Source organism: Streptomyces sp. NBC_00386, from assembly GCF_036063235.1.
In the GTDB taxonomy this organism is placed as follows: domain Bacteria; phylum Actinomycetota; class Actinomycetes; order Streptomycetales; family Streptomycetaceae; genus Streptomyces.
Genome location: NZ_CP107950.1, coordinates 3,624,455 through 3,681,209, shown reverse-complemented (window position 1 = coordinate 3,681,209; position 56,755 = coordinate 3,624,455). Strand labels below are relative to the sequence as shown.

The following is a 56,755-nucleotide window of genomic DNA, read 5'->3' as shown; positions in this document are numbered from 1 at the left end:
GGCCGCGGCCAGCGAGTACAGCAACGAGACGGTCTTCCTCACCTCGCCGGACGCGGCCCGCTGGGTGCACACCGACTGCGTGTCCGACAACGGGATCGACGGGGTGCTGCTGTCCACCGACGGACTGGCGCAGGCCGCGCTCAACCGGTCCACGGGCGGCGCGCTGTCCCCCAACACGTCCTTCGCCGAGGCCGTGTTCCGCTCGCTCGACACCCCCGGTCCGGTGACCGCGAGCGCCCACGAGGGCCTGGGGACCCTGCTCCGCTCGGACCGGCTCACCGCCCTCAACGCCGACGACAAGACCCTCCTGCGGGCCGTGCTCAAGGCGCGGCCATGAGCGGCCGCACCGTGTTCCTGGACGACAAGCCGGTCACCCTCGCCGAGCTGCCCCTGAAGGGCGGCGGTCAGGCGGCCGTCTTCCCGGTCGTCGGCGACGACGGCATCGTCGTCAAGCTGTACCGCGAGACGCCGGGCCCCAAGGAGGAACAGCGGCTGAAGCGGATGCTGACCATGTCCCCGCTCGTGACCCGTCCCACCGACGCCTCCCAGCCGCCCGAACTGGCCTGGCCGACCGCCCTCGCCCGCGGCCCGCAGGGCGAGTTCCTCGGCTACGCCATGCGCCGCTTCGGCGAGCCCCAGCACGTCCAGCTCATCGGCCTGTTCACCCGCGCCCAGCGCCTCAAGCTGTTCGCCGACCGGGCCGACTGGCGCTTCCTGCTCGGCGTCGCCTGGAACCTCGCCTTCATGACCGCGCGCATGCACTACGACAATCTCGTCATCGGCGACTTCTCCAGCAGCAATGTCGTCGTCGACGCCAACGGCTTCGTCACCTTCCTCGACTGCGACTCCATCGCCTTCAGCGACCCGGTGACCGGGGAACTGTTCCCGTGTCTGATGCACACCACCGACTACTCGTCCCCCGAGCGGCAGGCAGGCGGCCCCGCCACCCGCGCCACCGACGAGTTCGCCCTCGCGGTCCTCGTCTACCAGCTCCTGACGGCCGGGAACCACCCCTTCGGCGGCGTCCCGCACGACAGCGCGTCCGAGTCGACGGTCAAGGACAACATCGCCGCCAGCATCTCCTACGTCGTGCGCCCCGAACGGGTCGTCATCCCGCGCGGCACCATCGACCCCTCCGTGCTCCCGCCCGAACTGCTCGCGCTGGCCCGCACCGCCTTCGGCCCCGGTGTGCACGACCCCGCCACGCGGCCCCCTGCGGAGGCGTGGCTGCGCGCCCTGGACAAGGAGCGCGCGCTGGTACGGGTCTGCCCGACCCGCCCGCTGCACGCGTTCGGCTCGCATCTGACCTCGTGCCCCTGGTGCACCCGGGCGGCGCTCACCGGGCACGACGTGTTCAACGTCCCGGTGGCGGTCCCGGGGCCCGGCGTGCCGCAGCCGCCGCCGCCCGTTCCGACGCCGGGCGAGCCGTGGCCCACGGGGCTGAAGGTGGCGCTGCTGATCCTGGCGATCGTGATCCTGGTGGTGATCGTGGCGAACGCCTGAGCCGCTTGAGCCGCCGGAGCCGCCGGAGCCGCCGGAGCCGCCGGAACCGTGGGTTGCCGCGGGTTGCCGCGGGCGGCCGAGGTCACTGCGGACAGCCGAGGTCACTGCGAGCGGCCGCGGTCCTCCAGATAGCGCGTGTGGGACTCCTGGCGTCGCGCCTCCGTCTCCCGCAGTGCCGCCGCGAGCCGGTCCGACTCCTCCTGGAGCACGGTGAGCTGACGCTCCAGATGGCGCTCCGGCGGCTCGGTGCCGGGGGCCAGCCGGGTCCACCACCGGGTGCGGACGAAGGTGTCGACGGCTTCCGGGATGTCCTGTCGCACGGCACGCGACAGGGCGTGTACGCCCTCGGGGTCCTGGGCGAGGATCTCGGCGACCCAGCCCGGATCGAGCAGGGCGGTGAGGACCTCGGTCAGCTCGGTGAGCCGGCCGGCCGCCGCCGGGGGCAGCTCGACGCCGTCCAGATACTCCCGCAGCTTGCCGAAGTCGACGCGCAGTTCGGCCAGTTGGGCGGAGGGATCCGGGAAGTCGGGCGGGGCCGGGCGCTCCGGCGGTGCGATCAGCGCGCCCGCGCCGTACAGACCGGCCACGACGACCGGCCAGTACGGGCCCGCCAGACCGGTGAAGGTCAGCGCGAGTCCGGCGATCCCGCACGCGCTGCCGGTCAGGTTCTTGCGCGATTCGAGGAAGCCGATGAACCTACTGGTAGCCACGGATCTCCTCGAAGGCGCCGTCGAGCGAGCCCTTCCGGGCGTCGAAGAGACGGCCGCCGGTCAGGTCGGCGATGTGCTGGAGCTCGCCGCGGTCGGAGTCGCCGAACAGGATGGGGAAGACGGGGATCTCCCGTTGTCCGCCCGGCAGCCGCCGGTAGAAGGCCTCGAAGTCGGCCGGGCTCGCGCCCCTGGTGTTCTCGCCGTCCGTCATCAGCACGATCGACGTGAACGTGTCGTCGTCGGCGCCCAGATGCCCGTACGCCTTCTCCAGGGAGGTGTAGATCGCGGTGTCGCCGGAGGCTTTCAGGGCGAGGACGTCCTCGTGGATGGCGTCGAGCCCGGTCCGGGGGTTCTCGGGGCGGACGACGTGCGTGCGGACACTCTTGACCGCCGACCCGAACGGCATCAGCGTCACTTCCTCACGGTCGCGGAAGTCGCCGGTCAGATTGCCGAGCGCCTTCCTCAGCCGGTCGATGCGCTCGCCGCCCATCGAGCCCGAGGTGTCGAGGACGTACACGGTCCTGGACGGCCGGCGCAGCTTGTTCTCGTACGAGTCGAGCAGCCGGTCGGCGACGGACCGGCTTCCGGGGAAGGGGAGTTCACGCCGGCGGCCGGTGTCGAGCCCGGCCGCCGGGGCGACGGAGGCGACGACCGGACGGCGGTGCGTCCGCTCGGTGATCAGCTTCTGGGTGGCCGGCGCGCGCAGTGCCTCGGCGAGGCGCCGGACGTCGTCGCGGGTGTCCTTGGAGGTCGCGGCGAGGGAGGAGAGCGGATAGTCCGCCGTCACCACGCCGTCGCGCGGGCGGATGACGGTCAGGCCCTTCACGCCCTTGAGGACGGACTCGTAGTTGAGCAGGGCGTCCACGGTGCCGCGGCGTTCGTAGGCGGTGGCCAGCCAGCCGGATGAACCCGACGTCAGCTTCTGCCCCGCGAAGAACTCCCGCAGCCGGGGTGTCGCCCTGACCACGTCCGCGTCCGTGAGCGCCGACTGGGCGCCGGACAGGGCCGAGGCCACCGAGATCAGTGTGGAGAAACCGGAGTTGGAACGTGCCGGATCGGTCATGCCGTACGTGAGCTTTCCGTCCGCCACGGCCTTCTCCACCTGCGACCAGGTGACACCGTCCGGTTTCCAGCCGAGGGCCCGCACCGTGTCCGGCTTCACGCCGAGGGCAACCGGGCTCGACATGACCGGTGTCTCCGAGACGACCTTCCTGGCGGCTTCCGGGCGCAGATGCAGATAGTCGTCGGAGGAGAGCCACAGGGCGTCGAACCTGTCGTCCGAGGCGCCCTGCGCGATCAGGTCCACGGCGGCGAGGGTGCCCATGTAGGTGGGTCTGACCGTGATGCCGGTGTCCCGCCGGATCCGGTCGAGCACCGGCTTCATGTCGCTGAGTTCGCTGGAGGCGAGGATCCGGAGGGTGCCGGGCCGCGGTGCCCCGTCGTCCCCGGACTTCGGCTCCCCCTGGGCCGTGCAGGCCGTGACGGCGAGCAGGGCCAGGGCGGCGCCGGCCGCCCGTCGGAGCGCTCTCATCCGTGCCCGCCTTCCAGGGCGCCCCGGGTGCGGCTGCGCTCCAAGTAGGCTCCGGCGTTCTGGAGTTCGGAGGTCAGGGACTCCACGGTCGCGGCCATCGTCTCGGTCGCCCTGACCTTGTAGGTGTCGATCGCGTCGAGGGTGCGGTAGATCTCCTGGAAGGCGGTGCGCAGGGTCTCGGCGCCGACGGCCGGGTCGGCGGCGATGCGCTGGATCTCCCCGCTCTGGGTGGCGAGCATCTCGGCGTTGCCGCGGATGAGGTCCTCCGTCGTGCCGCGCAGGGCGTTGACCTGTTCGACGACCTTGCGCTGGTTGTCGAGCGCGGAGGCGAGCATGACCGAGATGCGCAGCGCGGAGACCGTGGTGGTGGCCGCGCGGTCGACGCCCTTGATGAGTTCGTCGTTGTTGCGCCGGACCACGTCCATCGCCAGATAGCCCTGGGCGCACACCGCGAGCTGGGTGAGCAGGTCCTGGTGCTTCTGCCGGACGGGGAAGAGCACGTCGGAGCGGAGGGTGTCGGCCTGCGCGGGGTCGGCGGCGTCGACGCCCGCGATGTGCTCCTCGACCGCTGTGTCCAGGGCCTGGGTGAGCACGACGTACTCCTGGAGCTTGCCCATCGTCTCCCAGAGCCGGACGCGTTCGGTCTGCAGCGCCGCGTTGTCCCGGCGCAGTTCGTCCTGGCCGCCGCGCAGCGAGCCGACGATCTTGTTCAAGGTGCCTTGCGCGGAGGCGTACTTGGCGACGTGGTCGCGCAGCTTGTTGCCGCCCGGCAGCCTGGACAGGAACTTCCTGCCCTTGCTCGCGGACAGGTTGCGCGGGTCCAGGTCCTCGACCACGCGCCGGAGTTCGACGAGCGAGCCCGCGACGTGCGACTGCGCGTCCTCGCCCTTGGAGGGCAGGCTGCGGATCGTCCGCTCCAGCATGCGGTTGGACTGGGCGGCGGCACCGCGCATCTCGGTCGACCCCAGGCCCGCGATCTCCCCGACCTTGCCCGCGAATTCGGGGGAGCGCGCGTCCAGGACGGCGAGACCGTCGATGTACTCCGCGGCGCGTCGCGCCATCTCGTCCTGCACACCGGGGTCGACGGGGACGAGTCCGCCGGCCTTCTCACGGGGCACGGGGGCAACGGCCTCGGGCGGCGTGAGGGTGAATGTGTCGTCAGTGGTCACTTGCTCTTCCCCCTAGTTCCCGGCCCGGCGCGCCATCTCGTGCAGCACCTTGTAGGCGGGCACGGGCGCCTGCCGGACGCCGGACAGCTTCTGGTTGAGATAGGCGGCACGGCCGGCGCCGGCCGCCGTGAACTCGCCGGTGGCGCCCTGCGGCCGGAACCCGTGCCGGACGGCGAGCTTGCGCAACGCCGGGTCGGTACTGAGGAGTTCACCCAGCGCGCGGCCCTCGGGCGTGAGCGGTACGACCGTGTGGTCGCTGTTCGCCGTGGTGTCCGGGTAGAGGACCGTGAGGTCGCCGGTGTCCTGGCCCTCGGCGAGCAGCGCGGCGACCTGGGACTCGTAGACGAGGACGAGCGGGTTGCCGGCACCGCTGACGAAGTCGCCGAACGCGGCGTCGGTGCTGGGCTGCTGGGCGCCCTGGACGCTGATGAGCCGGTGCATCAGGGACGCGGTGCGTCCGACGGCGGCGTCGTCGGCGGCGACGCGCCCGCCGTCGGCGACATAGGAAGCGGCCGCGAGGTAGAGGGCACCGGAGTTGGACGTCTCCGGGTCGGTGCTGGTGATGTAGAGCGTGCCGGTCAGTTCACCGTGCGCCTCGGCGCCCTTGAGCTGCTGCCAGGTCCGCTCGTGCCGGGCCGCGTCCAGATAGGCGGCCATCTTCAGCGTGCCGGTGTTCTTGTCGAGGGTGGCCAGTCCGTTGGCGGCGAGGACCTGGGCGGCGCTGCGGTGGGCCACCACGACGAGGGGCGAGTAGAAGGGCCGGGGCAGCGGCCGGCGGACGTGGTACTTGTCCGCGAGCTCGTCGGCCGGGGCCTGGCTGGAAGGGAAGGCAAAGTCGTACCCCTTGAGGTCCAGGCCGTCCATGGCCCAGGACCCGGAGGTCTCCGTCTTCACGGTGTAGCCCTTGGCGGCGAGGGCCTTCACCACATCCGGATCGGAGAAGAACTCAGCCTTCTCCGAACCGATCATTCCGCGCACGGTCTTCGTTGCCGTGCCCTTGTCCTGATCATTGCGGCCTGCGACGACGGCTGCTGCCACTCCGCCGATCAACAGGACCGCCAGGACGATTCCCGCGATGCGTCTCACGCCTGGAGCGTGCACCTCGGAATCCAACGTTCCCCGCCTCGGGGGGTGAACACGAAGTGACCACCGGGTCCCGGTACGCAACCGGAGGAGGAGATGCCGCTACGAGGGCGGCGCGGAGACCCGCGCGCGGCGTACGAAGGGGGTGGCACCCGGTCCGCGCGTCGCTTCGAAGGCGCGCGGACCGGGGCCGTACGGGGCCTCGGGCTCAGGGGCCCGAGGGGGTTCAGCGGGTGGCCAGCTCGCGGGGTTCGAGGGCCGGCGCGTGGGCGTCCATGCGCTCGGCGGAGAGGATCGCCGCGGCCGTGTCGGCGCGGGAGGCCGCGACGAGCAGGGCGCGGCCCGCGAGGGCGTGGGCCCGCCGGTGGAGGGTCGTGAGGCGCGGCGCGCCGGACGCCGTGGCGGCCGCGGCGCGCAGCGGGGCGTCGCCGCGCAGCCGGGTCACCTGCTCGGTGAGCCGCTCGGCGCCGGCGTCCAGATCGGCGGACGGGGCGATCGCGCGGATCTCGTCCGTGACGGCGAGCAGCGCCGCGAGGTGACCGGCGAGCTGGATGTCCAGCTCCTCCTCGCGCGACCGGTGGGGGAAGTCGGAGGAGGGGGCGCCGGCCATCGTGTGGACCGACTTCGAGCGGATCGGTTCGTACATGGGATGGCCTCCTGTGCCTGACAGGAAGCCATCCTAGCTTGGATTTCGTCTAAAGTTGAGCCGGTTCGCATACTGGGACGCGGTGCGCACACAGGGTGAGCGCCGGGTGCGTCCCGGCGGGCGTCACGGCTGGCCGTAGCCGTCCAGGAACGTGCCGATCCGCGTCACCGCGTCCGTCAGATCCGCGACCGTCGGCAGGGTGACCACCCGGAAGTGGTCCGGCTCGGGCCAGTTGAAGCCCGTCCCCTGGACGACCATGATCTTCTCGGCCCGCAGCAGGTCGAGCACCATCTGCCGGTCGTCCTTGACCTTGAAGACCTTCGGGTCGAGGCGCGGGAACAGGTACAGCGCGCCCTTCGGCTTCACGCACGTCACACCCGGGATCTGCGTCAGCAGCTCGTGCGCGACGTCCCGCTGCTCCTTCAGACGCCCGCCCGGCAGGACCAGGTCGTTGATCGTCTGGCGTCCGCTGAGCGCCGCCACCACTCCGTGCTGCCCCGGCATGTTCGCGCACAGCCGCATGTTCGCGAGGATCGTCAGGCCCTCGATGTAGGAGGAGGCGTGCGCGCGCGGCCCCGAGACCGACATCCATCCGACGCGGTAGCCCGCCACCCGGTACGCCTTCGACATGCCGTTGAAGGTGAGGGTGAGCAGATCGGGGGCGATCTTGGCGGTCGCGGTGTGCGTGACGCCGTCGTACAGGATCTTGTCGTAGATCTCGTCGGAGCAGACCAGCAGGTTGTGCCGCCGCGCGATGTCCGTCAGCCCCCGGAGCATCGCGTCGTCGTAGACCGCGCCCGTCGGGTTGTTCGGGTTGATGATGACGATCGCCTTGGTGCGGTCGGTGATCTTCCGCTCCACGTCCGCGAGGTCGGGCATCCAGTCGGACTGCTCGTCACAGCGGTAGTGCACGGCCGTGCCGCCGGACAGGGAGACCGCCGCGGTCCACAGCGGGTAGTCCGGGGCCGGTACGAGTACCTCGTCGCCGTCGTCCAGCAGCGCCTGCATCGCCATCACGATGAGCTCGGAGACGCCGTTGCCGATGAAGACGTGATCGACGTCCGTCTCGATGCCGAGGGTCTGGTTGTGCATCACGACCGCGCGGCGGGCGGCCAGCAGGCCCTTGGCGTCGCCGTAACCGTGCGCCGAGGAGACGTTGCGGAGGATGTCCTCGAGGATCTCCGGTGGGCACTCGAACCCGAAGGCGGCCGGGTTGCCCGTGTTGAGCTTGAGGATGCGGTGACCGGCCGCTTCCAGCCGCATCGCCTCCTCAAGAACCGGACCCCGGATCTCGTAGCAGACGTTGGCGAGCTTCGTGGACTGGATCACCTGCATATCCGTGAGCTTACGGCCGCGCACCGCGCGCCGGGGCGTGTTTTCCACCACCTTGCTTTCGGGCAGGGTGCCCGGTCCTTCAGGGCCGGGGTGAATGTCTGCTCCTGCGGAGCGGGGGAAGCCGGATCGCCGCCAGGGCGGTTCGGTGTCTCGAGAGGGGCGGTGGTGAGGCCGGTCTCGAGCAGGTGCAACAACCCGTAGTGGACGGTGGCCGGGCGTGTCGGCGGCCGGGGTGATCACTCGCACGGGTGATGTCGGTCGATGGTGTGCGCGGTCGGGGAACGCGTTGGCTAGGTTCACGGTCATGGCACGGTTTCGGATGTACCCGACGAGCGAGCAGGCGGGCGTCATGCTAGACCACTGCGCGCACGCCCGGTACGTCTGGAACCTTGCTGTCGAGCAGAACGCGCACTGGCATAAAGGCCGCGGGGCGGCGCCCGGCTTCGCCGAGCAGTGCCGTCAGCTCACCGAGGCCCGGCGTGACAACGCATGGCTGGCCGCGGGCAATGCCGATGTGCAGCAGCAGGCACTGAAGGACTTCGCCAAAGCCAAGAACGCCATGTTCGCCTCCGAATTTGGTGAGCCGACCTGGCGCAGGAAGCACGTGCACGAGGGTTTCCGCGTGATCGGCACGGACCGTATCGGGGAGTTCGAGGCGGATGGTTCACCGAAGCTGAACGCCAGGGGCAGGCAGGTCATGGGCCGCTCGGTGGTGATGCAGAAGCTCAGTCGGCGGTGGGCGCGGGTGAAGGTGCCCGGCTGTGGCTGGGTCCGCTTCCGGCTCAGCCGCAACGGCAAGGGCTCTGAACTGCCGAAGGCGAAGACGTTCCGTGTCACCTGCCGCAACGGCCGGTGGCATATGGCGTTCGCCGTCGTCCCCGCACCCGTCGAGGCGCCCGGCACGGGCGAGATCATCGGCATCGACCGGGGCGTGGCAATCACGGCCGCTCTCTCCGACGGGCGGAAGTTGAACTGCCCGCAGCTCACCGTGAAGGAACGCGCGCAGGTCCGTAAACACCAGCGGCGCGCCGCACGCGCTCCGAAGGGCAGTGAGCGCAAGGCCGCCGAGTACGCCAAGGCGGCCAGGCTCAGGGCGCGTGAAGCCGACCGGCGCAAGGACTGGTGCGAGAAGACCTCGACGATGTTGGCCCGCAGTTATGCCCTGGTGCGGTTCGAGAAGCTCAACATCAAGAACATGACCCGCTCGGCCAGGGGAACCACCGAGCGGCCCGGCAAGCAGGTCAGGCAGAAGGCCGGGCTGAACCGGGTCATCCTGGCCCAGGGCTGGGGCCTGCTCCGCCGGCGCACCGAACACAAGGCCCCGGGCCGGGTCGAGGACGTCCCCGCCCCCTACACCTCCCTGCGGTGCAGCGCCTGCGGTTGGATCGACAAGAACTCGCGCAAGAGCCAAGCCGAGTTCGTCTGCTCCTCCTGCGGCTTCACCTGCAACGCCGACACCAACGCAGCAACCAACGTCGCGGCAGGACAGGGCGGGATCCCCCGCCCCCGGCGAACAGCCGGTGCCGGAGGGGTGACAACGGCCACCGGCCGTTCGAACACCCGTGAACCCCAACCCATACGGGTCGGAATCCCCCTCTTTCAAGAGGGGGAGGATGTCAAGTGAGACGTGTCGGTTCCGGCAATTTTGTCCTCCGACTGCGCCGAACGCCCTGGTGGTCCCTACAATGCGCGATCATGTCCTGGCAGTCCGGAGATCCCGAAGCCCGGCCGACGGTGTACCTCCCGCAGAGCGACGGGGCGACACCTTTGGCCTATGAGACGTACGCCGATCCCGCCGAGGCCCACGGCTGGCGGAAGGCCTACACGGACGGCGACGACACCAGCGTCCTGCCCGTCGTGCCCGGCGATTCGGCGGTGCCGCGGGAGCGGCCGTCGCGCCGCAGGCAGCCCCGCCGCAGCAAGCTGGCCCGGCGGCTGGCCGTGGCCGGGGGTGCGGCGGGCGTCGTCGCGCTCGGCATCGCCGTCTCCGGGGTGTTCGACTCCGGGGCGGCCGGGGGAGCGGGTGGTACGCCCCAGGGCACGACCCGGCCGGTGCACCTGCCCACCGGGCCCGCCGAGGCGGACGACGACCCCACCGCGGTCTCCTCCGCGCAGCCGCTCCAGGACCCGCCGGCCACCACGGCCACCGCCCCGTCCGGCACGGCCTCTCCGGGCGCGACCGCGAGCGCCTCCACCCCCGGGAACGCCTCCACCGGCCCGGCGCCCACCGCGTCCGGCGCCCCCACGGACTCCGCCACCACCGCCGGCCCTTCGGCCACCCCGACCGCGTCCGCGACGAGCACCCCCGGCAGGCACGGACACGGCCACGGGCACGGCGGCTGGTCCTCCTAGGAAGCCCCGCCCGGACCGGCTCCGGCAGACCGCCACACCACGAGCGGCGCCCCCCTCTTCCGTCGCGCCCGGCACCACGGCATGCGACGGCCGGGAAGCGGTTCCCGGTGCGCGGGTGACGGCCGGAAACGACTCCCTATGTGCGGGCGACGGCCGGAAACGGCTCCTTGTTCACTTTTCTCTCTCCCCTCACAATGCGCATGACAACAGATGGCCGGAAGACCTCCGGCCAACGAAAGGCGACCGGATGACCTTCGGTCGCCCCAAGTCGCAAGAGGGGACCCCCACATGAGAAAGCCTCTCGTCGCCGCACTGTTCGCCCTGGTGCTGTCCGGGGCGGGCGCGGCACCCGCGGTCGCGGCACCCGCTCCCCACGCCGTACCCGCGTCCCACTCGGCTCCCGCGCGCGTGTCGGCCCCCGCCGTCACGGCCGGCGCCGAGGCGGCGCCCACCCTCCAGGCGGTCAGCCTGGCCGGGACCGTCGCGCTCAGCAACTGCTCCGGCTCCGTCATCCGCTTCCCCAACTCGGCGGACAGCGCCCCGGCGCTCGTGCTCTCCAACGGCCACTGCCTGGAGACCGGTTTCCCGGACCCCGGTGAGGTGATCGTCGGCCAGTCGTCCAGCCGCACCTTCAGCCTGCTCAACTCGGCGGGCACCAAGGTCGCGACCCTGCGCGCGAGCAAGGTCGCGTACTCGACCATGACCGACACGGACATCACGATCTATCAGCTCACCAGCACGTACGCGACCATCAAGAACTCGTACGGCATCAGCGCGCTGACCGTGCAGGACACGCACCCGGTCGCCGGCACCGCCATCACCGTGGCCTCCGGCTACTGGAAGCGGCTCTACAACTGCAGCATCGACGGGTTCGCGTACCGCCTCAAGGAGGGTGACTGGACCTGGAAGGACTCGGTCCGCTACACCTCCGCCTGCAACACCATCGGCGGCACCTCGGGCTCACCGGTCGTCGACCAGTCCACCGGCAAGGTCGTCGCCGTCAACAACACCGGCAACGAGGACGGTGAGACCTGCACGGTGAACAACCCGTGCGAGGTCGACGCGAGCGGCAACGTCACCGTCCGTGAAGGCATCAACTACGCCGAGGAGACCTACCAGATCCCGGCCTGCTTCACGACCGGCAACCTGCTGAACCTGAGCGCGAGCGGATGCGTCCTGCCCAAGCCGTAGGACCGCGGGAGGGCGGGCGGTCACGCCGTTCGGCGGACCGCCCGTCCCGCCAGCACGTCGGTCCGGCGCCCGTCCTCGATGACGAAACGGCCGTCGATCAGGACGTGCGGGATGCCGGTCGGCAGCGTGCGCGGCGCCGCGAAGGTCGAGCCCGCCGCGACCGTCGCCGGGTCGAAGAGGACCAGGTCGGCGCGGTACCCCTCGCGGACCAGACCGCGGTCGGGCAGCCGCAGCCGGGCGGCGGGCCTGCCGGTGAGACGAGCGACGCACTCCTCCAGCGTCAGGACACCCAACTCCCTTACGTACCGGCCCAGATAGTGCGGGAAGGTGCCGTAGGCGCGCGGGTGCGGTTTGGCACCGTGCAGGATGCCGTCCGAGCCGCCGGTGTGCACACGGTGCCGCATGATCGCCCGGACGTTCTCCTCGTGGCCGACGTGCTGGAGGATCGTGGGGCCGAGCCGGTCCTCGACCAGCAGCCGCCGGGCGGTGGTCCAGGGTTCCTCGCCGCGCAGGCCGGCGGACTCCTGGACGGTCCGGCCGACGTACGACCCGAGGCCGGGGTCGCTCACACCGGAGATCTCGATCGTCTCCCACGCGATGGGGATGCCGTGGCAGCCGTCCGAGCCCACGACCTCCAGATGGTGGCGGACCCGGTCGGCGGTGTCGTCGTCCCGCAACCGGGCGAGCACCGCCTCCGGGCCGCCCACGCCCGCCCAGCTCGGCAGCATCGCCGCCAGGGTGGTGCACCCCGGGGTGTACGGATAGGTGTCGAGGGTGATGTCGGCGCCCTCCGCCAGCGCCTTGTCCAGCAGGGCGAGGAGCTCCGGTGCCCTCCCCTCGTTCACCCCGAAGTTCATGGTGGCGTGGGCGAGATGGAGCGGGCAGCCCGCCTCGCGGGTGAGGGCCACCATCTCCGCGTACGCCTCCAGGGCGCCCGCCCCGTACGAGCGGTGGTGCGGACAGTAGTAGCCGCCGTACTCGGCCACCACCCGGCACAGGGCGGTGAGTTCGGCGTCCCCGGCGTACATCCCGGGGGTGTACGTCAGTCCCGAGGACATGCCGACCGCGCCCTCCCGCAGCCCGTCCGCGACCGACTGCCGCATCCGGTCCAGTTCCCGGGGGGTCGCCTCGCGGTCCTCCCAGCCGACGGCGAGCATGCGGACGGTTCCCTGGGGGACGAGGTAGGCGGCGTTGACCGCGATGCCCTCGCCGTCGAAGCCGTGGTCGAGCCGGTCCAGGTACCCGCCGACGGAACGCCAGGTGAAGTCGATGTCGTCGCCGTCGCCGTTCCAGCCGGTGATCGTCCGGCGGACCTCGGCGAGCGTACGGTCGTCGACCGGCGCGTACGACAGGCCGTCCTGGCCGATGACTTCGAGGGTCACTCCCTGGGCGGCCTTCGCGCTGTGGTCCGGGTCCCGCAGCAGCGCGAGATCGCTGTGCGCGTGCATGTCGATGAAGCCGGGGGCCAGGACCAGACCCTCGGCGTCCAGTTCCCGTGTGCCGCGCGGCCGTTGGCAGCCGGCCGCCGCGGCCTCCTTGACGATCGCGACGATCCGGCCGCCCTTGACGGCCACGTCCGCGCGGTACGTCGGCGCGCCGCTGCCGTCGGCGACGTCCACGTCCTGGATGACCAGGTCGGCGTGGTTCATGGGGGCGACTCCCGTCTCGGTGAAACGCAGAGCTCTGGACGCAGGGCTCTTCGGCGGACGTACGGATCTCAGAAGAACGTACGGATGTAGTCGACGACCGTGCCGTCCGACTCGACCAGGGGGATCAGCTGCCACTTGTCGAAGGACGTGCACGGGTGGGACAGGCCCATGCCGACCCAGTCACCGACCTCCAGGTCCGCCTCGGGGGCCGTGCGCAGCCAGGCGTGCTGGTCGGAGAGCCCGCTCACCTCGATGCCGGCCGCCGGGCGCTCGGTGCCGCCCCGGCGCACGACCTGGGCGAAGGGCAGATCGAGGTCGTGGGCCGCGTCGCGCTTGCCGGCGTTGGTGAAGGCCTGCCCGGGGGAGGGCCGCGAGACGACCTGCGACCAGAGGCGGAACGCCGGGTGCAGGGCGCCCTCCCCCGGGACACGGGCGAAGGGGGTGAGCCTGCGGTAGTGGCCGTCGTCGTGCGAGACGTAAGCGCCCGAGCGCAGCAGCTTCAGGACGGGCAGCGAGAGTCCGGGGATCTCCGCGAACACGTCGGCGACCGCGTCGAACCAGGCGCTGCCGCCGGCGCTGACGACGATCGTGTCGACATCCTTGAACCGCCCGGCGGCGTCGAAGTCCGCCGCGAGCGCGGTCAGCCGCCGCAGCCAGGCGTGCACCCGCTCGGGGTTCGCGTCCGGTACCTCGCCCTCGTACCCCGCGACGCCGGCCAGCCGGAGCGTCCCGGCCGCCGCCACCGCGTCGGCGACCGCCTCGCACTCCGCCTCCGTCCGCGCCCCGGTACGGGCGCCCGCGCCCGCGGCGAGTTCGACGACGACGTCCACCGGGCGGGCGCTCCCGCGCAGCGCGGCGTCCATCAGCTCCACCCCGCGTACCGAGTCGACGTAGCAGACGAACCGGAAGTCCGGGTCCTCGGCCAGCTCGGCGGCGATCCAGCGGAGGGCGGCCGGGTCGACGAGTTCGTTCGCGAGGAAGATCCGGTCGATGCCGAACTCCCGGGCCACCCGCACCTGGTGGGGGACGGCGAGGGTGATGCCCCAGGCGCCGTGCTCGATCTGCCGCCAGAAGAGCTGGGGAGCCATGGAGGTCTTGCCGTGCGGGGCGAAGGCGAGGCCGTGCCGGGTGGCGTACGTCTCCATGAGTTCGAGGTTGTGGGTCAGGCGCTCGGCGGAGAGGGCGAGGACGGGGGTGGTGAAACCGTCCGTGAAGAGGTTGCGGCGCTGGGCGGCCAGCTCGCCGACGCTCAGCCCGCCGGCGTCCGGCGGCAGGCCCTTGAAACGGTGGTCGACGCGCTCCGCCGCGAGAGCGGCCAGCGGTGCGGCGGCGGTGTCGGCGCTCATGGGGTCTCCTCGGCCTGATCGGTTCGTTGCATCATGTGCAACGCTCATTGCGTATGTCGTTTCCTGCTGTCTAACATCCCAGCCGACGCACGGTCAACGGTGCCGTCCACCGCCGTCGACCGCCAGAGCGAGGAGCCCCGACCGCCGTGAGCAGCAACGGACCCGCGGACGCCGCGACCCCCGACACCGGCACCGGCACGGATTCCGGCACCGGCACCGACACCGGTGTCCGTGTCGGCACGGGCGGCGTCGACGTGGTGGCGCTCGGCGAGTCCATGGTCACCTTCCTGCCCACCAGCCCCGGACGGCTCGCCGACGTGCCGTCGTTCGAGCGGGGCATCGGCGGCGCCGAGTCGAACGTGGCCTGCGTGCTCGCCCGCGCCGGTCACTCCGTCCGCTGGGTCGGCAGGGTCGGCGCCGACGGGTTCGGCGACCACCTGGTGGAGGCGATCACCGCGTACGGCGTCGACACCTCCGCCGTGCGCCGGGACCCCGGCCGGCCGACCGGCGTCTACTTCCGCACCGCGGGCGACCGGGCGACCGACGCCCACGAAGTCGCCTACTACCGGGCCGGGTCCGCCGCCTCGGCCATGACGGCACGGAACACGGACCTGGCCGCCGCCCGCTCGGGCCGCGTGCTCCACCTGTCCGGCATCACCGCCGCGCTCTCCGACGGCTGTCTCGGCCTGATGCGCGAGCTGACCGCCCCCCGCCCCGGCCGCCCCCTCGTCTCCTTCGACGTCAACCACCGCCCGGGGCTGTGGCGCGACCACCCCGAGGGGCCGCGCGTCCTGCTCGACCTCGCGCGCCGCGCCGACCTCGTCTTCGTCGGCGACGACGAGGCCCGCGACGCCTGGGGACTGCGCGGAGCGCGCGCGATCCGCGAGGCGCTGCCCGAACCGGACGTCCTGGTCGTCAAGTACGGCAGAGGCGGAGCCGTCGTGTTCGACAAGGAGGTGCCCGAGGGGACCGAGGACGCCACCGGCACCGCCACCTTCGTCCGGGCCCTCAGGGTCGACGTCGTCGCGGCCGTCGGCGCCGGTGACGCCTTCGCCGCCGGGTTCCTCTCCGCCACCCTGCGCGGCCTTCCCGCCCGCGACCGCCTGCGGCACGGCCATCTGACGGCCGCCGCCGCCCTCACCGTCCCGGGCGACCTCGCCGAACCACCCGCCCGGGGGCTCGCCGACCGGCTGGCCGCTCTCGACGACGGTGCCTGGGAGACACTTCGTCTCGGCCCCGGCTGGACCGCAGCCGACGCACGGGCCGCGGAGGAGGTACGTACGCCATGAGCCAGACCGTCGACCGAGCGCTGAGCATCCTGCCGCTGCTCGCCGAGGGCCCCGCCGACCTCGGCCAGGTCGCCGACCGCCTCGGCGTCCACAAGTCCACGGCCCTGCGGCTGCTGCGCACCCTGCACGAACACGGCCTGGTCTACCGCCAGTCCGACCAGCGCTACCGGCTCGGCGCCCGCCTGTTCGCCCTCGCCCAGGAGGCCGTCGAGAACCTCGACGTCCGCGAGATCGCCCACCCCCACCTCGTCCGCCTCAACGAGAGCTGCGGACACACCGTCCACCTCGCCGTGTACGAGGAGGGCGAGGTGCTCTACATCGACAAGGTGGAGAGCCGCTACCCGGTGCGCATGTACTCGCGGATAGGGAAACCCGTCGCCATCACCGTCGCCGCGGTCGCCAAGCTCCTCCTCGCGGACCTGCCCGAGACCGAGCGCCGCGCCGTCGCCGACCGGCTCGACTACCCCCTGTACACGGCCCGTTCGACGCCCAACGCGCCCGCCTTCCTGAAGGAACTGGCGGCGGTGCGCGAACAGGGCTGGGCCACCGACCTCGGCGGCCACGAGGAATCCATCAACTGTGTCGCCGCCCCCGTCCGTGGCGCCGACGGACGCGTCGCCGCCGCCATGTCGGTCTCCGCGCCCAACGTCGTCGTCACCGCCGAGGAACTCCTCGCCCTGCTCCCGCTGGTGCGCCGTACGGCTGACGCCATCAGCCACGACTACTCCGGCAAAGCCCCCACGAAGGAAGACCCCAAGGATTGACTTTTTCGCCCGCTTAGAGGCGGGGGGTTCCAGCGGTCGCCCGCTGGGTTTCCTGCTTCATCGACGACCGCCCCGTCCGGGAGGACTCCCGTTGAGGTCTTACACCGTCTCCACAGGCAGACACGGCCAGCCCGGCCGCGAGAACGTTCTTCGCCGCGTTCGCGTCGCGGTCATGCACCGTGCCGCACTCGCACGTCCACGTACGGACGTGCAGCGGCAGCTTCGCCCGTATTGTGCCGCAGTTTCCGCACAGCTTGCTGGAGGGGAACCAGCGGTCGATCACGACGAATTCGCGCCCGTACCAGGCGCACTTGTACTCCAGCATCTCCCGCAGCTCACGCCAGGCCGCGTCCGAAATGGCCCGGGCGAGCCCGCGGTTCTTGACCATGTTGCGGACGCTCAGGTCCTCGATCACGACCGTTTGGTTCTCACGGACGAGACGAGTGGTCAGCTTGTGCAGGAAGTCGCGGCGCCGGTCGGCAATCCGGGCGTGGACCTTGGCGACCTTGCGGCGCGCCTTGGCCCGGTTCGCCCCGTCACCTTTCGCCTTGCGGGACAGCTCCCGCTGGGCCTTGGCGAGACGGGTGCGGTCACGGCGTTCGTGCCGGGGGTTGGTGACCTTCTCCCCGGTGGACAGGGTCACCAGCGAGGTGATCCCCGCGTCGATCCCGACAGCAGCCGTGGTGGTCGGTGCCGGGGTGATTGTGTCTTCGCAGAGGAGCGACACGAACCAGCGTCCGGCCGCGTCCTGGGACACGGTCACCGTGGACGGCTGGGCGCCTTCCGGGAGCGGCCTCGACCACACGATGTCCAGGGGCTCGCTCATCTTGGCGAGCGTGAGCCGGCCGTCGCGGTAGCGGAACGCCGAGGTGGTGTATTCGGCACAGCGGCGGGACTTCTTGCGCGACTTGAACCGGGGGTACTTCGCCCGTCCCTCGAAGAAGCTCGTGAACGCTCCTTGCAGGTGCCGCAGGCACTGCTGCAGGGGCACCGAGGACACCTCGGAGAGGTAGGCGAGCTCTTCAGTCTTCTTCCATGCGGTGAGCATCGCCGAGGTCGCGTTGTAGTTGACCCTCTCCCGCCGCTGGTACCACGCGGCGGTACGGGCTTCGAGTGCCAGGTTGTAGACCTTGCGCACACATCCGAAGGTGCGCGACAGCTCAGCCGCCTGCACATCCGTCGGATAGAAGCGGAATCTGAACGCCCGCTTCACGTGAGAGGTCATAGCTCACAAATTACTACAACGGATTGTGACCACCACTCCACCGTGAGTGGTGACCGGTGATCTGTCCTGGCGGCGAATCGCCTTTACCTGTCCTGCTCCGCAGAAGTCCGTTCCCGCCCCCGCCCGAAGACCGGGGCATCCACGAAGGAAGCTCGATGACCGACAAGACCGCCCTCACCCCCGCGACCCACACCACCCCGCCCGCCAAGTTCTCGCACGGCGTGCGGAAGGGGAACATCCTCCAGGTCGCCGGGCAGGTCGGCTTCCTGCCCGCCGAGGAGGGCAGGCCCCCCACACCCGCGGGTCCGACGCTGCGCGAGCAGACCCTCCAGACGCTCGCCAACGTCAAGGCCATCCTCGAAGAGGGCGGCTCCGGCTGGGACGACGCGATGATGATCCGCGTCTACCTCACGGACACCGGCCACTTCGCCGAGATGAACGAGATCTACAACCAGTACTTCGAGGAGCAGGGCCTCACCGCGCCCCCCGCCGCCCGCACGACGGTCTACGTCGGTCTGCCGGCCGGACTCCTCGTCGAGATCGACGTGCTGGCCGTTCTCGGCTGACGTCCCCTCCGGGCCCACGCCCGCGCGACTCCCCCCGCAACCCGCGCAACCCGCGCAACTCCCGCACCACGTACGACGTCACGGTGCGGCACCCGGCCACCCCGGGTGCCGCACCGCGATCCGCCCTGCCCGAAAGCCCCCACGGACTGACGAAAAAGAGGCTCCCCGACATGTCGTCGTACCCGCTCGCAGCGACAGCCCCGGCCCCGGAGACACCACCGCACACCGGTGGTCTCCTGCTCCTCCTCGACGGAACGGCCGGACTGCTCACGGTCGCCGCCCTCGGCATCGCGCTCCTCCTCTTCCTGATCATCAAGCTCAGGCTCCAGCCGTTCGTCGCCCTGCTCGCCGTCTCCATAGCCGTCGGCCTCGCGGCCGGACTCTCGGTCACCGAGCTGTTCGGCACGGTCCAGCGGTCGACCGCCGTGTCCGTCATCGAGACGGGCATGGGCGGCATCCTCGGCCATGTCGCGATCATCATCGGACTCGGCACGATGCTCGGGGCGATCCTCGAAGTCAGCGGCGGCGCCGAGGTGCTGGCCTCCCGGCTGCTCGGTCTCTTCGGAGAGAAGCGGGCTCCGCTCGCCATGGGCCTGACCGGCCTGATCTTCGGCATCCCGGTCTTCTTCGACGTCGGCATCTTCGTCCTCGCGCCGATCGTCTACGCCGCCGCCAAGCGCTCCGGCAAGTCGATCCTGCTCTACTGCCTGCCGCTGCTCGCCGGCCTGTCGATGACCCACGCCTTCCTGCCGCCGCACCCCGGCCCGGTCGCCGCCGCCGGACTGCTGCACGTCCAGCTCGGCTGGGTCATCCTCATGGGCATCGTCTGCGGCATCCCCGCGGTGCTGGCCGCCTGGGTCTACTCCGCCTGGATCGGCAAGCGCATCTTCGTCCCCGTACCGCAGGACATGGTCGAGGCGGCGGCCGAGGCCAAGCGGGCCGTCGCGGCCGAACAGCGGGGCGCGGGTGTCTCCTTGCCGGGTGAGGCCGGGAGCCCGGGGGACGGAGCCGGGCCGCGGGAGAAGCCGGTGCCGCTCGGCACGGTCCTCGGCATCATCGGTACGCCGCTGGTGCTGATCCTCGCGGCGACCTTCTCCTCGATCGCGCTCGACCCCTCCACCCCGCGTTCGGTCATCGAGTTCTTCGGCAGCCCGTTCGTCGCCCTCACGATCGCCCTGCTCCTCGCCTACTACCTGCTCGGCATCCGGCGCGGCTGGTCCCGCAAGTCCCTGGAGACGGTGTCGACCTCGTCCCTCAAGCCGGTCGGCAACATCCTGCTCGTGGTCGGCGCGGGCGGCATCTTCGGCGCCGTGCTGAAGGCCAGCGGGGTCGCCCAGGCCCTGTCGGACACCTTCAACGACGTCGGCCTCCCGGTGATCTTCCTGGCCTATCTGATCTCCCTGGTCCTGCGGATCGCGCAGGGCTCGGCGACGGTCGCGATCGTCACCACGGCCGGCATCGTCGCGCCCCTGCTCACCGAGGGGCACCACTCCCAGGCCTTCGTCGCCCTGGTCATCATGGCGATCTCGGCGGGTTCGATCTTCGCCTCGCACGTCAACGACGGCGGGTTCTGGATGGTGGCCAAGTACTTCGGCATCAGTGAGCGCGACACCCTCAGGACCTGGACCGTCCTGGAATCGGTGCTGTCCGTCGCCGGGTTCGCCGTGGCCGCCGTGGTCAGCCTGTTCGTCTAGGACTTGTTCGTCCAGGACCTGTCCGGTCGGGGCCGGCGCCGCCGTACGGCGCCCGCCGGCCTGTCCGTACGGCCGAGATGACTCTCTTCGTGTAACAGAGGCATCGCCAATTCGGGGCTGGCTGTGCCCCGCACAGGATCTTCGACCATACTTCCCGCTGTGGAGCAGCGCATAGGTTCGAAGAGCCAGCCCCTGGACGCAGCCGCGGTGAACCCGGCCTACATCCCCGGGCTTACGTCACCCGTGCCGGCGGAGCCGAAGGACGCGGTCGTGGAGACCGAGGAGGCCGTCGCCGAGGAGACGGTCTCCGACGAGACGGTCTCCGAGGACGCGGCGTCCGACGAGGCGGCGTCCGACGAGGCGGCGTCCGACGAGGCGCCCGCCGCCGAGACCCCGAAGGAGGCCGCCTCCGAGGCCGACCCGGAATCCGGGGCCGTCCCCGACGGTCCCGTCTTCGAGGCCTCCGACCGGCGCGCCTCGATCAGGGCCGACCACAGCGGTGTCCGGCTGCGCCTGGACGACCAGGAGGCGGAGTTCCGCTGGGACGAGATCGGCGCCGTCGAGACGGAGTCGCCGCGCTTCGGCAAGCGGTTCACCATCACGGTGCACACGCCGGAGCGCCGCTGGTATCCGATCGAGATAGAGGCGAACGCCCGGGCACGCTTCAAGGAGTGGGAGGAGCAGCTCGATGCCGTCCTGGACGCCTACTTCGAGGACGGCGAGGCCGAGTCCGAGCCCAAGGCCGAGACCGAGACGGCGGCTGAGGCCGAGGCCGAGGCTGAGGTCGAGACGGCGGCCGAGGCCGAGGTGACGGCTGAGGCCGAGAGCCGGGTCGAGGACGACAAGGACAAGGTCAAGGTCAAGGACAAGAGCGAGAAGCCGTAAAAGGTACGGGGATCCGCGCGCCGGTCAGGAAGGGCGCGCGGATCCCCGTTCACCGGCCGTCTCGGCCGGAGCCAGGCCCTAGGAGCAGTACTGGGCCGCCTTGCCGATGGACCGGTACATGCAGTCGGCGTTCTCCAGGAGTTGGAGCACCGCGTCCCGGTTGCGGGACGTCTCCCGCTCGATGACCTCGTCGGGCGGGTAGAAGCCGCCGCCGGAGCTGGACGTCGGATACATCTCGAAGGTGTAGTCGAAGATCTTCTGGGTGCCCCAGAGGTAGTCGTCGATCGAGCCGTCCGTGATGTACAGATCACTGGCCTGCTCGGCCGTGTACCCGTTGCTGGCGGCCATCTTCTGGCCGATGGCCTTGAACGCGGCGGCGTCGTCCGCCGTCATCCCGGTGGCCGTGTCGGCGGTGGTGTACCCGAACGGCCACAGCACCAGCTCGCTGTAGGTGTGGAAGTCGATTCCGGCGGTGATCTGCTGCTTGCCGCCGACGACCCGGCCGCGTACGAAGTCGGCGACCACCTTCACCTCGGGCGCGGACTCGGCCGAGGCGCCGCGGTAGGTCTCGGAGGACTTGGAGGACGAAGAGCCGCCGCAGCAGCCCCACTTGTAGTTCCAGTTGCGGTTCAGGTCCGTACCGACGTACGAGGAACCGGAGTTGGGCTGGCGGTTCTTGCGCCACGAGCGGTAGGAGCCGCTCGCGATGTCGTACTCGCCGCCGTCCGGGTTGAGGTCGGGGACGATCCAGATCTCGCGGTTGTTCACCATGCTGGTGACGCGGGAGTCGCTGCCGTAGCCGGCCCCGAGTTCGCGCAGCAGGTACAGCGCCATCTCCACCGTGAGGTGCTCGCGGGCGTGCTGGTGGAAGGTGAGCAGGACCTCGGGCTCGCTCTCGTCGGTCGCCACGTTGTCGCTGACCTTGATGGCGACGATGTCCCGGCCCTGGTAGGACTTCCCGATCACCCGCTTGTTCATGATGTTCGGGTAGGCCGCGAGCCGCTGGTCGATCTCCGTGTTCATCTCGGCGTAGTTGTGGTATTTCGAGTCCGCCGTCGGGAAGTCGAAGAGCCGTACGTCACCGGCGGATCGGTCGGGCGCCGAGCCCAGCGGCGAGACGTCGTATCCCTGCCGGCGCAGTGTGGCGATCTGGTCCGCGCGGCCCGATACGACGACGGTCTCCTCGTCGGCCTCGTCCACGGTGACGCCCGACCGCTGGATCTGTGTCCGGGACGCGGGGGTCGAACTCTGGTGGATCTCGTACTGCCTGACGTCGTCGGACGAGGGTGCGAGGACCCTGGCCCCGCTCGCCGTGGCGTCGGTGGCGGCGGCGGTCAGGGGAGCCGCGAGAGCGAGGGCCGCGAGGACGGCGAGCGCGGCGCCGCGTCGGCGGCCTCTGCCCTTGCCGTCGGTGCTGCCACTGCCACGTGGGCGAATTCGCATGAAGTCTCCTTGTTTCTCCGTAAATTCCGGGATCTCCGGAATTGTGGGGGAGCGGAGCCGGGAGGTGGCTCAAGGTGACGTGCGTGGTGCGGGTGTGGCGCTCATGGTGAGGGTTGTGGCATGAGCAGGTCAAGAGACGACAAAGGGCCGTCGGCGGGAACCGGCCGCGCGGAACGGCGCCGGCCCCGTTCGCCGCGACTGCGGCGAACGGGGCCGGAGGGGCACCGCCGGGGGAAGGGTGACGCGGCGGTCCGGAACTACAGTGCGTGCACGTGCGGGCCGACCGCGTTCGACCAGGCGTTGCCCGCCGAGGCGTCCCAGTTGGTCGACCAGGTCATCGCGCCGCGCAGGCCCGGGTAGGCCTTGGAGGGCTTGAAAGAACCGCAGTTGGTGAGCTTGGTCAGGCAGTCGAGGGCGTTGTTCACGATGGTCGGGGAGACGTAGCCGCTGCCCGCGCCGCTGGTGGAGGCGGGGAGGCCGAGGCCCACCTGGGACGCGTCGAGACCGCCCTGGAGCTGGATGCAGGCGAGTGCCGTCAGGAAGTCGACCGAGCCCTGCGAGTAGACCTTGCCGTCACAGCCGAGCATCGAACCGCTGTTGTAGTACTGCATGTTGACGACGGTGAGGATGTCCTTGATGTTCAGGGCGGTCTGGAAGTAGGAGTTCGACGTGGACTGCATGTCGATGGTCTGCGGGGCCATGGTGATGACCAGGGACGAGCCGGCCTTCGTGGACAGCGAGCGCAGCGCCTGGGACATGTAGGTCGCGTTGAGGCCGTTCTCCAGGTCGATGTCGACGCCGTCGAAGCCGTACGTCTGCATCAGGGAGTAGACGGAGTTGGCGAAGTTCGTGGCCGACGCCGAGTCGCTCACCGAGATGGTGCCGTTCTGGCCGCCGATGGAGATGATGACCTTCTTGCCGGCAGCCTGCTTGGCCTTGATGTCGGCCTTGAACTGGTCGACGGTGTAGCCGCCGAGCCCGGCCGAGTCGAGCGTGAAGCTCACGGCGCCCGGCGTGCTCGTGGCGTCGGCGAACGCGACGGCGATGATGTCGTACTGCGACTGCACGGCGGAGAGCTTCTGCACGGTCGCGCCGTTGTTGAAGTTCTGCCAGTAGCCCGTCACGGCGTGCGCGGGCACCGTACCGCCGCCCCCGCCACCGCCGGACGCGGCCGTCGTCCCGGTGACGGCCGACGACTTGGCCGACTCGCCGGCCGAGTTGGTCGCGCTGACCTGGAACGAGTACGACGTGGAGGCCGTGAGCCCCGAGACGGTCGCGGAGGTTCCGGTCACCGACTGGACCTTGGAGCCGCCCTGGTACACGTTGTAGCCGGTCGCGCCCGACACGGTGTTCCAGGCCAGGGAGACGGACGAGGAGGTCGTGCCGGACACGGCGAGGCCCGCGGGGGTCGCCGGGACCGTCGGGGCCGGGTCGCCGCCACCGCCGCCGTCGGGTCCGAACACCGAGAAGTCGTCGGCGAAGTAGGCGGGCTGTCCGTACCAGCCGTGCGACCAGACCGTCACCGAGGTCGTCGAGGCGCCGGTGGTGAAGGTGTTCGTGAGCTGCGTCCAGGTGGTGTTGGGCGTCCAGGTCGACACGTCCGTCGTCCCCGTGCCGCTCACCCCGAGGTAGGTGTACGACCCCTGGACCCAGGCGCTCAGCGTGTACGTCGAGTTGGGCTTCACGGCGACGGACTGGGAGCACTGGGCGTAGTCCTGCCCCGCGGGCGTGGCCTTCAGGGCGGCCGAGCCGCCGTGCACCGGTGAGGAGACGGTCGTGCCGCTGCCCGCCGAACAGGTCCAGTTGCTCAGGCCGGACTCGAAGCCGCCGTTCTTGACGTTGTTGATGTCGGCGGCCTGGGCCTGGCCGGCCAGGCCGGTGAGGGAGAGGACGGACGCCGTGACGACGGCGGCGAGGGCTCCCGCCCATCTCCGTCCGGGCATACGGGTGACGCGGTCCACTGGGTCCTCCAGGGGAGAGGTGGGGGAGGGGAGGGGGAACGGAACGGTGGCCACCGTCGGTGGATACAAGTTGGTCCAGACCAATCTGGTTGTCAAGTCCCACGACGCTCCCAACACCCTTATGGGAGGCCCCAGTTGTTTTGAGACGGCTTACTCTCCGTTGATCACGCCCGCACCTTCGGTGAGATGATCTCGGAGATTCGGTGTTGAGCGGGCCATGCCGTGGATATGGTGCTGATGCAAGAGGGCGTCACCGTGGCGATCCGTGGCCGTCGAAGGAACGGACCGCGACGCTCTTTGGCGACAAAGGGGCGATCTGAGGCGGTGGTTGACCACCCCGCCGCAGCGAACGGGGTGTGTGCAGCGTGCCGACCGCGATAGCCGTCACCAGTCCAGGTCTGGTGCTCCCGCCGCACGACCGGCAGACCCCGCCGGCGGCCGTCCAGCCGCTCGGCACCCTGGAGGACTCCCTCACCGGGATGCACACGCTCATCGAGCAGCACGGGTATGTCATCTCCCTCTACCCGGCCGGCACCGAGACCGCCGTCACCCGGCGGCTGCACACCGTCCGCTCCGTCCTGGAGAGCGACCGCATCGCGCTGCTCGGCATCGACCTGCCGCCGCTCGGAATCGCCCTGCTGGCCCAGCAGTTACGTCAGCTGTCGGTGTGCGACTTCAGCCCCGGCGTGCTCGCCTCCGCCGCCCGGCTGCTCGCGCACTACATCTACGCCGGCGCCCTGCTCGGCTCGGTCGCCAAGCTCGACCGGGTCCCGGTCTCCCTGAAGTCGCACGCCAAGTCATGGGTGCCGGGCGCCCAGTTCGCCGTCCTCGCCAATCCGCGTGCCGAGTTGATCAGAGTCGGCCAGGAGGAGCTGCCGGGTCCGGAGTTCGGGACCCGGATGCTCTCGGCCGCCGGCCAGCCGCCCTCCGACTGGGTCACCTCCACCCTCGCGCCCGCCTGGCAGGTCCAGAGTGCCGCCACCGTCCCGCTGCCCGGGGAGTCGGTCCGCTGGTGGGGGACGAACCGGCTCGTCGAATTCGCCGCCGGACTGTACGACGTCTCGGTCCTCTATCAGCTCGTCTCCTCCGTCCGGCGGGACGAATGCCGCTGGTGCGGGCTCGAACTCATCGGTGACCGCTGCGGGTTCTGCGCGGCCCCGCTGTCGCCGCCTTCCGCACAGGAGCTTCCGGCCACCACCGTCCGGGCAGCCTCTCCGGTACGCGCCCTGCCCCGAGGCGCCACTTAGGCCCCTCGTGCACATCGCGCGCACCGAACAGCGCACCCAGCGCCATCGCACAGCACGTCAAGCACCACCGCACAGCACATGCAGAGCCGACCGAACAGCGCACCAGGCACCACCGCACAGCACGTCAGCCACGACCGCACAGCGCACCAGACACCACCAGGCACCACCGCCCGACCCCGCCGTCCCTGTAGATCGAGGTTGTCCTGAACATGCTGCATTGTCCCGGAGGTCAGCCCCCGGATCCCCGGCAGGAACGACAGCCCGGTCCCCTTTCCGGTACCGCCCCACGAGGTGAGATTCAGTGAACTCGCGCCAGCGCCGCGGCGTCATCCTGCTGGTCCTCTCGGTCCTGTGCGCCCTCGGCGCCTTCGCCGGAGTCCTCTCGGTGATCCGCGACGTGAACTCCAAGGTCGGCCCGGAGGTCACGGCGTACCGCCTGAAGAGCGACATCGCGCCCTACAAGGAGCTGTCGGCCGACCAGTTCGAGAAGATCTCGATGCCCGAGCGGTGGCTGTCGTCCACCGCCGTCACCGACCTCTCCCGGATCCGCGGCAAGATCGCCGTCACCCAGCTGGAGAAGGGCTCCCTGCTGCAGGCCGACATGATCGTGGACAAGCCGCAACTGGCCGCCGGGCAGCAGGAGATCGCCATCATGATCGACGCCTCGACCGGTGTCGCGGGCAAGATCGACCCCGGCTCCCGGGTCAACATCTACGCCACCTTCAAGGCCGAGAACGACAAGGCCAGGGACCAGTCCAAGGTGATCGTCGAGAACGCCCGCGTCATCGACGTCGGCAAGCTCACCGCCCTCGAACCCGACCAGTCCAGCTCCGACCGGCGCAACAGCGCCGCCCAGGCCGTCCCGATCACCTTCGCCCTCGGCACCGCCGACGCCCAACGCGTCGCGTACGCCGAGTCGTTCGCCCAGCACGTGCGGCTCGCCCTCGTCGCCGGCGGTTCCGACACGATCGTGGCGCCCGGCGACCGTACGTACACCCTCGACGAGGACAAGTAGGAGGCCGCGCATGAGGTCCATGCCCACGGGGCGGCGTACGAGGCCGATGCCGATGCCGACGCCGGCGACGCGGACACGGCCGGCGCCGGGCCCCTGGTCCGGGACGCGGCGGCGGGTCCGCGGGGTGCCGTCGCCCGCCGCGGCACCGGGCACCGGGGCCGGCGCACGGCACGCGAGCGAGGAGCTTCGCCGATGACCATCCGTATCGTTCCCGCCGTCGGCGACATCGACTCGGCCCGCGCGCTCACCACCCTGCTGAGCCAGCTCGCCGACACCGAACCCGCCCCGCCCGTACCCGACTCGACAGCCCTCCTCGACACCCTCGCGCGCCTCGCCGCCGAGTCCCTCGACGAGCTCCCCGAAGTCGTCCTCGTCCACGAACGCATCGGCCCGGTACCGGCGTTGGACCTGATCCGCGACCTCGTGATGCGCTTCCCGGCCGTCGGTGTCGTCCTCATCACCGCCGACACCAGCACCGGCGTCCTCACCGCCGCCATGGACTCAGGCGCCCGCGGCATCATCGGCCTGCCCCTGGGCTACGACGCCCTCGCCGAACGCGTCCAGGCCGCCGCCGCCTGGTCCGCCGGAATGCGCCGCCACCTGCACAGCGGCGCGCCCGAGCTGTACGCGGGCCCCGGCGGCACCGTCGTCACCGTGACCGGCGCGAAGGGCGGCGTCGGTGCGACCGTCACCGCGGTCCAGCTCGCCCTCGCCGCGAAGGCCTCCGGCCACAACGTCGCGCTGCTCGACCTGGACCTCCAGTCCGGGGACGTGGCCTCGTACCTCGACGTGCAGTTCCGCCGGTCGGTGGCCGACCTGGCGGCCATCACCGACATCAACCCGCGCGTCCTCCAGGACGCCGTCTACACCCACGACAGCGGCATCGCCCTCCTGCTCGCGCCCGCCGAGGGCGAACGGGGCGAGGAGGTCACCGACCGGGTGGCCCGCCAGGTCCTCTCCGCGCTGCGCTCCCGCCACGATGTCGTCGTCGTCGACTGCGGCTCCCAGATGAACTCGGCCACCGCCGCGGCCGTCGAGATGGCCGACCGGGCCCTGCTCCTCGTCACCCCCGACGTCATCGCCGTACGCGCCGCCAAACGCATGGTCCGCATGTGGGACCGTCTCCAGATCCGCAAGGCGGAGGAGACCACGACGGTCGTGAACCGCTTCGCCCGCGGTACGGAGATCCAGCCGTCCCTCGTCGAACGCGTCACAGGAACCAAGGTCGCCCGCTCCGCGGTTCCCGCCGCCTTCAAGGAACTCCAGTCGGTCGTCGACGCGGGCCGGCTCCAGGACCTGGACGCCCGCTCGACCGTCAAGCAGGCGCTGTGGGCACTCGCCGCCGAGCTCGGTCTCGTCGTCCCCCAGGAGGGCGGGGCCGGCGGCAGGCGCCGCAAGGCGTCCGCGTCGGACCGGGGCGCGCTCTCGCTCCGCGGCCGGGGCGGCGACCGGGGAGCCGTCACCCTCGAATTCGCCGGGATGTTCCCGCTGCTCCTGGTCGTCATGACGATCCTGTGGCAGTGCGTGCTGTACGGGTACTCGTACTCGCTGGCCGGGAACGCGGCGGACGAGGCGGCGCGCGCCGCCACCGCGGCCTACGCGGTCCACGGTGACGTCCCGGGCGCCTGCGCCGCCGCCGGGAGCAAGCATCTGCCGGGCTCCTGGAAGGACGCGGAGATCTCCTGCACCGCTTCGGGCCCCGTCATGCAGGCCACCGTCAAGGTCGACGTCCCGCTGTTCTTCCCCGGCTTCGACGCGGGCTTCCGGGTACGGGGCCAGGCGGGCGCCGCGCTGGAGGGGGACGACGGATGAGGACACTCCTCCGGCGCGGCTCACGCTTCCCGCACGGGCTCAGCCGTGTGCACCGGCCCGACGCCACGGGCGGGATCCGCGCCGCCCTCCACCCCTCGGGCAGGCTCCGGGCCACGCGCCGGCTCCGGGGCGACCGGGGTGTCTCCATCCTGGAGTTCACCGGGTTCCTGCCCGTCCTGCTGCTCGTCGGGATGGCGGCCATCCAGCTCGGGCTCATCGGGTACGGCGTCAACCAGGCCGGCTCCGGGGCGAGGGCCGCCGCGCGGGCCGCCTCGCAACAGGGCGGCGCCCCGGCGGGTGTGGCCGCGGGCCACGCTGCCGTGAGCGGCTGGCTGAACCCGAGCGTCGATCCCGTCCCCGGCCCCGACCTCACCACGGCCACGGTCACGGTCACGGTCCCCAACGTCATCCCCCTCTTCGACCGGTACACCGTCACCCGCCGCGCCACCATGCCCACCGACGACTGACCGGGAGGAGCCGACACCATGAGCCTGCGTTCCCGCATCGCCGCCCCCGACGAGGGGGGTCCCGCCCGTGAGGACGGACACCTCGTCGCCGTCTACCGGGCCAAACTCCTCGAAGAGATCGACCTCGCCGAGATGTCCAGCCTGGCGGCGGCTGAACGCCGGGCCCGGCTCGAACGCGTCCTCGGCCACATCATCAGCCGCGAGGGTCCGGTCCTCTCCACCGCCGAACGCTCCCAGCTGATCCGCCGGGTCGTCGACGAGGCACTGGGACTCGGCGTCCTCGAACCGCTCCTCGCCGACGCGTCCATCACCGAGATCATGGTCAACGGCCCAGACTCGATCTTCGTCGAGCGGGCCGGCCGCGTCGAACAGCTGCCGCTGCGCTTCGCCTCCAACGAGCAGCTCATGCAGACCATCGAACGCATCGTCTCGACGGTCAACCGCCGTGTCGACGAGTCCAACCCGATGGTCGACGCCCGCCTGCCCACCGGCGAGCGCGTCAACGTCATCATCCCGCCGCTCGCCCTGACCGGCCCCACCCTCACCATCCGCCGCTTCCCCCGCGCGTACACGCTCCCCGAGCTCATCGGCCTCGGCTCCCTCGACGAACAGACGCTCATGCTGCTCGCCGCCTTCGTCCGGGCCCGCTTCAACGTCATCGTCAGCGGCGGCACCGGCAGCGGCAAGACCACCCTGCTCAACGCGCTCTCCGGCCTGATCCCCTCCCACGAGCGCATCATCACCATCGAGGACTCCGCCGAACTCCAGCTCCAGCAGGAGCACGTCATCCGCCTCGAATCCCGCCCCCCGAACGTGGAGGGCAAGGGCCAGATCACCATCCGCGACCTGGTCCGCAACTCGCTGCGCATGCGCCCCGACCGCATCATCGTCGGCGAGGTCCGCGGCGGCGAGACCCTCGACATGCTCCAGGCCATGTCGACCGGCCACGACGGCTCCCTCGCCACCGTCCACGCGAACTCCGCCGAGGACGCCCTCATGCGCCTCCAGACCCTCGGTTCGATGTCCGAGGTCCAGATCCCCTTCGAGGCGCTCAAGGACCAGATCAACTCCGCCGTCGACGTCGTCGTCCAGCTCTCCCGGCACGCCGACGGCTCCCGCAAGGTCACGGAGGTCGCGCTGCTCGTCTCGCACGGCCGCGAACAGTTCCGCGTCACCCCGGTCACCCGCTTCGTGCCCCTCCCGGTCGGCCCCGACCGCGTCGTGCGGGGCCACTTCGAGCACCTTCCGCTCCCGCGCCCGGTCGCGGAGAAGCTGTACGTCGCCAACGAGCCGCCGCCGCCGGCCTTCGGGGTCGCCGACGCCATCGACGTACTCAACAACACGAGGCAGGCCATCGGTTGACGCCCCCCACCACGGGATCCTCCGCACCCGAGCCCCTCACCTCCGAGCCCCTCACCTCCGAGCCCCTCACCTCCGAAGGGAGGCAACAGTGAACGACCCCGCACTCCTCGCCCTCGGCGGGACGCTCCTCGGCGGCACGCTCGCCGTCGCGGGCGTGCACACCTACGCCTCCGGCCGCGCCCAGCGCCGCGACCTCCTCGACCGGCTCTCCGGCGGCGGCGCTCCGCACACGGCGGGCGGCAGGGCACGCCACTTCGCGGGCGTCGACCGACGGCTGCGCCGCACCCGCCTCGGCCGCACCATCCACCTGCGCCTGACGGCCACCGGACTCGATCTCACGGCGGGGGAGTTCTTCACCTACGTCACCGCCGTGGTCGTCGCCCTGTGGCTGATCGCCGCCGCGACCCTGGCCCCCTTCTTCGGCCCGATCGCCGCCCTGCTCGGCGTGTGGAGCGCGGGCATCTTCCTCAACTGGCAGCGCCAGAAGCGCATCGAGGCGTTCATCAACCAACTCCCCGACGTGGCCCGCCTGCTGGCGAACGCGACGGCGGCCGGCCTCGCCCTGCGCACGGCGCTCGCCATGGCCGCGGAGGAACTGGAAGCCCCGGCGGGCGAGGAACTCGCTCACGTGGCCGACCAGTTGATGCTGGGCCGCACGATCGACGACGCCCTCGGCGAACTCTCGCAGCGACTGCCCTCCCGTGAGCTGATCGTCCTCGTCACCACCCTCGTCCTGGCCAACAAGGCGGGCGGCTCCGTCGTCAGCTCCCTGCGCAACCTCACCCAGACCCTGGAGGACCGCAAGGAGACCCGCCGCGAGGTCCGCACGATGCTCTCCGAAGTCAACGCGACCGCCTTCACGGTCCCCTTCCTCGGCATCGGCTCCCTGGTGCTGATCAACTCCTCGAACGAGGGAGCCCTCGCCCGCGTCACCGGCTCCGCGCTCGGCCAGGGCCTCGTCCTGCTCGCTCTCGGCCTCTACACCGTGGGCTTCTTCGTCATCCGCAGGCTCGGCAAGATCGAAGTGTGAGGGAGGGATCACGTTGCTGCCGCTGCTGCTCGCCGTCCTGATGGGCGCGGCCGTCGCGGGCGTCCTCCTGGGCGTCCGGATGATCCGCGCCGAGGTCAAACTCCCCAGCGACCTCCAGCTCGCCCTGGAGGTCGGCGGAACCCGTGTCTCGGTCGCGGACTCGGCCGTCGACCGCCTCGGCATGCGCTTCGCGCCGACGGTCCTGCGACTGATGGGCCCCCGGCGTGTGGACGCCAAACGCCGGCGCATCGACATGGCGGGAAACCCCGGCGGTCTGACCCTGAACCGCTACGCGGCCCGCCGGGCGGTGTACGGGGTCTTCGGCGTCGTCCTCGGTCTGGTCTTCCTCTCCAACGGCCAGCTCCTCTTCGCCGTGCTCACGCTGGCCTTCGGGCTGGTCGCCGCGGACGCCCTCATCTGGCAGGCCGTCCGGGAGCGCAAGGAGGTCATCGAGCGCACCCTGCCCGACTTCCTCGACGTCCTCGCGGTCGTCGTCTCCGCGGGCCTCGGCTTCCGCCAGGCCCTGGACCGCGTCGCGGAGAAGTACGAGGGACCCTGGGCGGACGAACTGCGCATCACCCTGCGCCAGATGGACATGGGCGTCAGCCGTCGCCAGGCCTTCGACGAACTCCGCAGGCGCAACTCCTCCGAGCAGGTGGCCCAGTTCGTCTCGGCGCTCCAGCAGGGCGAGGAGCTCGGTTCCCCGATCGCCGAGACCCTCATCCAGCTCGCCACCGACATGCGCCGCACGGACGCCCAGAACGCCCGCCGCCGCGCCGCCAAGACCATCCCCAAGGCCACCATGGTCACCCTGGTGTTCATGCTCCCGGCGACGATGATCCTCATCGCGACGGGCATGTTCCTGGGCTCGGGCACCGACTTCGGCTCGATCCTGGGGCGCTGATGAAGAGCCTTCCGAGGAGCCGGGGTGACGTGGCCCGCGAACACCTGCGCCGGTCCCTTGAACTCGCGCGAAGCCGCGGGCGCCGGTCCGCTCGACTCACCCGAGGTGCGCGCCGGTTCCTCCGGCTCGCGCGGACCCGCGAACAACGGGGCACCGGCTACCTCGCGGACGATGTGCCCGCGCCCGGCGGCATCCGGCTCCAGCTCAACGCCCTCCAGGCCCTGTGCCGTCAGGCCTTCGCGGTCCGGCTCGCGGCCATCGTGGTCGGCGCGCCCTTCGCGATGACGAACGCCACGGGCGGCTTCCTGCGGTACGCGGTCCTCGCGGCCGCCGTCCTCGGCGTCATGGGCTCCTACGCCATGCTCCGCGACTGGGACCGCTTCGGCCCGCGCCTCCTCGCCCACCCGACCTTGATGGGCCTGGACCTCACCTTCGGCGCGGTCCTGCTCCTCACCGCCTCCCCGGCCTCCCCCCTCGCCTACGCCACGGTCTGCACCCCGCTCCTGTCCGGCCTGCTCTACGGCTGGCGCGGCGCGGGCGTGTTCACCGGATTCCAGCTCACCGTGCTGCTCACGGTGTTCAGGGCCTGGGAACACCGGCCGGGGGCGGGTTCCAACACCCTGCTCATCGCGGGCTTCTGCGTCGGCGCCGGCATCATCGGAGTCACCCTGCGCAATCTGCTGTTCCGCTTCGGCACGGCGGGACAGGCCCTGGCCGAGGCGACCAGCAGGCTCGCCGTCGCGGAGGCCGTGGAGTCCGAACGGGCCCGCATGGCACGCGAGATGCACGACTCCGTGGCCAAGACGCTGTACGGGCTCGCGCTGGCCGCGGAGGCACTGGCCGCCTCCTCGGAGGACGCGGACCCGCAGGCGCTCAAACGCCAGGCGACTGCCGTCGCGGACGCGGCGCGCCTGGCCGCCGCCGAGTCCCGCAAGCTCCTGACGGACCTGCGGCGGCACAGCGACCTGACCGACCCGGACATCGACCTCCTCCCTGAACTCCGCTGCATGGCAGCCGACTTCGAGGCCCGCACCGACCTCGCCCCGGCCGTACGGCACCGGGGCGCGCCCGCGGTCCTGCCCAGCGCCGCCGCCCATCACGTCCTCGCGATCGTGTCCGAGGCGCTGGAGAACGCCCACCGTCACGCGGACGCGAACGCGGTGACGGTCGAACTTGGCGTTTCGGAAAACGAGTTCGCGCTGCTCGTCCGGGACGACGGCGTGGGTCTCCCGGCACCGGCGACCCCCGCCGCGATCGCCGCCTGGACGAGATCCGGCCATTTCGGCCTGCTCGGCATGACGGAACGAGCCGCGTGCGTCGGCGGCCACATCCGGCTGGACCGGTCCCCCGGCGGGGGCACCGAGGTCCGGCTGACCCTCCCGCTCTCGACGGCCGCCCTTCCCGCTCCCCCCACTTCCCAAGAGGAGGCCGCACATGCCTGACCAGGCGCTTTCCGGTCCGTCCCTGCGTGTCCTCGTGGCCGACGACAACCCGGTCGTACGGGCCGGTCTGACCGCGCTGCTGAACGCGCACCCCGACATCGCGGTCGTCGCGACGGCGCGGGACGGCGCGGAGGCACTGGACCGCGCCGTTCTTCTCGTCCCGGACGTGGTCCTTCTCGACGTGCGGATGCCCGGCACGGACGGCCTCACCGCACTGCCCGAACTGTGCGCGATCGCCCCGGTGATGATGCTGACGTACAGCCGCGAACCCGAGGTCGTGGCGGAAGCCCTGCGTAAAGGCGCGTCCGGCTATCTCGTCCATGGCGAGTTCACGGCGGCCGAACTGATCGCCGCCGTACGGGAGGTACGCCACGGACGCCCGGCTGTCCCGGATTCACTCGGAGTTTCGTACCAACCGCACTCATTCTCTTCGCACCTGCAATCTGCTGTGGCACAGTCGTCGGAGGCTCGGCTCTTGCCGGCGGCGGGACTTCACCGCCATGCCGTCCATCAGTCCGAGTTCGGCCTGAGTTCAAGGGAGGTGGAGGTGATGGACCTCATCGCGGCCGGCATGAACAACCGCCAGATCGCCGCCACCTGCTTCATCGCGGAGAAGACCGTCAAGAATCACATCAATCGCATCTTCGCGAAGCTGCACAGTTCCTCGCGGAGCGAAGCGATCGCCCACTGGCTGGGTACGACGCACGAGGGGTGGAGCCGATGAACCCGCCCCGCGTTCCCCACCAGCGAAGTTGGGCCCCTGGGCCCACTCGCGGTAGGCGACTTCTCACGTACGGTGCTCGGGTCGTTAGTCGCGTCGGCAGGGAGGGCAGTCCTGATGAACAGGTTCACCACTTGGACTCAAACGGTGATCGCCCGGACACGGGGCGCCCACCGGGACGCGGGCGCGGGGTTCGTGGAGTACGCGGGGTTGATGATCATCATCGCGGGGATCTTCACGTTGATCGACAGCCTGGGACTGGACGGGCTGATCTCGCAGGCGATCTTGAATGCCGTGAACGACGTTATCGGCGGCTGACCCTCGTCGGAACGGGGGGCGACCGAGGTCAGACCCTCCCCATCTATATCTGGCTGACGGGGATCCTGCTCTTCGCCGCGTTCGCCTTCTTCGCCTTCGCTCAAGCAGCGTCCGCCCGCAATGGAGCTCAATCCGCGGCGGACGCTGCTGCGTTGGCGGCGGCGCAGGACGCCCGGGACGAGCTGATGGACCGTCTGGCTGGGGCTATCGGCGAGGACGACGACTGGCTGGACTGGTTGGACGGTGGCCTGGAGGCCGACGGGGCAGGGGCAGGGGGCGCGGCCCAGCAGTTGGCCGCCCAGAACGATGCGAGCCTGTTGGGTGTTGAGTTCGTCAGGAAGAACGGCTTCCCCGGGTACCGCGCCGACATCCGGACCAATTACACCGTCGGCCACTCCATCATCCCGGGCACCGAGGGCCAGCACGCGAACGCCCATGCCATAGCCGTGATTCAGCCGCGCTGCGATTTCGATCCGGCTGCGGATCCGGAGAAGCCCCTCGAACTCGACTGTGACGGCGAGATCGTGAACATCGACCCCGGAGACTTCAACCCGGACGACCTACCGGACGCGTCGGTGCTGTTCTCCGTGCACCTGGCCGAGTGAGAGGAAGCCGTACCGATGGATCTCCGGCACACCATGAAGGGCCGCAGGGCCATGGCCGTGGTGGCGGTCAGTACCGGATTGCTCCTCGCGGTGTCCGGATGCGGCGGAGGAGACGGCGGCGACAAGCCGAAGGCTGGCTCGTCCTCCTCCGAGTCGGGCAAGGGGGGCGGCGACGATGCGAAACAGGCGTCGCCGACAGCGAGCCAGGACCAGGTACTGGCCGAGGTCAAGGGCGAGAATGGAATCACGCTTACGGTCACTTCGGCCAAGCGCGACCAGGGAGGCTTCGTGACCGTCGAAGGGACGGTCACGAACAACACCGACAACGCCTGGGTCGCGGCGGACTGGCGTGGTGACGAGCGAGAGTTGTCGAAGAACGGGGCATCCATCGCCGGCGCCAGCCTGATCGACCAGAAGGGCAAGAAGAAGTACCTCATCCTCCGGGACACCTCAGGTCGCTGTCTGTGCACCCAGTTCACCGGAGGTGTCAGCCAGGGCGCCACCACTCAATGGTTCGCCCAGTTCCCCGCACCCCCCGCCGACACCACCGCCGTCGACTTCCAGGTCGGCTCCATGCCACCCGCCTCCATCGAGATCTCCGAGGGCTGACCCATGGCCCTCCCGCCCCGCCCCGCCGCGACCGCGCTCACGGCCCTCGCCGTGCTGATCACCCTCGGCCTGCCGGGTCCCGCGTACGCGGACGACGGTGACCCCAGTGCCCCGCCCGGCAGCGTCACCACCTCCCCGCCCCCCGACGTCGACGCCAACAGCCCGGGGCTCAAGCTCGCCGACGGTGCGACCCTGGCGCCCGCCAAGGTGCTGGACATCAAGTCGGTCGTGGAGGACCTGGGCGGCGAGGAGCGCCGGGAGGACACCAACTCGGACGTGACGTTCGCGCTCCAGGCGGAGGTCCTCTTCCCCAAGGACAGCTCCAGACTCAACCCGGACTCCCAGTCCCGTATCCAGGCGATCGCGGACGAGATCAAGGCCCAGCACGCGACGACGGTCCGCGTCTTCGGGTTCACCGACAACCTCGGCTCGTACGCGCACGGCCTGACCCTCTCCAAGAAGCGCGCGGAAGAGGTGCACGACCGGCTGGCCGCGGCGCTCGGCTCCGTAGAGGCGGACATCACCTTCGAGGTGCGCGGCTACAGCGAGGACTACCCGATCGCCGACAACACCTCGGAACAGGGCCGTCGCAAGAACCGCCGGGTGGAGGTGACCTTCCCGAGGGGCGCCGCCGACGGGAACAACGCCTGACGCGCGCGTCACCTTCTCCCGGGCCCGGCCTCCTGGCAGCATGCCCCCGACGAACGGGTCGCGCACGAGGTCGATGGAGTCCGCCATGAGGAAGATCGTGTTGATGATGTCGGTGTCCCTCGACGGATACATCGAGGGCCCGAACCGCGAGATCGACTGGCACCGGGTCGACGCCGAGCTGCACCAGCACTTCAACGACCTGATCAGAGGGTTCGGAGTCCTGATGTCCGGACGGGTGACCTACGAGCTGATGGCCGCCTACTGGCCGACGGCAGACAAGGACCCGGACATCAGCCCGGAGATGGCCGAGTTCGCCGGGATCTGGCGGAACATCCCCAAGGTGGTGTTCTCGCGGACGCTGGAGCGCGGCACGGGGCACACCACGGTCGTACGGGAGGTCGTGCCCGAGGAGATCCTGGCGCTGAAGGCGCAGGAGGGCGGCGACCTCGCGCTCGGCGGCGCCGATCTCGCCGCGGAGTTCCTGCGACTGGGCCTCGTGGACGAGATCAGGCTGTACGTGCACCCCGTCCTCATCGGGGCAGGCAAGCCGCTGTTCCCGGAGGCCGAGGCCCCGACCGACCTCCGCCTCATCGAGACGCGGACCTTCGGCAACGGCGTCGCCCTCCTGCGCTACGAGCGCGGCACCACCGCCGGCACCGAAGGCGCGTAAGGGGTCGAGCGTGGTGGGTCACCCGGGCCGCCTGGGTAGGAAGCCGGCATGACCTCACTCGGTGTTGTCTTCCGGCCCCAACTGCCCCCCGAGCGGCTGCGCGCCCTGGCGCGCGAGGCGGAGGAGGCGGGACTCGAGGAACTGTGGCTGTGGGAGGACTGTTTCCTCGAAGGGGGCATCTCCGCCGCCGCGGCGGCGCTCGCCTGGACCGAGCGTCTGCGGGTGGGAGTGGGACTGCTGCCCGTCCCGCTGCGGAACGTCGCCGTCACGGCGATGGAGGCCGCCACCCTGCACCGGCTGTTCCCCGGGCGGGCCGCCCTCGCGGTCGGCCACGGCGTCCAGGACTGGATGGGGCAGGTCGGGGCGCGGGCCGAGTCGCCCCTGACGTTGCTGCGCGAGCATCTCGACGCGCTGCGCGCCCTGCTGCGCGGCGAGCGCGTGACCACCCAGGGGCGGTACGTGAAACTCGACGGAGTCGCCCTCGACTGGCCGCCCGCGGAGGTGCCCGAGGTCCTCACCGGCGCCACCGGGCCCCGTACGCTCCGCCTCGCCGGTGAGGCCGCCGACGGCACGGTCCTCACCGCCTCCACCACCGCCGACGGGGTACGGCGGGCCCGCCGGCTCATCGACGAGGGGCGGCGGAGGGCCGGCCGGACGGAGGGACACCACCGGGTCGTCGTCTATCTGCGCACCGCCACGGGGGCGGACGCCGGCGCCCGGCTGCGCGCCGAGATCGAGGCCGAGGGCGAGAGCGCCGTCCCGGAACTCGGGGTCGCGGGCGACGCGGACGCCGTCGCCAAGGCCGTCCAGCGTCTCGTGGACGCCGGCGCCGACACGGTGGTCCTCCAGCCCACCGCCGACGAGCCGGACCCCGAGGGCTTCGTCCGCTTCGCGGCCGGACAGGTGCGCCCGCTGGTCCCCTGATCCCCCCATCCGCAGGTCCGCAGGACATGATCCACGGTCGCGTGAGCAGATTGACCGAAAAGCTCCCAATGGGGGTCGCTCGGTGTGAGATGTCCGTCCGGATGGCGGGCGGCGGGGCGGGGTGCGGCGCGCCGCGTGCGGGAGATCTGCACGGGGTTTCCACATCGTTATCGATCGGCTGTCGCCAGGAATGTTTGACTGACGTAAGTTCAGACCAAGGTAATTCGCGTGAGCAAAGCTGCGCGTGTGGCACCGCGCAGAGGAGGGGGCTGCGCGGTGCTGCCTTGTCTGATGACGTGACGTCAGGCGTGCCGGACCGTGATCCGCACGCCGCGCCGCACGCCCCACCGCTCCATCGACCCGGCCTCCGCCTCCAGGACCTGCCGGGCCCGCGGTCGCGGCAGTCCCAGCCGGCCCGGACGCATCGTACGTACCGCCAGGACCCGCGACGACCGGTCCAGATAGGCGACGTCGATCGCGAACCGCATTCCCAGGGTGTGCACCGAGTTCGCCGGTGTGAGCAGCAGTGCGCCCTCGATCCCCCGGCGTCCGAGCAGCCCCCGTCGCCGGGCGCGCGCCGTGGCGGCGAGTTCCAGAGGTACCGGTTCGGGTGTCCTGTCCGTCGTGAACGTGGCCATGGGTGCGAAGTTAGCGGGGGAGTCAAGCGGGAGGCCGTCACGCGGATCACCCGCCCGGAGTACAGACCGGCACGGCGGCGTCACGCCCCGGGAGTGCTCATGACCCCCTTGGATCTCTGCCGATCCTTCACGATTCCCTTTGAATCAGCCATGAATCAGCCATGATCACACCCGGAATCGATGGTTCCATGCTCGCCGTGGCGTTGCCGGGCGACTCCGGAGAGTAGTTGTGGCACGCGGATGCACGCAGCATCACTTACGAAGGGTTATGGTGGAAACCCCCCCTCGGGCCGGTCCGTCTCCCCCCCACGGACCGGCCCGTTTTTTTGTGCCCGCGACGGCCTGCCCGGCAGGCGCCCCCGTGCGCCCCCGCGACGGGCCCGCCCCGCGCGGCCCGGGATCGCGGTGACTCAGCGCCGTTGGGCCCAGATGTTGGTGCCCTGTGTCGACACCGCGAACGTGTCGATCTCCTTCAGCTCCTCGTCCGTGAGCTCCGGGGCCGCCAGCGCCGCCAGGTTCTCCTCCAGCTGCCGCACGCTGGACGCGCCGATGAGGGCGGAGGTCATCCGCTGGTCACGCAGCACCCAGGTGAGCGCGAGCTGGGCGAGCGACTGGCCCCGCCGGGCCGCGATGCCGTTCAGCCCGTTCAGCCGACGCACGACCTCGTCGCTCAGCAGGCCCGGGTCCAGCGACTTGCCCTGGGTGGCGCGCGAGCCCTCCGGGATGCCCTGGAGGTACTTGCCCGTCAGCAGACCCTGCGCGAGCGGCGCGAAGGAGATGCAGCCCATGCCGGCCGCCTCCAGCGTGTCGAGCAGGCCGTCGTCCTCGGTCCAGCGGTTGAGCATCGAGTACGAGGGCTGGTGGATGAGCGGACGGACGCCCATGCCGGTCAGGATCCCGGCCGCCTCCGCCGTCTGCTCGCTGCTGTACGAGGAGACACCGACGTACAGCGCCTTGCCCTGCTGGACGGCGGACGCGAGCGCGCCCATCGTCTCCTCCAGCGGGGTGTCCGGGTCGTAGCGGTGCGAGTAGAAGATGTCGACGTGGTCCACGCCCATCCGCCGCAGCGAGGCGTCCAGGGAGGACAGCAGGTACTTGCGGGAGCCCCACTCGCCGTAGGGGCCGGGGTGCATGAGGTAGCCCGCCTTGGTCGAGATGACCAGCTCGTCCCGGTAGGGGGCGAAGTCCTCCTTCAGCAGCTTGCCGAAGTTCAGCTCCGCCGAGCCGGGCGGCGGCCCGTAGTTGTTGGCGAGGTCGAAGTGGGTGACGCCGAGGTCGAAGGCGCGGCGCAGGATCGCACGCTGGGAGTCCAGCGCGAGGTCGTCGCCGAAGTTGTGCCACAGGCCGAGCGAGACCGCGGGCAGTTTGAGGCCGCTGCGGCCCGTACGCCGGTATTCCATCGAGTCGTACCGCTCCGTTGCGGCCCGGTACAGAGTGGGGTCGTTCATGGGGACGAACCTATGCCAGGGTGCACAGGCCCCTCGGGAGCCTTCGCGTTTCGCAAGGGTAGGCTTCGCCCCGGGGGACCGCCATATGGACAGGGACTGTGCTCGGGCGCGTCTGTCCGATTCGCACGGAGGGGCTGACAACACGTGACCTTGCGCGACAACCTGCGCCGCCTGCTGGTCAGGTTCTATGCACGCAGGGTGGAAGGCCACCTCGATCACGACCAGGTGCCCAAGCACATCGGCGTCATCATGGACGGCAACCGCCGCTGGGCGAAGGCCGCCGGCTCCACCACCGCCCAGGGACACCGGGCCGGAGCGGACAAGATCGAGGAATTCCTCGGCTGGTGCTCCGAGACCGATGTCGAGGTCGTCACCCTGTGGCTGCTGTCCACCGACAACTTCGACCGCCCGCAGGAGGAGCTCGGTCCGCTCCTCGGCATCATCGAAGGCGTCGTCCGCACGCTGGCGGCCGACGGCCGCTGGCGGGTGCACCACGTCGGGACGCGGGACATCCTGCCGTCCCCGATGCAGTCGGCCCTCAAGGAGGCCGAGGAGGCCACCGCCCATGTCGAGGGGATAGTCGTCAACGTCGCCATCGGCTACGGCGGCCGCCAGGAGATCGCCGACGCGGTGCGCTCGATGATCCTCGACGCGGCCGACAAGGGGACCTCGATGGAGGACCTCGCGGACCGCGTCGACGTCGACCTGATCGGCAAGCACCTCTACACCGGTGCCCAGCCCGATCCGGACCTGGTGATCCGCACCAGCGGTGAGCAGCGGCTGTCCGGATTCATGCTCTGGCAGACCGCCCACTCCGAGTACTACTTCTGCGAAGTCTTCTGGCCGGCCTTCCGCAAAGTCGACTTCCTGCGCGCCCTGCGCGACTACGCGGCGCGACACCGCCGTTACGGAGGCTGAATTCCGGGGTGCCCCGTGCTGCACGGGGCACCCCGTGGGGACGTACGTCATCGGGAGTTAACGAACGCGCCGTCATATGCCGTGGCATGGCTTCGCTGGTTCGAGGGCATAAGCCTTGCAGGTCGACGCCCGAACCACGGGTGTCGTATCTCAGCGGACGGCTCGGGGCCGTCCGCCCGGGAGGCCCTTTGCACCAGCCCGACCGTGCGGTCAGTACGGACGAAGCGGAGGGCCGGTTTTCGGCCCGCGCATCGGTGCCGGTAACCGGTCCAGATCTCCTTCGTCGCTCCCCGACCTCATCCGAGGGGGTACGTCCTTCCGTGGTGACCAGCACAAAGCGCCGCACGCCTGACCGGCGCACCTATGTTCTCGACACCAGCGTCCTGCTGGCCGACCCGAATGCCCTGAGCCGCTTCGACGAGCACGAAGTCGTGCTTCCGATCGTCGTGGTCACGGAGCTGGAGGCCAAGCGGCACCATCCCGAACTCGGCTACTTCGCCCGGCAGGCCCTGCGCCTGCTCGACGAGTTCCGGGTCCGGCACGGCCGCCTCGACTCCCCGATTCCCGTCGGGGAGCTCGGCGGGACGGTCCGGGTCGAGCTCAACCACTCGGACCCCAGCGTCCTGCCCAGCGGGTACCGCCTGGGGGACAACGACTCCCGCATCCTCGCGGTCGCCCGCAACCTGCAGGCCGAGGGATACGACGTCACCGTCGTCTCGAAGGACCTGCCGCTCAGGATCAAGGCGTCCTCCGTGGGTCTCCTCGCCGAGGAGTACCGCGCGGAGCTCGCCATCACGGGCTCCTCCGGCTGGACCGGAATGTCCGAACTGAGCCTGGCCGGCGAACAGGTGGACATCCTCTTCGAGGAGGGACACGTCCATGTCCCCGAAGCGGCCGGTCTGCCGGTGCACACGGGTCTGACGATCCAGTCGGAGCGCGGCAAGGCCCTCGGCCGCGTCACCGCCGACGGTGACGTCCGGCTCGTACGCGGCGATCGTGAGGCGTTCGGCATCAAGGGCCGCAGTGCCGAGCAGCGCATCGCGCTCGATCTGCTGCTCGACCCGGACATCGGGATCGTGTCGATGGGCGGCCGGGCCGGCACCGGCAAGTCCGCGCTCGCGCTGTGCGCGGGCCTGGAGGCCGTCCTCGAACGCCGCCAGCACCAGAAGGTGATGGTCTTCCGGCCGCTGTACGCGGTGGGCGGGCAGGAGCTCGGCTATCTGCCCGGCTCCGAGTCCGAGAAGATGAGCCCCTGGGCCCAGGCGGTCTTCGACACGCTCTCCGCGGTCACCAGCCGCGAGGTCATCGAGGAGGTCACCGCGCGCGGCATGCTGGAGGTCCTGCCGCTCACGCACATCCGCGGCCGCTCGCTCCACGACGCGTTCGTGATCGTGGACGAGGCCCAGTCCCTGGAACGGAACGTCCTGTTGACCGTTCTGTCCCGGATCGGGGCCAATTCACGGGTCGTTCTGACCCATGACGTGGCACAAAGGGACAATCTGCGCGTCGGGCGCTATGACGGAGTGGTCGCCGTCGTAGAGAAGTTGAAGGGCCATCCGCTCTTCGCGCACGTCACGTTGAATCGTTCCGAGAGGTCCCAGATTGCGGCACTCGTGACCGAAATGCTGGAGGACGGGCAGATCTGATCCCGGCTGTCCCACCTGGTCAAAGGGTGGTGGATACACGCTGGTTGGCGCCGTCCGGCAAAGGCGAAAAGCCTAGCCGGGCGGCGTCTTGCTGCGCTGGCGTTTCCAGGAAACAGCTGAGGCAAACGGGGTGTGAGCTTTCACACGCGACACGGAATTGCCGTGCGGAGCCGGGTTACGGCTAAAGTCTCACTCCTGTCAGGCCCCGCATACGACACAGCTGTACCCCCAGCGGTACGGCAACACCGGAACCTCAGAACTCCATAGAGCCGTCGTATGCCGCCCGCGCACCACGCGGCGCTCCCCCAGCGGGAGTTGCCCACCGGGCCCGTGTCTCCCCGTGACCCCGCAGTTGGGAGGCCAGCGCCGAGGGGCACGATTGCGTCCGCGAGGGTCACCTAAACGGGCGATGCTGGAAGGAAACCGTGTGAGCCGGATTTCGGTCCGGGGATTCGCAGTGGCTTCGGCCACCGCGGTCACCGCCGTCGGAAGCGTGGTCGGAGTTGCCTCGGGCAGCGTCGCCCAGCCCTCGAACGATGCCGAGGCGACGGCGAGCGACTCGACTCTCCTCGCTGACATACCTGCGGGCCAGCAGGCCCAGGTGCAGACCGCGTCCCTGACGCAGCAGGCCGACGCCCAGGCCATCGCGGCCGACGCGAGCGCCAAGAAGGACGCCGAGGCGGCCGCCCGCAAGCAGGCGGCCGACGACGCGGTCGCGAAGCAGAAGGCCGCGGCCAAGGCAGAGCAGGAAGCCAAGGAGCGCAAGGAAGCCGAGAAGGCCGCCAGCCGCTCCGCGACGCGTGACGCCTCCAGCTTCTCGGTCCAGTCCTCGTACAGCGTCGCCCAGATCCAGGCGATGGCGGCCCAGATGGTGCCGAGCGGTCAGTTCCAGTGCTTCAGCAACATCGTGAACCACGAGTCGAGCTGGAACTACCACGCCGTCAACGCCTCTTCGGGTGCCTACGGTCTCTTCCAGGCCCTGCCCGCGGGCAAGTACGCGTCCGCCGGGTCCGACTGGCAGACCAATCCGGCCACGCAGATCAAGTGGGGCCTGAGCTACATGAACGGCCGGTACGGCAGCCCCTGTGAGGCCTGGTCGTTCTGGCAGGCCAACAGCTGGTACTGAGTTCCACGCCGTACGCCGGCGGCTCAACCTTGCGAAGCCCCTCCCCGTCCTAGGGGGAGGGGCTTCGGCCATGTACGGTCGGACCCGACGACTCCAGGGGGGAGTGGTGGGGAGCAGCGGGGGAAGAGGACGCATCATGTCGCGTGTACCAGGATGGCTCGGCCGGATCGGCGCCGGGCTCACCGAGCTCGGCGAGCGGCTGGACGAGCGCCGCGCCGAGGTCGAGTTGGAGACGCAGGGCCCCCTCGTCGGCGAGGACGGCCTCGACACGCCCGCCCCCCTCGACGCACCCGGCACCCTCCCGCGGGCTCCCGGGACCCCCGACGACCCGGCGGCGGACGCCGACGCCTCCGCGCTCCCGGTCCAGCGGCCCTCCGAGGAGACGGCCGCGGCGCCCGTCCACGCAGCGCCGCCCCACCACCGCCCCGACCCCGCCCTCGCCGTGCCGTGGGGAGTGCGGGTCGCCGCCGAGGCCGGCTGGCGGCTGCTCATCCTCGCGGGCACCGTCTGGGTGCTGATGCGGGTCATCAGCGCCGTGCAGCTCGTCGTACTCGCCTTCGTGGCCGCGCTGCTCATCACCGCGCTGCTCCAGCCCACGGTGGGCCGGCTGACACGTCACGGGGTGCCGCGAGGGCTCGCCACCGCGCTCACCGCGATCCTCGGCTTCGTCATCATGGGGCTGGTCGGCTGGTTCGTGGTCTGGCAGGTCCAGGAGAACATCGACAACCTCTCCAACCAGATCCAGGACGGCATCGACGAGCTGCGCAAGTGGCTCCTCAAGGGTCCGTTCCATGTGACGGACAAGCAGATCAACGAGATCGCGAAGAACCTCCGCGAGGCGATCGGCGCGAACACGGACCAGATCACGTCGGCGGGCCTCCAGGGCGTGACGGTGATCGTCGAGGCGCTGACGGGCATCCTGCTCACGATGTTCTCGACCCTCTTCCTGCTCTACGACGGCAAGCGGATCTGGGAGTGGTCGCTCAAGCTCGTCCCGGCCGCCGCCCGGACCGGGGTCGCGGGCGCGGGCCCGCGCGCGTGGCGCACGCTCACCGCCTACGTCCGCGGCACGGTGATCGTCGCCCTGATCGACGCGACCTTCATCGGCCTGGGCATCTATTTCCTCAAGGTCCCGATGGCCGTGCCGCTCGCCGTCTTCATCTTCCTCGGCGCGTTCATCCCGCTGGTGGGCGCGGTGATCTCCGGGGCGCTGGCCGTGGTGGTCGCGCTGGTGACCCAGGGCGTCTTCGCCGCCGTCATGACACTCGTCGTGGTCCTCGCCGTCCAGCAGATCGAGGGTCACATCCTCCAGCCCTTCATCCTGGGCCGCGCGGTCCGCGTCCATCCCCTCGCGGTGGTCCTGTCGGTCGCCGCCGGAGGCATGGTCGCGGGCATCGGCGGAGCGGTCGTCGCGGTCCCGCTGGTCGCGGTGACCAACACGGTGGTCGTCTACCTGCGGTCGTACGCGGCCGAAGCGGATCTGCGCCACGCCCCCGAGCCCCGCGGAGCCACCGCCGTGGACGCGTCCCCGGCCCACCGGCTGACGCCGTAGCGGCGGCCCCGCCCTGCGTGAACGCACAAGGACCGCCCGGCGTGAATGCACCGGGCCCCGCCCTGCGTGAACGCACAAGGACCGCCCGGCGTGAACGCACCGGGCCCAACCCATCGTGAACGCACAGGGCCCCGCCCACCATGAAGGTGGGCGGGGCCCTGAGAGTTCGAGCGGGTTGCGAGCCGCTCGGGCGCGCTAGGACTACTCGGCGAGGACCGCCTCGGCGTCCAGCGTGGCGCCGACGGCCTGGAGCACAGACGCGATCTTGAACGCCTCCTGGATCGTCTCCCGGTCGACGCCCGCCTTGCGGAGCACCTGCTCGTGGGAGTCGAGGCACTGCCCGCAGCCGTTGATCGCGGAGACGGCGAGCGACCACAGCTCGAAGTCGACCTTCTCCACACCCGGGTTGCCGATGACGTTCATCCGCAGACCGGCCCGCATCGTCCCGTACTCCGGGTCGGACAGCAGGTGCCGCGTCCGGTAGAAGACGTTGTTCATCGCCATGATCGCGGCGGCCGACTTGGCGGCCGTGTACGCCTCGGGCGACAGCCGATCCTTCGCCTCGGGCTCCAGCTCACGCAGCACGCGCGGGGAGCGCGAGGCGATGGCGCAGGCCAGGACGGTGCCCCACAGCTGCTGCTGCGGGAGGTCGCTGTTGCCGATCACCGAACCGAGGTTCAGGCGCAGGTCCTTGGCGTAGTCCGGTATGGCGGACTTCAGTTCGTCGAGAGCCATGGAAGGTCACTCACCGGCCAGAAGGGCGACCGGGTCGAGGGTGGTCTCGCCCTTGGTCCAGTTGCACGGGCAGAGCTCGTCCGTCTGGAGAGCGTCCAGGACCCGCAGGACCTCCTTGGGGTTACGGCCGACGGAGCCGGCGGTCACCATGGAGAACTGGATCTCGTTGTTCTGGTCGACGATGAAGACGGCACGCTTGGCGAAGCCGTCCTCGCCCTCGATGCCGAGGTCGCGCATGAGCTCGTGCTTCGAGTCGGCCATCATCGGGAAGGGCAGGTCACGCAGGTCGTCGTGGTCCTTGCGCCAGGCGTGGTGCACGAACTCGGAGTCGCCGGAGAAGCCCAGCACCTGCGCGTCACGGTCGGCGAACTCGTCGTTCAGCTTGCCGAAGGCCGCGATCTCGGTCGGGCACACGAAGGTGAAGTCCTTGGGCCACGCGAAGACGATCTTCCACTTGCCCTCGTAGGTCTTGTGGTCGATCTGCTCGAACTCCTGGCCCTTCTCCAGCGAGACGCAGGCGGTCAGGTCGAACGTGGGGAACTGGTCACCGACAGTGAGCACAAACTCTCCTAGCAGCAAGGGGTAGCCCTTTTTGGGGGCATTTCCCTAGGGGGGTGGACGACCTCGATCGTGGCACAGGCAGCATTGATTCGGGAAATAGCTACACTTGGTCGTGTTGATCGAGTACGGCTATCAGTGACGTCCGGTGAACCCACCCGGAGCGAGAGGCGAGGCCATGGCGAGCCCCACCGGCAGGGCGGGCGGCAAGGGCGGCGGGCGCCGCAGCCCCAGCCTCGCGCAGCTGCGCGCCTTCACCGCCGTCGCCGAGCATCTGCACTTCCGGGACGCGGCCGCCGCGATCGGCATGAGCCAGCCCGCCCTGTCCGGCGCCGTCTCCGCCCTGGAGGAGACCCTCGGGGTAACCCTGCTGGAGCGTACGACCCGCAAAGTGCTCCTGTCGCCCGCCGGTGAGCGTCTGGCCGTCCGCGCCAAGGCCGTGCTGGCCGAGGTCGGCGCGCTGATGGAGGAGGCGGAGGCCGTGCGCGCGCCGTTCACGGGAGCGCTGCGCCTCGGTGTCATCCCCACCGTCGCCCCCTACCTCCTGCCGACCGTCCTGCGTCTCGTCCACGACCGCTACCCCGACCTCGACCTCCAGGTGCACGAGGAGCAGACGGCCAGCCTGCTGGAGGGCCTGACGGCCGGCCGGCTCGACCTGCTGCTGCTCGCGGTTCCCCTCGGCATGCCCGGTGTCCTCGAACTCCCCTTGTTCGACGAGGACTTCGTGCTGGTGACCCCGCTCGGACACGGGCTCGGCGGGCAGGAGGGCATTCCGCGCGAGGCGCTGCGGGAACTGCGTCTGCTGCTGCTCGACGAGGGCCACTGCCTGCGCGACCAGGCCCTCGACATCTGCCGTGAGGCCGGGCGCGCGGACGCCCCCGTGACCACCACCGCCGCGGGCCTGTCGACCCTCGTCCAGCTGGTCGCGGGCGGTCTCGGGGTGACCCTGCTGCCGCGCACCGCCGTCAAGGTGGAGACCACCCGCAGCGATCAGCTCCTCACCGCGTACTTCGCGGACCCGGCGCCCACCCGGCGGATCGCGCTCGCGATGCGGTCGGGCGCCGCGCGGAGCACGGAGTACCAGGAACTGGCGGAGGCCCTGCGGGGGGCTCTGCGCCCGCTGCCCGTCAGGGTGTTGGACGCCAAGGCCTGAACTGCCGTGCACAGTCGGTCATTCGAGCGACCGATGATGTCCTTCGGGAGCCGGGATATTTCAACTTCCGTCAGGTAGTGCGACTCTCGCTGGGATATCCGCCCCGGCTGATACACATACCTCCTCAGGGTGACTCGTCAGGCGTCTGTGCGAAGTGCCGGAAGTTCCAAGGGGAGTGATGTCGGGCATTCGGGATTCCCTTGGCAGGGTCGGATACGACCTGCTGTCGCGCGCGCTGAGCGAATGCCAGAGCACACGGGTGACGGGAAAACTACGGGTGTCCGGAAAGCCCGGAGGAGTCTTCCATCTCCGTGACGGCTGCGTCGTCGCCGTCGAGAGTCCGGGGGCCCCGGGTGCCGAGGCGCGGCTGCTGCGCTCCGGCCGCGTCAGCGGTGAACAGTGGGCCGGACTGCTCCGCGAGGCCGACGGCAGCCGGTGGCCCGAGGCCGGGCTGATCGCGCACGGCTACGCGGGGGCCGCACAGCTCCGGGTCGTCTGCATGATGGCGATGCAGGACGCGGCCTTCGCCGTCGTGGCCGGTGACGTGGAGGCGTGCGACCCGCTCGACGCCGCCTTCGAGCCGTACGCGCCGGTCGCCCTCGGAGAGGCTCCGGGGCGGCTGCTCCAGGACGCGGCGAGGAAGCTCGCGGCGGTCGCCGCCCTGCCGTGGCCCGTACGGCCGGACCGGGAACGCCCCGTGCCGGCGGCGGTGCCGGACGAGATACGCGAGCAGCTCCCGCCACCGCAGAAGGAGCTGCTGGCCCACGCAGACGGCCGCCGGACCGCCCGTGACATCGCCTTCACGACCGGCCTCGGCGCCTACACCGTCACGGTGGGGATGGCCCGCATGCTCGGCGAGGGGCTGCTGGAACTGCCGGCGGAGCCCGACTCCGCCACCCGCGTCACCGTGCGGGACCTGCCGACCGGAGCACTCCGGCAGCGGCCCGCCGGCGCCCCGCCCGCCCTGGACCCCGAGGTGTTCTCCGCCCTGTCCTCCGCGGTGGCCGCCGGAGAGTCCGCGGCACCCGAGCCCCGGCCGGACCCCGGCCCGCCGCCGGGGGTGATCGCCCCGTCCCTGCCCCGCAGAGACCCCGGAGCGCATGCCCCGTCGCTGCCCCGCCGTGATCCCGGCGCGAGCGGAATAACCGAAACCCTCGCTCCCGAAAGGGCCGGGGCGAGCTGGAAAGGATTCTTCCGGCTGCGGCACCGGATCTGGACCCCGGACTCCGGAACGTGAAACCGAAATGCCTGTCAACGATCACATGCGCATCATCATCAGGGAGTTCGATAAATGAATCACGAGGCATTGGCCAGGGAAATGAGGGAACTCCGGGAACAGGTTCCCGGAATCACCGATACGGCGGTGGCGGCCGCCGACGGAATGCTCATCGCGGCCGACACCGCCGACACCATCGAACCGGAGAGCCTCGCCGCGATCGCCGCCGCGGGCCTCGGCATCGCGCGCCGCGCGACCGCGGTCACCGGCCGGGGCGCGTTCCGCCAGACCGTGACCTACGGCAGCCAGGGGCTCGCGGCCTTCTACGCGGTCGGCGACACCGCGCTGATGATCGTCCTCGGCGACGAGGGCATCGACCTCGAACGGCTCCACGAGCACACCCGGCCGGCTCTCGGCCGCATCGGATCGATCCTCACCGGGGCCGGCCCCGGTCCGCTCCCCGCACCTCCCGCCGTACCCGACGCGTTCGTCGGAGCCGTGACCGAGACCGCGACCGAAGGGGTATGACGACATGGCCAGCAAGCGAATGACGCCGGGGTTCTCCGACCAGATCATGGGCCTGGTCAAATCACTGCGCACCGACGCTCCGGACTGCCTCGCCTCCGGAGCGGTCGACATGTCGACCGGAATGCTGCTGAGTTACGAGACCGTCGACAACCATCCGCCGGAGGTCCTGGACCTGCTCGCGGGCGCGACCCTCGACCTGTTCCAGGGGCGTACGGTCCAGATGATCGAGGACGTCTTCAAGGAGCGGCGCGGCATCGAGTCCGACGCGCACTTCTTCCAGGAGATCCTGGTCAACAGCGACAACCTCACCCATCTGTTCGTGCGGATGAACGACAGTCAGGACGTGGTCGCCGTGGTCGTCTGCCGCAAGGCGGTCAACGTGGGCATGCTCTTCGCGCAGGTCCGCCGCGTGGTGAAGGAGTACAGCCTCTGAACGCGGACCGGTGGCCCTCCCCGCCCGGGGAGGGCCACCGTTGGTGGCACGGCAGACCGTGTCACCGGCGTGGCGCGGCAGGCCGCGGACCGCGCCCCGCCGCGCCGGTCCGGCGCCCTATTCCGTGCGCAGCCCGTCCGGCCGCATCAGCCGGATCAGCGGCGGCAGGCTGAGCAGGGTCACCAGGAGCACGACACCCGCGCCGATGCCGGTCATCGACAGCACGCTCGCCCAGTCCACGCTCACCGCGGTGTCCGTCATCTTGAGCAGGACCGTGCCGAGGGTGAGGCCCACGGCCATCGCGAGGGCGAGCCCCAGGGTGATCGGGATCGCGGTCTGCCACAGCACCGACATGCTCAGCGTGCGGCGCCGGGTGCCGAAGGCGACCAGCGCCGACAGCAGCTTCCTGCGCTCCCGGAGCTGTTCCAGCTGGGAGACCAGCAGGCTCGCGCCGATCAGCACGAGGACGCAGGACGCCCCGACGAACAGCCCGGTACGGATCGACGTGAACTTGCCGGACTCGGTCGTCACCGTCCAGGTGTTGGCCTCGGCCCGCGGGTCGATCCGCGCCGCGCTGTTGCGGACGAGTTCACGGACGTCCGGCACCGATTCGTCGAGCTGGAGATAGACCGTCCCGTGCACGGCGGACGCGGCCCGCCCGGGCAGCGCCCCGGGCGTGAACAGGAAGCCGCCGCGTTCGTCGCCCGAAGGGTCCTTGCGCGAGCCCGCCCGCTTGATGTCCTTCGGCACCGTCCAGGGGATCTCCTCGCCCTTGAAGTAGGAGCCGTTGGACGGGTCGAGGTAGAGCTCGGTACCGGCCTTGTCGAGCGCCGCGGTGTTCTCGTCCCACTCCGCGTTCTCCACCGCGAAGATGTCGCCGTCCTCGCAGGAGGGCAGCCTGGCCGCCTCCCGCAGGGCCGCGCAGTCGCCGACCGTCACGCTCGACTGGCGCTCGGGTTCGTCGCGCCGTTCGCCCAGATCGGTCCGTCCGAGGGCCGTCGCCCGCGTGACCCCCCTGGTCCCCGACAGCTCTCGGACCGCCTTGTCCATCGGTACCTTGTCCGGCACGTTGACGGACATCTGGGCCCGGGTGAGATCGTTCTTGTTGACCTTCGTGTAGTCGCTGTCGACCCCGGCGAACAGCATCTGCAGGGCTATCGCGCCGGCCACCGCCACCGCGATGCCGTTGACCAGACGGGCCGCCGAGCCGCTGCTCAACTGGAGTCTGCGGACGGCCAGTTGCCAGGCGACGCCGCCGGAGTTCAGCCGGGCCACGACCGCCTCGACCACCCAGGGGAGCAGCGCGGTGATGCCGACCAGGATCAGCATGACGCCGCCGACGACGAGGTATTCGTTGAAGCCACCGCCCGTCCGCCCCTGCCCGATCATCGGGTACAGCATCGCGAGGCCGCCCAGCGGCAGCAGCAGCCGCCACCACAGCCGGCGCCGCGAGGGCCGTGCCGTACGCACCACGCCGAGCGGTTCGATCACGACGCCGCGCAGCGCGAAGAGCGTGACCGCGACCGCGGCGGCCGGGACCGCGAGGGCCACCAGCGCCACCAGGGCGGGCGCCGGATTGAGGTCGCCCGGGAAGACGCTGATCCTGAAGAGCATGATCAGGCCCGCGAGCTGACGTCCGATCAGGAAGAATCCGGCGCCGAGGAGCAGTCCGACCAGGGCCCCGGCCAGTGCCTCGCCCGCCGCGATGCGCCGGGTCATCCGCCCGTCCGCGCCGACCAGCCGCAGCGCCGCCAGCCGCCGGTCGCGCCGCTCACCGCCGAACCGTACGGCCGCGGCGATGAAGACGCCGACCGGCATCAGCAGCACGACGAAGACGATCAGTACGAGCAGCAGCAGGACGGGGTCCATCGCCTCGGACCGCTCCTCGGAGCCGAACGAGTCGATGCGCTCGACCCGGCCGGTGCTCAGCGGGCCGGCGGTCAGGCCCTCGGCGCCCGCGTAGTAGGCGAGTTCATGCGGATCGGCGAGCCCGCTGTCGGCGATCGTGCCGCTGACACGGCGGTCGAGCCGCTCACGCAGGAGCTTGCCCCCGGGTGACTTCAGCAGCCTGTCGAGAGCGGGGGAGACGATCATGTCACCGACCGCCGGGAACGTGGACACGCCCGGCGGCAGCGGCGCGCGGGCCCCCTCGGGTTCGAGCAGCCGGCCGCGTACGTCCTCGTCGCGGAAGGTGGTGTTCGAGTTGGCGACGAGCAGCGTACGGCCGGACTTCTTCTTGACCGTCGAGCTGTACGTGATGTCGGTGCGGGCGGTCTCCCGGCGGTGCCGGGCGTCCAGCGCGCTCGGGATCGCCGTGGTGAGCAGCAGCAGCGCGACACCGAGACCGACCCCGACGGCCGTCAGCAGGACCCGTACCCAGGCCTCACGGCCTCCGGTCACCGCGAACCTGGCACCCATGGCGAGGTCGCGGGACCACTGGCGGGCACTCATACGATCCGCTCCATGTCCCTGGACCTGCCGTCACGTACGACGACCTCGCGGTCCGAGTACGCGGCCACGCGCGCCTCGTGCGTGACGAGCACGACGGCGGCGTTCGTCGAGCGGGCCGCCTCGGTCAGCAGCTCCATCACGCGCTCGCCGTTGAGGGAGTCGAGCGCGCCGGTCGGCTCGTCGGCGAACAGCACCCGAGGGCTGGTGACCAGCGAACGGGCGACGGCCACCCGCTGTCCCTGGCCTCCGGAGACCTCACCGGGCCGCTTGCCCCTGAGGTCGTCGACCTCCAGCCGCTCCATCCAGGACAGCGCGGTGCGCTCGGCCTCCCTGCGGCCCGTGCCGTTCAGCCGCAGCGGCAGCGCGACGTTCTCGACACAGCTCAGTTCCGGTACGAGCTGGCCGAACTGGAAGACGAACCCGAACGCGGAGCGGCGCAGCGCACTGCGCTGGGCGTCGTTCATCGTCGCCATCTCGCGTCCGTCGTACGTGATCGAGCCGGAGTCGGGCGTGACGATGCCGGCGAGGCAGTGGAGCAGGGTGGACTTGCCGGAGCCGGAGGGGCCCATCACGGCGACGACCTCGCCGGGGTGGATGGAGAAGTCGGCACCGTCCAGCGCGGTGGTCGGGCCGTACGTCTTGCGCAGCTCCGAGGCGGTGAGCAGGGAGCCCGGGGGAGGAGTGGCCGCCGTCATCGGGCCGTCACCGCCTCGGCGAGCCGGTCGAGGCGCGCGGCCGTCAGTTCCAGCCACCGCAGATCGGCCTCCAGGTGGAAGAGGGCGTGGTCGCAGATCAGCTGATCGGCCAGGTCGCCCTTGCGCTTGCGTTCGGTCAGCATGCGCATCATCCGCAGATGCTCCGAACGCTGGGTGTCGAGGAGCTCGCTCGCGTCCCGGTGGGTCAGCAGGGCGAGGACGACCTTGGTGTACAGGGTCGACTGGAGGTACGGCTCGGGTGTCTCCGGCGTCGCGAGCCAGCGCCGCACGTCGGTGACGCCGGCTTCGGTGATCGCGTACCGCTTGCGCTCGGGCCCGTCGCCCGCCTCGATCCCGTCGAGCTCGACGAGCCCGTTCTTCAGCAGCCGCGACATCGTCGAGTAGACCTGGCCGTAGTGCAGTGGCCGGTCGTGACCGAATTTCTCGTCGAAGGCCCGCTTCAGGTCGTAACCGTGGCGCGGCCCGGACTCCAGGAGCCCTAGAAGGGTGTGACCGATGGACATGCCCAGCACTCTACACACGGCGTATACACCGCGTGTATACGCCGTGCGTACAGGTCGCGGGAAAGGCGGCCCGAGTAAAGGGAACCTGCTGGTCACGGCCGATTGTCACGGTTCTGGAACCGTCCGGCCGCTCCTCCCGCACCCGGGGCGCCCGTCCTCCCGTACCCGGGCCCCCGCCCTCCCGTACCCGGAGCGGGCGCTCTCCCGGACCAGGGCGCCGCCCGCACGGACCAGGGGAGTGTGCGGCATGGCAGGGACCCGGTCCGCGCGCCCGCCGTGCGCTGTTCGTCGTCTCACTTTGTCCCGTCCCGGCAACCTTCCGGCCTCTCCGCACGTCGGACTCAGTGGGGCACCGCCAAGGGCGTGCTGATTGTCACGTCCGGAAAAGGCCGGATCGGCGCCCCTTTGTCATAGCGCGCGGTGTTAGCTTTCTGAGCTGACCTGACCGGCGAACTTGTGTGCCACACGAGAATGAAGCGGAGCGGATCGACCCATGGGACGAGCTGAAGAGAGACGAGCGCGGCAGGTGCAGGGCCGCCGCGCGGCGCCCCAGCGCTCGTCCGGGCACGAGTCGCCGGGCTCCGGGCCCGGCGCGAAGGCGGGCGGCAAGCCCCGCCGCACCGGCATACGCCGGTTCGTGAACTGGAAGACGATCCTCGGGACGTTCCTCGGCTTCTGCCTGCTCGGCATGGGCGCCTTCATCGTCCTCTACATGGTCGTCTCGGTGCCCGAGGGCAACGCCGCCGCCAAGCGCCAGAGCAACATCTACAAGTACAGCGACGGCTCGATGCTCGGGCGCAGCGGCAAGGTCAACCGCGAGATAGTCGACCTGGCCAAGGTGCCCAAGAGCGTCCAGAAGACGTTCGTCGCCGCCGAGAACAAGAGCTTCTACAGCGACTCGGGCATCGACTTCAAGGGCACCGCCCGAGGCCTGATCAACACCCTCTCCGGCAAGGGCAAGCAGGGTGGTTCGACGATCACCCAGCAGTACGTCAAGAACTACTACCTCAGCCAGGACCAGACCGTCACGCGCAAGCTGAAGGAAATGGTCATCTCGCTGAAGGTGGACCGCAAGAAGTCCAAGGAGGACATTCTCGCGGGCTACATCAACACCAGTTACTACGGCCGCAACGCGTACGGCATCCAGGCCGCGGCGCAGGCCTACTACCGCGTCGACGCCGAGGACCTGTCGGTCGCGCAGGGCGCCTACCTCGCCTCGCTGCTCCAGGCTCCGAGCCAGTACGACTGGGCGGTCGCCTCGAAGACCGGCAAGAAGCTCGTCGAGGCCCGCTGGAACTACACCCTCGACAACATGGTCGAGATGCACTGGCTCGACGCCGGCAAGCGCGCGGGCCTGAAGTTCCCGGTCCCCAAGGACCCCAAGGGCGCGCCGGGCATGGAGGGCCAGACCGGCTATCTGGTGGAGCAGGCCAACGACGAGCTGGCCGGACAGCTTGTCGCGCAGGGCACCGCCGAGGACCTGGACGACGCCAAGGCCCTGCTCACCGCGGGCGGTTGGACCATCACGCTCAACGTGGACAAGAAGAAGCAGGCGCTGCTGGAGAAGACCGTCAAGCAGCAGCTGACCAGCAAGCTGGACCCGAAGAAGCGCAAGGTCGACGCCGACATCCAGGCCGGTGCCGTGTCGGTCGACCCCAAGACCGGCAAGGTCCTCGCGATGTACGGCGGCACGGACTACTTCAAGCACTACTTCAACAACGCGACGCGCCGTGACTACCAGGCCGCGTCGACGTTCAAGCCGATGATCCTCGCGGCCGCCCTCGAGGAGAAGGCCAAGACGCACTCCGGGCAGCCGATCACCGCGAACACGATCTACGACGGAACCAACCGCCGTCCCGTGGTGGGCAGCGACATCGGTTTCGCACCGCCGAACGAGGACGAGACCAGCTACGGCCCCGTCACCGTGCAGACCGCGATGAACAAGTCCATCAACTCCGTCTTCGCGCAGATGGGCGTCGACGTCGGCATGGACGAGGTGCTGAAGGTCGCGGGCAAGCTCGGCATGCACACCAAGGGCCTCCAGGCGGTGCCCGCCCAGACCCTCGGCTCCATGGGCGCGAGCCCGCTGGAGATGGCCGGCGCGTACGCCACGCTCGACAACCACGGCAAGAAGGTCACTCCGGCGGTCGTCGCCAAGGCCGAGCACAAGGACACCACGGTCAAGATGCCGGACCCGATCGGCGAGCAGGTCATCAGCGAGGAGGCCGCCGACACGGTCACCTCGGTGCTGACCGGCGTGGTCGACGACGGTACGGCCCGGGTCTCCGTCCGGAACAACCCGTCCCGTGACGGCCAGCAGGTCGCCGGCAAGACCGGTACGTCCGACAAAAACAGGTCGGCCTGGTTCACCGGCTACACGCCGAACCTGGTCACCTCGGTCGGCCTGTTCGGCGAGGACCCGAAGACCCAGGACCACGTCTCCATGAAGGGCGCCACGGGCCTCGTCCTGGAGGGCGGCCGCGTCAACGGCGGCGGCTACCCGGCGAAGATCTGGGCGGCCTACACCTTCGCGGCGATGGCGGGGAAGGTCACCGAGTTCGACCTGAACACCACGTCGGGCGCGGCGGTGGCGCCGACCGACCTGCCCACCGCCACCCAGACGCCGTCCAGCACGCCGTCGTCGACCCCGACCACCGAGGAGCCGTCGACGGAGCCGCCCACCACGAGCGCTCCGCCGACCCCCACGGACGAGCCGACGACGACCGAGCCGACGACGACGAGCCCGTCCACACCGACGAGTTCGCCCACCGACGGCATTCCGGACAACCCGTTCGACCAGACCACCCAGTAGCGGACGACAGCGGACGCGTGACAGAGGGGGCACCCGGAACTCCGGGTGCCCCCTCTGTCGAAGAGGCCGGCCTTTCGGCGCTTCAGCCGCCGTCGACGCTCCGCGCGATCCGGTCGCCGGTCTCCTTGTCCACGTTGCGCCAGTACTGGAAGGCGCGCTCCAGCACCGGGCGGGTGACACCGGCCTTGAGATGCCCGCTGACG

General features: G+C 70.5%; 53 protein-coding genes (2 of these 53 cut by a window edge). 34 read left to right on the top strand and 19 right to left on the bottom strand.

Annotation, left to right across the window (positions count from 1 at the left end; translation table 11 throughout):
* On the top strand, positions 1–337 hold the end of the coding sequence (locus OG780_RS16010) for a PP2C family serine/threonine-protein phosphatase (protein ID WP_328448778.1). Its footprint begins 470 nt before the window's first position; 337 of the gene's 807 nt are visible here — the last part of the coding sequence; its start codon lies beyond the left edge, outside the window; it ends in the stop codon at positions 335–337.
* Positions 334–1,503: a hypothetical protein gene (locus OG780_RS16005; protein WP_328448776.1), complete on the top strand. Its 1,170-nt coding sequence runs from the start codon at positions 334–336 to the stop codon at positions 1,501–1,503. The genes OG780_RS16010 and OG780_RS16005 overlap by 4 nt, the downstream gene beginning before the upstream one ends.
* Positions 1,504–1,604: 101 nt before the next feature.
* On the opposite strand, the gene OG780_RS16000 is transcribed toward OG780_RS16005, so the two are convergent.
* The 6 genes from OG780_RS16000 to OG780_RS15975 form a co-directional block, all read right to left on the bottom strand.
* Complete coding sequence (locus tag OG780_RS16000; RefSeq protein WP_328448774.1) at positions 1,605–2,213, bottom strand: hypothetical protein; 609 nt, start codon at positions 2,211–2,213, stop codon at positions 1,605–1,607.
* Positions 2,200–3,744 (bottom strand): substrate-binding and vWA domain-containing protein, encoded by a 1,545-nt coding sequence (locus OG780_RS15995; protein ID WP_328448772.1) that lies wholly within the window; start codon positions 3,742–3,744, stop codon positions 2,200–2,202. The genes OG780_RS16000 and OG780_RS15995 overlap by 14 nt, the downstream gene beginning before the upstream one ends.
* A complete protein-coding gene (locus tag OG780_RS15990; RefSeq protein ID WP_328448770.1) occupies positions 3,741–4,913 on the bottom strand; it encodes a toxic anion resistance protein in 1,173 nt (390 codons plus the stop codon). Before OG780_RS15990 ends, OG780_RS15995 begins: the two co-directional genes overlap by 4 nt.
* Positions 4,914–4,925: 12 nt before the next feature.
* The gene (locus tag OG780_RS15985) at positions 4,926–5,999 is read right to left on the bottom strand and encodes a hypothetical protein (protein WP_328448768.1); all 1,074 of its coding nucleotides are present in this window, start codon (positions 5,997–5,999) and stop codon (positions 4,926–4,928) included.
* A gap of 223 nt (positions 6,000–6,222) precedes the next feature.
* The gene (locus tag OG780_RS15980) at positions 6,223–6,642 is read right to left on the bottom strand and encodes an SCO4983 family protein (RefSeq protein WP_328448766.1); all 420 of its coding nucleotides are present in this window, start codon (positions 6,640–6,642) and stop codon (positions 6,223–6,225) included.
* A 123-nt stretch (positions 6,643–6,765) separates the two neighbouring features.
* Positions 6,766–7,977 carry a pyridoxal phosphate-dependent aminotransferase gene (locus OG780_RS15975; RefSeq protein ID WP_328448764.1) on the bottom strand — a complete coding sequence of 404 codons (1,212 nt, stop codon included), beginning with the start codon at positions 7,975–7,977 and terminating at the stop codon, positions 6,766–6,768.
* Between the two features lie 304 nt (positions 7,978–8,281).
* Here OG780_RS15975 and OG780_RS15970 point away from each other — a divergent pair, with 304 nt between their 5' ends.
* From OG780_RS15970 to OG780_RS15960, 3 genes are all read left to right on the top strand, one after another.
* The gene (locus OG780_RS15970; RefSeq protein WP_328448761.1) at positions 8,282–9,601 is read left to right on the top strand and encodes an RNA-guided endonuclease InsQ/TnpB family protein; all 1,320 of its coding nucleotides are present in this window, start codon (positions 8,282–8,284) and stop codon (positions 9,599–9,601) included.
* Between the two features lie 71 nt (positions 9,602–9,672).
* The gene (locus tag OG780_RS15965) at positions 9,673–10,329 is read left to right on the top strand and encodes a hypothetical protein (protein ID WP_328448759.1); all 657 of its coding nucleotides are present in this window, start codon (positions 9,673–9,675) and stop codon (positions 10,327–10,329) included.
* A 288-nt stretch (positions 10,330–10,617) separates the two neighbouring features.
* The gene (locus OG780_RS15960) at positions 10,618–11,520 is read left to right on the top strand and encodes a S1 family peptidase (protein ID WP_328448757.1); all 903 of its coding nucleotides are present in this window, start codon (positions 10,618–10,620) and stop codon (positions 11,518–11,520) included.
* Positions 11,521–11,540: 20 nt separating this feature from the next.
* Here OG780_RS15960 and OG780_RS15955 read toward each other — a convergent pair whose 3' ends face one another.
* The gene (locus tag OG780_RS15955; protein ID WP_328448755.1) at positions 11,541–13,169 is read right to left on the bottom strand and encodes an N-acyl-D-amino-acid deacylase family protein; all 1,629 of its coding nucleotides are present in this window, start codon (positions 13,167–13,169) and stop codon (positions 11,541–11,543) included.
* Positions 13,170–13,237: 68 nt separating this feature from the next.
* A complete protein-coding gene (locus tag OG780_RS15950; protein ID WP_328448753.1) occupies positions 13,238–14,515 on the bottom strand; it encodes an amino acid deaminase in 1,278 nt (425 codons plus the stop codon).
* Positions 14,516–14,769: 254 nt separating this feature from the next.
* Between OG780_RS15950 and OG780_RS15945 the strand changes: the two genes are divergently transcribed.
* Together OG780_RS15945 and OG780_RS15940 are read left to right on the top strand one after the other, a co-directional pair.
* Positions 14,770–15,804 (top strand): sugar kinase, encoded by a 1,035-nt coding sequence (locus OG780_RS15945; protein ID WP_328458158.1) that lies wholly within the window; start codon positions 14,770–14,772, stop codon positions 15,802–15,804.
* Positions 15,801–16,568: an IclR family transcriptional regulator gene (locus OG780_RS15940; RefSeq protein WP_328448751.1), complete on the top strand. Its 768-nt coding sequence runs from the start codon at positions 15,801–15,803 to the stop codon at positions 16,566–16,568. Before OG780_RS15945 ends, OG780_RS15940 begins: the two co-directional genes overlap by 4 nt.
* 13 nt (positions 16,569–16,581) lie before the next feature.
* Here OG780_RS15940 and OG780_RS15935 read toward each other — a convergent pair whose 3' ends face one another.
* Complete coding sequence (locus tag OG780_RS15935) at positions 16,582–17,793, bottom strand: RNA-guided endonuclease InsQ/TnpB family protein (protein WP_328448749.1); 1,212 nt, start codon at positions 17,791–17,793, stop codon at positions 16,582–16,584.
* A gap of 155 nt (positions 17,794–17,948) precedes the next feature.
* Between OG780_RS15935 and OG780_RS15930 the strand changes: the two genes are divergently transcribed.
* From OG780_RS15930 to OG780_RS15920, 3 genes are all read left to right on the top strand, one after another.
* On the top strand, positions 17,949–18,359 hold the full coding sequence (locus OG780_RS15930) for a RidA family protein (RefSeq protein WP_326785785.1): 411 nt from the start codon (positions 17,949–17,951) through the stop codon (positions 18,357–18,359).
* Between the two features lie 170 nt (positions 18,360–18,529).
* Positions 18,530–20,053: a GntP family permease gene (locus OG780_RS15925; protein ID WP_328448747.1), complete on the top strand. Its 1,524-nt coding sequence runs from the start codon at positions 18,530–18,532 to the stop codon at positions 20,051–20,053.
* A 159-nt stretch (positions 20,054–20,212) separates the two neighbouring features.
* Positions 20,213–20,938: a hypothetical protein gene (locus tag OG780_RS15920; protein ID WP_328448745.1), complete on the top strand. Its 726-nt coding sequence runs from the start codon at positions 20,213–20,215 to the stop codon at positions 20,936–20,938.
* 78 nt (positions 20,939–21,016) lie between these two features.
* Here OG780_RS15920 and OG780_RS15915 read toward each other — a convergent pair whose 3' ends face one another.
* Positions 21,017–22,381: a M14 family metallopeptidase gene (locus OG780_RS15915; RefSeq protein ID WP_328448743.1), complete on the bottom strand. Its 1,365-nt coding sequence runs from the start codon at positions 22,379–22,381 to the stop codon at positions 21,017–21,019.
* A 257-nt stretch (positions 22,382–22,638) separates the two neighbouring features.
* The gene (locus tag OG780_RS15910; protein WP_328458156.1) at positions 22,639–24,324 is read right to left on the bottom strand and encodes a chitinase; all 1,686 of its coding nucleotides are present in this window, start codon (positions 24,322–24,324) and stop codon (positions 22,639–22,641) included.
* A gap of 383 nt (positions 24,325–24,707) precedes the next feature.
* On the opposite strand from OG780_RS15910, the gene OG780_RS15905 reads away from it, so the two are divergent.
* The 15 genes from OG780_RS15905 to OG780_RS15835 all read left to right on the top strand — a co-directional run bounded on the left by OG780_RS15905 (position 24,708) and on the right by OG780_RS15835 (position 38,119).
* A complete protein-coding gene (locus OG780_RS15905; RefSeq protein WP_328448741.1) occupies positions 24,708–25,589 on the top strand; it encodes a hypothetical protein in 882 nt (293 codons plus the stop codon).
* 301 nt (positions 25,590–25,890) lie between these two features.
* On the top strand, positions 25,891–26,604 hold the full coding sequence (gene cpaB, locus OG780_RS15900; protein ID WP_326785779.1) for a Flp pilus assembly protein CpaB: 714 nt from the start codon (positions 25,891–25,893) through the stop codon (positions 26,602–26,604).
* A 192-nt stretch (positions 26,605–26,796) separates the two neighbouring features.
* Positions 26,797–28,416: an AAA family ATPase gene (locus tag OG780_RS15895; protein WP_328448738.1), complete on the top strand. Its 1,620-nt coding sequence runs from the start codon at positions 26,797–26,799 to the stop codon at positions 28,414–28,416.
* A complete protein-coding gene (locus OG780_RS15890) occupies positions 28,413–28,883 on the top strand; it encodes a TadE/TadG family type IV pilus assembly protein (RefSeq protein WP_328448736.1) in 471 nt (156 codons plus the stop codon). Before OG780_RS15895 ends, OG780_RS15890 begins: the two co-directional genes overlap by 4 nt.
* A gap of 18 nt (positions 28,884–28,901) precedes the next feature.
* Positions 28,902–30,245 carry a CpaF family protein gene (locus OG780_RS15885; protein WP_328448734.1) on the top strand — a complete coding sequence of 448 codons (1,344 nt, stop codon included), beginning with the start codon at positions 28,902–28,904 and terminating at the stop codon, positions 30,243–30,245.
* 88 nt (positions 30,246–30,333) lie between these two features.
* Positions 30,334–31,275 (top strand): type II secretion system F family protein, encoded by a 942-nt coding sequence (locus tag OG780_RS15880; protein WP_328448732.1) that lies wholly within the window; start codon positions 30,334–30,336, stop codon positions 31,273–31,275.
* A 13-nt stretch (positions 31,276–31,288) separates the two neighbouring features.
* Positions 31,289–32,179: a DUF5936 domain-containing protein gene (locus OG780_RS15875; RefSeq protein WP_326785774.1), complete on the top strand. Its 891-nt coding sequence runs from the start codon at positions 31,289–31,291 to the stop codon at positions 32,177–32,179.
* 173 nt (positions 32,180–32,352) lie between these two features.
* Positions 32,353–33,621: a sensor histidine kinase gene (locus tag OG780_RS15870; protein WP_328458154.1), complete on the top strand. Its 1,269-nt coding sequence runs from the start codon at positions 32,353–32,355 to the stop codon at positions 33,619–33,621.
* A complete protein-coding gene (locus tag OG780_RS15865) occupies positions 33,614–34,345 on the top strand; it encodes a response regulator transcription factor (protein WP_328448728.1) in 732 nt (243 codons plus the stop codon). Before OG780_RS15870 ends, OG780_RS15865 begins: the two co-directional genes overlap by 8 nt.
* Positions 34,346–34,459: 114 nt before the next feature.
* Positions 34,460–34,660, top strand: coding sequence for a hypothetical protein (locus OG780_RS15860; RefSeq protein ID WP_328448726.1), 201 nt, complete (start codon positions 34,460–34,462; stop codon positions 34,658–34,660).
* Positions 34,657–35,265: a pilus assembly protein TadG-related protein gene (locus tag OG780_RS15855; protein WP_328458152.1), complete on the top strand. Its 609-nt coding sequence runs from the start codon at positions 34,657–34,659 to the stop codon at positions 35,263–35,265. The genes OG780_RS15860 and OG780_RS15855 overlap by 4 nt, the downstream gene beginning before the upstream one ends.
* A gap of 15 nt (positions 35,266–35,280) precedes the next feature.
* Positions 35,281–35,874 carry a hypothetical protein gene (locus OG780_RS15850; RefSeq protein ID WP_328448724.1) on the top strand — a complete coding sequence of 198 codons (594 nt, stop codon included), beginning with the start codon at positions 35,281–35,283 and terminating at the stop codon, positions 35,872–35,874.
* Positions 35,875–35,877: 3 nt separating this feature from the next.
* A complete protein-coding gene (locus tag OG780_RS15845; protein ID WP_328448722.1) occupies positions 35,878–36,525 on the top strand; it encodes an OmpA family protein in 648 nt (215 codons plus the stop codon).
* Positions 36,526–36,610: 85 nt separating this feature from the next.
* The gene (locus OG780_RS15840; protein WP_328448720.1) at positions 36,611–37,195 is read left to right on the top strand and encodes a dihydrofolate reductase family protein; all 585 of its coding nucleotides are present in this window, start codon (positions 36,611–36,613) and stop codon (positions 37,193–37,195) included.
* Between the two features lie 48 nt (positions 37,196–37,243).
* Positions 37,244–38,119, top strand: coding sequence for an LLM class flavin-dependent oxidoreductase (locus OG780_RS15835; RefSeq protein WP_328448718.1), 876 nt, complete (start codon positions 37,244–37,246; stop codon positions 38,117–38,119).
* A gap of 302 nt (positions 38,120–38,421) precedes the next feature.
* Here OG780_RS15835 and OG780_RS15830 read toward each other — a convergent pair whose 3' ends face one another.
* Together OG780_RS15830 and mgrA are read right to left on the bottom strand one after the other, a co-directional pair.
* A complete protein-coding gene (locus tag OG780_RS15830; protein ID WP_326785765.1) occupies positions 38,422–38,757 on the bottom strand; it encodes a DUF192 domain-containing protein in 336 nt (111 codons plus the stop codon).
* A 410-nt stretch (positions 38,758–39,167) separates the two neighbouring features.
* On the bottom strand, positions 39,168–40,205 hold the full coding sequence (gene mgrA, locus OG780_RS15825) for an L-glyceraldehyde 3-phosphate reductase (protein WP_328448716.1): 1,038 nt from the start codon (positions 40,203–40,205) through the stop codon (positions 39,168–39,170).
* A gap of 144 nt (positions 40,206–40,349) precedes the next feature.
* Here mgrA and OG780_RS15820 point away from each other — a divergent pair, with 144 nt between their 5' ends.
* The 4 genes from OG780_RS15820 (at position 40,350) to OG780_RS15805 (ending at position 45,447) form a co-directional block, all read left to right on the top strand.
* Positions 40,350–41,123, top strand: coding sequence for an isoprenyl transferase (locus OG780_RS15820; RefSeq protein ID WP_326785763.1), 774 nt, complete (start codon positions 40,350–40,352; stop codon positions 41,121–41,123).
* A gap of 320 nt (positions 41,124–41,443) precedes the next feature.
* Positions 41,444–42,769 carry a PhoH family protein gene (locus OG780_RS15815; RefSeq protein WP_328448713.1) on the top strand — a complete coding sequence of 442 codons (1,326 nt, stop codon included), beginning with the start codon at positions 41,444–41,446 and terminating at the stop codon, positions 42,767–42,769.
* Between the two features lie 427 nt (positions 42,770–43,196).
* The gene (locus OG780_RS15810) at positions 43,197–43,895 is read left to right on the top strand and encodes a lytic transglycosylase domain-containing protein (protein WP_328448711.1); all 699 of its coding nucleotides are present in this window, start codon (positions 43,197–43,199) and stop codon (positions 43,893–43,895) included.
* Positions 43,896–44,031: 136 nt separating this feature from the next.
* Positions 44,032–45,447 carry an AI-2E family transporter gene (locus OG780_RS15805; protein WP_328448709.1) on the top strand — a complete coding sequence of 472 codons (1,416 nt, stop codon included), beginning with the start codon at positions 44,032–44,034 and terminating at the stop codon, positions 45,445–45,447.
* Between the two features lie 201 nt (positions 45,448–45,648).
* Here the strand turns inward: OG780_RS15805 and OG780_RS15800 are convergent, their stop codons facing one another.
* Both OG780_RS15800 and OG780_RS15795 read right to left on the bottom strand, forming a co-directional pair.
* Positions 45,649–46,182: an alkyl hydroperoxide reductase gene (locus tag OG780_RS15800; RefSeq protein ID WP_326785759.1), complete on the bottom strand. Its 534-nt coding sequence runs from the start codon at positions 46,180–46,182 to the stop codon at positions 45,649–45,651.
* 6 nt (positions 46,183–46,188) lie between these two features.
* Complete coding sequence (locus tag OG780_RS15795; protein WP_328448706.1) at positions 46,189–46,743, bottom strand: peroxiredoxin; 555 nt, start codon at positions 46,741–46,743, stop codon at positions 46,189–46,191.
* A 175-nt stretch (positions 46,744–46,918) separates the two neighbouring features.
* Between OG780_RS15795 and OG780_RS15790 the strand changes: the two genes are divergently transcribed.
* The 4 genes from OG780_RS15790 to OG780_RS15775 all read left to right on the top strand — a co-directional run bounded on the left by OG780_RS15790 (position 46,919) and on the right by OG780_RS15775 (position 50,070).
* Entirely contained in the window at positions 46,919–47,893 is a 975-nt protein-coding gene (locus tag OG780_RS15790) for a LysR substrate-binding domain-containing protein (RefSeq protein ID WP_328448704.1), read from the top strand.
* Between the two features lie 277 nt (positions 47,894–48,170).
* The gene (locus tag OG780_RS15785) at positions 48,171–49,130 is read left to right on the top strand and encodes a MarR family transcriptional regulator (protein ID WP_328448702.1); all 960 of its coding nucleotides are present in this window, start codon (positions 48,171–48,173) and stop codon (positions 49,128–49,130) included.
* Positions 49,131–49,184: 54 nt separating this feature from the next.
* Positions 49,185–49,637, top strand: coding sequence for a roadblock/LC7 domain-containing protein (locus OG780_RS15780; RefSeq protein ID WP_328448700.1), 453 nt, complete (start codon positions 49,185–49,187; stop codon positions 49,635–49,637).
* A gap of 4 nt (positions 49,638–49,641) precedes the next feature.
* Positions 49,642–50,070 carry a hypothetical protein gene (locus tag OG780_RS15775; RefSeq protein WP_328448698.1) on the top strand — a complete coding sequence of 143 codons (429 nt, stop codon included), beginning with the start codon at positions 49,642–49,644 and terminating at the stop codon, positions 50,068–50,070.
* Positions 50,071–50,187: 117 nt separating this feature from the next.
* On the opposite strand, the gene OG780_RS15770 is transcribed toward OG780_RS15775, so the two are convergent.
* The 3 genes from OG780_RS15770 to OG780_RS15760 are packed head-to-tail and all read right to left on the bottom strand — an operon-like array spanning position 50,188 to position 53,740.
* Entirely contained in the window at positions 50,188–52,521 is a 2,334-nt protein-coding gene (locus tag OG780_RS15770) for an ABC transporter permease (protein WP_328448696.1), read from the bottom strand.
* A complete protein-coding gene (locus tag OG780_RS15765) occupies positions 52,518–53,216 on the bottom strand; it encodes an ABC transporter ATP-binding protein (RefSeq protein WP_328448694.1) in 699 nt (232 codons plus the stop codon). The genes OG780_RS15770 and OG780_RS15765 overlap by 4 nt, the downstream gene beginning before the upstream one ends.
* The gene (locus OG780_RS15760; protein ID WP_328448692.1) at positions 53,213–53,740 is read right to left on the bottom strand and encodes a PadR family transcriptional regulator; all 528 of its coding nucleotides are present in this window, start codon (positions 53,738–53,740) and stop codon (positions 53,213–53,215) included. Before OG780_RS15760 ends, OG780_RS15765 begins: the two co-directional genes overlap by 4 nt.
* A gap of 493 nt (positions 53,741–54,233) precedes the next feature.
* Here OG780_RS15760 and OG780_RS15755 point away from each other — a divergent pair, with 493 nt between their 5' ends.
* On the top strand, positions 54,234–56,552 hold the full coding sequence (locus OG780_RS15755) for a transglycosylase domain-containing protein (protein WP_328448690.1): 2,319 nt from the start codon (positions 54,234–54,236) through the stop codon (positions 56,550–56,552).
* 82 nt (positions 56,553–56,634) lie between these two features.
* On the opposite strand, the gene OG780_RS15750 is transcribed toward OG780_RS15755, so the two are convergent.
* A protein-coding gene (locus OG780_RS15750; RefSeq protein WP_328448688.1) for a catalase crosses the window boundary here: on the bottom strand, positions 56,635–56,755 show its end. 1,346 nt of this gene lie beyond the right edge of the window; the window shows 121 of its 1,467 coding nt (coding positions 1,347–1,467); the start codon falls outside the window, past its right edge; it ends in the stop codon at positions 56,635–56,637.

Bases quoted from the DNA above. Each gene is read 5' to 3' on its own strand.
- OG780_RS15790 (WP_328448704.1), top strand. From the start codon at position 46,919: ATGGCGAGCCCCACCGGCAGGGCGGGCGGCAAGGGCGGCGGGCGCCGC.
- OG780_RS15910 (WP_328458156.1), bottom strand. From the start codon at position 24,324: ATGCCCGGACGGAGATGGGCGGGAGCCCTCGCCGCCGTCGTCACGGCG.
- OG780_RS15965 (WP_328448759.1), top strand. From the start codon at position 9,673: ATGTCCTGGCAGTCCGGAGATCCCGAAGCCCGGCCGACGGTGTACCTC.
- OG780_RS15890 (WP_328448736.1), top strand. From the start codon at position 28,413: ATGAGGACACTCCTCCGGCGCGGCTCACGCTTCCCGCACGGGCTCAGC.
- OG780_RS15930 (WP_326785785.1), top strand. From the start codon at position 17,949: ATGACCGACAAGACCGCCCTCACCCCCGCGACCCACACCACCCCGCCC.
- OG780_RS15975 (WP_328448764.1), bottom strand. From the start codon at position 7,977: ATGCAGGTGATCCAGTCCACGAAGCTCGCCAACGTCTGCTACGAGATC.
- OG780_RS15845 (WP_328448722.1), top strand. From the start codon at position 35,878: ATGGCCCTCCCGCCCCGCCCCGCCGCGACCGCGCTCACGGCCCTCGCC.
- OG780_RS15925 (WP_328448747.1), top strand. From the start codon at position 18,530: ATGTCGTCGTACCCGCTCGCAGCGACAGCCCCGGCCCCGGAGACACCA.
- OG780_RS15840 (WP_328448720.1), top strand. From the start codon at position 36,611: ATGAGGAAGATCGTGTTGATGATGTCGGTGTCCCTCGACGGATACATC.
- OG780_RS15850 (WP_328448724.1), top strand. From the start codon at position 35,281: ATGGATCTCCGGCACACCATGAAGGGCCGCAGGGCCATGGCCGTGGTG.
- OG780_RS15780 (WP_328448700.1), top strand. From the start codon at position 49,185: ATGAATCACGAGGCATTGGCCAGGGAAATGAGGGAACTCCGGGAACAG.
- OG780_RS15865 (WP_328448728.1), top strand. From the start codon at position 33,614: ATGCCTGACCAGGCGCTTTCCGGTCCGTCCCTGCGTGTCCTCGTGGCC.
- OG780_RS15775 (WP_328448698.1), top strand. From the start codon at position 49,642: ATGGCCAGCAAGCGAATGACGCCGGGGTTCTCCGACCAGATCATGGGC.
- OG780_RS15995 (WP_328448772.1), bottom strand. From the start codon at position 3,744: ATGAGAGCGCTCCGACGGGCGGCCGGCGCCGCCCTGGCCCTGCTCGCC.
- OG780_RS15940 (WP_328448751.1), top strand. From the start codon at position 15,801: ATGAGCCAGACCGTCGACCGAGCGCTGAGCATCCTGCCGCTGCTCGCC.
- OG780_RS15885 (WP_328448734.1), top strand. From the start codon at position 28,902: ATGAGCCTGCGTTCCCGCATCGCCGCCCCCGACGAGGGGGGTCCCGCC.
- OG780_RS15950 (WP_328448753.1), bottom strand. From the start codon at position 14,515: ATGAGCGCCGACACCGCCGCCGCACCGCTGGCCGCTCTCGCGGCGGAG.
- mgrA (WP_328448716.1), bottom strand. From the start codon at position 40,205: ATGAACGACCCCACTCTGTACCGGGCCGCAACGGAGCGGTACGACTCG.
- OG780_RS16005 (WP_328448776.1), top strand. From the start codon at position 334: ATGAGCGGCCGCACCGTGTTCCTGGACGACAAGCCGGTCACCCTCGCC.
- OG780_RS15895 (WP_328448738.1), top strand. From the start codon at position 26,797: ATGACCATCCGTATCGTTCCCGCCGTCGGCGACATCGACTCGGCCCGC.
- OG780_RS15980 (WP_328448766.1), bottom strand. From the start codon at position 6,642: ATGTACGAACCGATCCGCTCGAAGTCGGTCCACACGATGGCCGGCGCC.
- OG780_RS15830 (WP_326785765.1), bottom strand. From the start codon at position 38,757: ATGGCCACGTTCACGACGGACAGGACACCCGAACCGGTACCTCTGGAA.
- OG780_RS15770 (WP_328448696.1), bottom strand. From the start codon at position 52,521: ATGAGTGCCCGCCAGTGGTCCCGCGACCTCGCCATGGGTGCCAGGTTC.
- OG780_RS15960 (WP_328448757.1), top strand. From the start codon at position 10,618: ATGAGAAAGCCTCTCGTCGCCGCACTGTTCGCCCTGGTGCTGTCCGGG.
- OG780_RS15970 (WP_328448761.1), top strand. From the start codon at position 8,282: ATGGCACGGTTTCGGATGTACCCGACGAGCGAGCAGGCGGGCGTCATG.
- OG780_RS15800 (WP_326785759.1), bottom strand. From the start codon at position 46,182: ATGGCTCTCGACGAACTGAAGTCCGCCATACCGGACTACGCCAAGGAC.
- OG780_RS15835 (WP_328448718.1), top strand. From the start codon at position 37,244: ATGACCTCACTCGGTGTTGTCTTCCGGCCCCAACTGCCCCCCGAGCGG.
- OG780_RS15915 (WP_328448743.1), bottom strand. From the start codon at position 22,381: ATGCGAATTCGCCCACGTGGCAGTGGCAGCACCGACGGCAAGGGCAGA.
- OG780_RS15805 (WP_328448709.1), top strand. From the start codon at position 44,032: ATGTCGCGTGTACCAGGATGGCTCGGCCGGATCGGCGCCGGGCTCACC.
- OG780_RS15755 (WP_328448690.1), top strand. From the start codon at position 54,234: ATGGGACGAGCTGAAGAGAGACGAGCGCGGCAGGTGCAGGGCCGCCGC.
- OG780_RS15955 (WP_328448755.1), bottom strand. From the start codon at position 13,169: ATGAACCACGCCGACCTGGTCATCCAGGACGTGGACGTCGCCGACGGC.
- OG780_RS15935 (WP_328448749.1), bottom strand. From the start codon at position 17,793: ATGACCTCTCACGTGAAGCGGGCGTTCAGATTCCGCTTCTATCCGACG.
- OG780_RS15860 (WP_328448726.1), top strand. From the start codon at position 34,460: ATGAACAGGTTCACCACTTGGACTCAAACGGTGATCGCCCGGACACGG.
- OG780_RS15760 (WP_328448692.1), bottom strand. From the start codon at position 53,740: ATGTCCATCGGTCACACCCTTCTAGGGCTCCTGGAGTCCGGGCCGCGC.
- OG780_RS15765 (WP_328448694.1), bottom strand. From the start codon at position 53,216: ATGACGGCGGCCACTCCTCCCCCGGGCTCCCTGCTCACCGCCTCGGAG.